Genomic DNA, 56,993 nt, shown 5'->3' with positions numbered 1-56,993 from the left:
TCGAGGGTGACGACATCGGGATTGAGCGCCTTGATGGCGGCGCGTGCTTCAAGGGCATCGCCAGCCTGGCCGACGACATTGACGTCGGGATCGGCACGCAGGACGGCGGTGATCAGGCCGCGCATGGTCGGAGAGTCATCGACGACGAGAACACGGGCAGCGGCGTTCATGATTTCCTCCCCGAATTCTTGCCGAGATAGCGATAGGTGGTGATGCCGATATTGTCGAAGACGTGCTTCGCCTCGCCGGATACGCGTTCGGAATGACCGATATAGAGGTGGCCGCTTTCGTGCAGCTGGCCGGCGAAGCGCGTCCAGATCTTCGTCTGCGTCGGTTCGTCGAAATAGATGACGACGTTACGGCAGAAAATGACATCGAACATGCCCTTGAAGGGCCACTGCGCCAAGAGGTTCAGCTCGTTGAAGGTGATGAGCCGCTTGACACGATCATCGATCTGGAATTTGCGACGGCCCTGCACATCGACTTCCTGGAACCATTGCTTGCGCATGGCGGGCGAAATCGTTTCGAGCGCCGCTTCGTCATAGGCGCCTGCGCGGGCAAGTCCCAGGATCTTGGGGTCGATGTCCGTCGCCAGGATCTTGAAATCGAAATCAGCGGCATTCGGCATCAATGCCAGCACGGTGAGCGCTATCGAATAGGGTTCCTGGCCGTCGGAACAGGCCGCCGACCAGATGCGCACCCGACCGCCGGCCTTGGCGCGCGCCAATAGGCCCGGCAGGACCTCGTCGCGCAGGTGGTCGAAATGATGGTTTTCGCGGAAGAAGCGTGTGAAATTGGTCGTCAGATGCGACAGCATCTCGCGACGCTCAGCACTTCCCGCCGGGGAAGAAACCAATGCGCAGTAGTCGCGGAAGCCGGAAAGCCCCAGCGCGCGAATATGCTTCGACAACCTCGAATAGACGAGCGACGCCTTGCTCTCGTTCAGCGAAATGCCCGCATCCGCATAGATCATGGCGGCGATTTCCGAGAGGTCGCGCCGCGTCAGCGGATACTCGCCGCTCGCCAGCACCTCATCCGGAGACGCCCTGAAATCCATTGCTCCCATCACGCTCATGCGGCCTCGCTTTCACTTTCAGGGAACAGGGCTTCCAATTCGATCAAGCAGATCATGCGGCGATCGATCGCCACGATACCGCGGGCAAACTGCCGCTCGTGATCGGAAGAAACCTCCGGCGTCGGCTGGATGCTGTCGTCGGTGATCGTCAGGATGTCTGAAACCGCATCGACCAGGAGACCGACCACCTTGCGCCTGACCTGGGCGACGATGATCACATGCCGCGCCGTCGGTTCCGCCTGCTTCATGCCAAGCCGGGCGGAGAGGTCGACGATCGGCAGCACGGCGCCGCGCAGATTGACGACCCCGAGCATATAACCGGGCGCATGCGGCATGGCCGTTGCCTGCGTCCAGCCGCGAATTTCGCGGACCGACATGATATCGACGCAAAATTCCTGATCGCCGATGCGAAAGGCGATCAGCTCGCGAGTGCCCTGTGTCAGGCTCTTGACGGCGTAGGACATCAACTCACCCCACCGCCGCGTAAGACATTTCAGGCTTCAGCGACTGGCCGCGCGAAGCGCCGACCACCGCATCGACATCGAGGATCAGCGCAACACGGCCATCGCCGAGGATGGTCGCGGCCGCAATGCCCGGCACGTGCGTATAATTGGCTTCGAGGCTCTTGATGACGACCTGACGCTGGCCCTGGATGGCATCGACCATCAGCGCACGCTGACCGCCGCCTTCCGATTCCACCAGCAGCGCGACGCCTTCGACCGGATCGGCCTGCGTGGCGCGGAAGTTCAGGATGCGGCCGACATCGACCAGGGGGCAGAAGCTGTTACGGATCGAAATGAGCCGATGATTTGCGCCGAAGGAGTGGATGGCGGAGGCTTCGGGCTGCAGCGTCTCGACGATCGCGGTCAACGGCACGACCAGGGTCTGGCCTGCAACCGTGACCACCATACCGTCGAGGACTGCCAGCGTCAGCGGCAGGCTCATGGTGAAGACGGAGCCCTGCCCCGGCCTGGAGCTGATGTTGATGCGGCCGCCGAGGGCCTGGATCGAGCGCTTGACCACGTCCATGCCGACGCCGCGGCCGGAAATGTCCGAGATCTTGTCGGCGGTCGAGAAGCCGGGCAGGAAGATCAGATTGTCGACCTCCTCGTCCGAGAGATTGGCGTCGGCCGGGATCAGGTCGTTGTCGATGGCCTTCTGGCGCACCTTTTCGCGGTTGATGCCGGCGCCGTCGTCCGCAAGCTCGATCAGGATGCGGCCGGAGCGGTGCTTTGCCGTCAGGCGAACGGTGCCTTCCGGGTTCTTGCCGAGCGTCGCGCGCTTTTCCGGCGTTTCGATGCCGTGGTCGACGGCATTGCGGATCATGTGCGTAAGCGGTTCGGCAAGCTTGTCGATGACCGTCTTGTCGACTTCGGTGTTCTCACCTTCGGTGATCAGGCGGATCGATTTGCCGGTCATGTCGGCGATTTCGCGGACGATGCGCGACATGCGCTGGAAGACCGGCTTCACCGGCTGGGCGCGGATCGCCATGACGCTGTCCTGGATCTCGCGGGTGAGCTGCTGCAGCTCTTCGAGACCCATGTTGATCGAGGATGTGCCGTTATTGTCGTTCTCGATGACGCTCTGGGAGAGCATCGCCTGGTTGATGACGAGCTCGCCCACGAGATTGATCAGCCGGTCGACGCGGTCGAGATCGACACGAATGGTTTGGCCGGCGGCTCCGCTGTTCTGGGCGGCAGCCGCATTGGCGGCGGCGGCAGCGGCAAGGGCGGCCTCCTTCTTTTCGACGCGCGCGGCAGCGGAGGCGAGCTGCGTGACGTTGCTGGCGGTTTCCGCCGCGGCGACGGCGGCGGCGGCATCATTCTTCAGCGCAGGAGCTTCCTTAACGATTTTGGTAGCCGGTGCGGCGCCGTCATCGTCGAGGATGGAGAGATCGAAGGGCACAGGCACCATCGGAAGTTCTTCGCTTGCCGACACAACGTCGCTTTCAACCTGCCTGACATCGAGATCGCAATCCCATTCGGCAAATTCGAAGACGGTGCGAATTGCGTCCTCGCCCTTGTCCGTCTTGATCGAGATCGCCCATTTGAAATATGCGTTTTCGGGATCGAGGTCCGGAAGAGCCGGCAACGCGTCCGTATCGCAGAAGATATTCATCTCGCCTAGCCGCGCGAGGTCGCGCAGAAGCAGCGTCGCGTCGTTGCCCTTCGCGTAGAGATCGGCGCGCGGCTTGAAGTTGACTTCATATTCGGGCACGCCGGCGCCGGCCGGCTCGTCGCCGCCGAAATCGTCGTCGAAGCTGAAGGGAATCGGCTGGAAACCGCTATCATCAGTCGGAGCCGGCACCGCGGGCTGGGGAGCTGTCTCGACGACCGCCGCTGCCGCCGACGGCGCGGGAAGATCGCCATTTGCCAGCGCTTCCAGTTCCTTGACGAGGCCGCGGCTGCGAGCCTGATCGACGCTGCCGCCGTCGCGGGCGGCATTGGTGAGATCCGCCAGAACGTCGGCAGCCTTGAGCATGACCTTCAGGACATCCTGGGTCGGCTCCAGCTTGTTGGATCGAACGCAATCAAGCGTGGTCTCGAAGACGTGGGCGAATGCGACCAGGTCGTCCAGACCGAAGGCACCTGCCCCACCCTTGATGGAATGAACGGCACGGAACACGGCGTTGACGGTTTCCGGATCGCGGTCGCCATCGTTCATTTTCAGGAGACCGGATTCCAGTTCGGCGAGCTGCTCTTCGCACTCCTGGAAGAAAATCTCTTTGATTTCGTTCATATCCATGAGGGGTGGATCCTGTTTAGGCGGTTACGCGCTCGATGGCATCGATCAGCTTGGCGGGATCGAACGGCTTGACGATCCAGCCGGTCGCACCGGCCTGCCGGGCACGGTTCTTCTTTTCCGCATCGCTTTCGGTCGTCAGCACGAGGATCGGAACGGCGCGATATCGGTCGTTGCGGCGCACGCCCTCGATGAAGCCGAAACCGTCGAGGCGCGGCATGTTGATATCCGTAACGATGACGTCCGGATTGGCTTCTTCCAGAATTTCCAGGCCCTCGACGCCGTCTTCAGCCTGAATGGTCTCGAAACCCGCATTATTGAGGGTCACGAGAAGCATGTTTCGAATGGTCCGTGAATCATCCACGGTCAGTACTTTTTTCTTCATTTCCGGATCTCCTTGGCAAGCAGATGGGAGATATCCACCCCGATCACCTGCATCGTTTTTTGAAACGCATCCGACACCTTGGAGAAGGTGAAGGAGAGCTTGTCCTCATCCCAGGTCTTGGCGGCAGCCATGATGACCTGCACGCATAAGGTCCCGATCCTTTCGACGCCCGACGCATCGATCGCGACATTGCTGCCGCGCAACCGCATCAGTGTGCCGCGAAGGGCAGAGGCCTCGTTGAGGTCCAGCACCGCGGCCAGACTGATTGTCTTTTCGCCTTTCCTGCTCGGCATCGCGTCATTCCTCGTTGTCTGAAATCAGGCCTGTCGGCCCGCATGTGCATGAAACTGAAAGATCAATAGGCATTGCGCTCGCCTCCCGTTGCGATCCTGCGGAGCGGGAAACCGAAATCAGCCATCTCTTCTTCGTCGTGCGCGCCGGCGAACGCATCGCGGGTGGGCAGCTGTCGTTGCTGGCCGGCTTTGACGGGCGCGGGAGACGCCGCATGGCGCCGCTCGCGCTCGATGCGGAACTCGCGAATGGTCCGGCCAAGCTCGACGACGACGGTATGTAGATGATCGGCGCCTTCCTCGGAACGGTTCGCCTCGTTTTCTCCGGCCGCCGCACGCTCGCTATAGCCGCCGATGTCCGATGTCAGCGTCTTGAGGCCGGCGAGCTGTTCATCGCTCGCCGCCGCAATTCCGGAGATGGCTTCGTTGATATCGGTCACCTGGCGGACGATGCTGCCGATCGCATCCTGGGTGCGGCCGACCATCTGGACGCCGGCATCCACCTGCGCCTTGGTACCCGTCACCAGAACCTTGATCTCGCGCGCGGCGTCGGCGGAACGCTGCGCGAGCGCACGGACTTCCTGCGCAACGACGGCAAAGCCGCGGCCGCTGTCGCCGGCGCGAGCGGCCTCGATACCGGCATTCAGCGCGAGAAGATTGGTCTGGAACGCGATCTCGTCGATGACGCCGATGATTTGGCCGATCTTTTCGGCCGAGGTCTCGATATCGGCCATGGCCGATATCGCCTGGCCGACGATCCTGCCGCTGTCTTCAGCCGCAGCGCGGGTCGAGGCCGTCACGCGCTCGGCCGATCGCGTATCGGCCGCATTGCCGCGCACCTGCTCGGCAAGCTCAGCAAGCTGCCGCGCAGACGCCGCAAGTCCTTGCGACTGCTCGGCCGATTTTTCCGCCAGGGATTTCGAGGCGCGGGAAATAGCATCACTCGTCGCCTCGGCCGCCTGTACACCGCCGGACAGCGCCGAAAACTGCTGCTGGATATCCGCCAGCGCAGCATTCAAGGCTTCCGCGACTTCGGTGTAAGCTTCGGGACAATCCATCGGCATACGGATCGTCAGATCGCGGTCAGCAAGGCCGTTGGCAAGTTCGGCAAGGAGGGATGCCGCTTCGGCGCGATCGGCGGTCCGCTGCTCGGCCAGCGCACGCTGATGGCCGATCCGCAATTCGTTGAAACGCAGCGATACGGCAATTTCGACATCGACCATCACGAGGCGCACGACAGATGTGACGAGTTCGCTCAGCTCGCGGGCGCGGCGTTTGGCGCCCGGAAGAATGGCGCGACCGCCCATGTCTTCGAGGAGGCCGGCAAGAAGATGCTCCAGCACGACGCCATGACCCGCGACATGCCAGCGGGGGTCGAGGCCCATCTTGCTTTCGCTGTCGGCGAGAATCTTGACGCGCTCGGCATAGAGGCTGTCGAAGCGCGCATCCGTCAGAACATCCCAATGCGAGGACTGCAGATCCTGGAGCCGCTCTATCTGACTTTCACTGGTGAAATTTCGGGAAGCGTCCGCAAATGTCTGGAAGCGGTGGAAAAGGTCGCGCAGGCCGGCCTTGAGATGGGCTTCGAGCATGGGCCTGTTGCGGCGCAAAATATCGCATTGCCCGGCGTCGAGACCAGCAAAACGCAAGCGGTCGCGAAGGCTGCCAGCCTGCGCCCTGCCTGCCTGATCTGACGGCGTATGCTGCGCCAAAGTCGTCCCCGCCGAACTGCCGCGCGCACAAGCGCGGCGAAACCGCTGATGGTCCGCGCCAAGCGCTATGAAGAGGCGAGGAAAAGCACAGACCGCCACCGATCAAGTGATCGAGGCGCTGAAGCTCGCTCGTTCATCAAAGTCTTTTGCGGACCTGTTTGATGAGATGGATACCGGATCGGACCCGGTACGACGGGGCGGCTTCATGCCTGGTGAGAACGAGTCACAATTTTCCCATTCCGACGTTCAGGTTCAATATTTATGGTTAATTCCTTGCCCGAAGGTTAATGGCATCGGGCCGGCCCCTCGTTTCGGTCACCGCTAATTTAGCGACGCTTTCCATGAGGGTTCGGCAGAAGGGGAAGCTTACGGGACACAAGTCACGAGCAAGCTTCATGTCTTACTCCAAAGGGGATAGACGGCTTCGATGCCGATAGGGGGAGAGCAATGATTGTTCTTGGTTTGACCGCCTCACTGATGGCCAGCCTGACGCTGGCGGCCTTCATGTTTCTATGCCGCATCGAAGAAGCGCGCAGCAAGGCCACTCCCCGCGTTCTCTAGAGTTTCCAGCAAAAGTGCACAGCGGTTTTCCGTCCGGAATTGCTTGAAAACGAAGAAATAGAGCGGTTCAAAGATTCCGTGAAAAACTGAGCCGCTCTAGGACCGCCGGTCCGATATTTCGGCCCTCAAAACCGGATGGATGGCACGTTTGCGGCCATACCTGCAGCTCTTCGACGGTCTTTCCGGATGGCCAAGAGCTAGCTTTGAGCTCAATAGTTCCGTATTAAGCCTCAAAACTATGCACCGAGATCCATCCGTTAATGCTCGACACGACCCATTCCCGAACAAGCCCCCAGAAACTTTCGCTGCGAGCGGCCCTTGCGATCATCTTCGGAGTAACGCTCTGGCGCGTGCTCATGTTGCTCGTCAACAGGACCGACCTTTTCGTCGACGAGGCGCAATACTGGTTCTGGGGGCAGAATCTGGATTTCGGCTATTATTCCAAGCCGCCGATGATTGCCTGGGTCATCCGCTTCTTCAATATGATTTCCGGATCGGATGCGACCTTCTGGATCCGCATATCGGCGCCGCTTTTCCATCTCGCCACCGCCTTGATGCTGATGTGCACCACGCGGCGGCTGATCGACGACGAAACCGGGCGCGAGATCGCCCCTTGGGTCGGCGTCATCTTCATCACGCTTCCGGCTGCCTCGCTATCGGCCGTTCTGGTATCGACCGATACGATCCAGATCCTGTTCGTGACGACCGCGATCTGGGCCTTTATCGGCCTGACCAAACGGTCTTCGATCCTCGAAGCCGTCATCCTGGGCGCCAGCCTCGGCATTGCATTCCTGACGAAATATTCGATACTTTTCCTCTTGCCCGGTGTCGGCATCGCCATGCTGACGATGCGTTCGGCGCGCATCGCCTGGCGGGATGTCGCGATTGCCGCCATCATCGGCGCCATCGTCGTTTCCCCCAATCTCTGGTGGAACGTCACCCATGATGCGGCGACCATAAAGCACACCGAAAGTATCGCTCAATGGAGCAAGGGGGGCGGCGGCAACGGCCTGCTGAAGCACGTGCTCAACGGGCTCAGCTTCTTCGGCGCGCAATTCGGCGTGGTGGGACCGGTCGTCTTCTATGCGCTCTTGTGGGCGACGTGGCGGCTCATCCGTGGACAGAGCGACGACCGGGAAAAGCTGCTGTTCTGGCTGTCGGTGCCCGTCGTAGCCTTGATCACCCTGCAGGCCTTGCTGGCCAAGGCCTACGCCAACTGGGCCGTTTCCGCCTATGCTGCCGGCACCATTCTTGCCGTCTGGGTGCTCTACCGCCTGACGAAGAAGGGGCTCAGCACCTCGCTGATCATCGGTGCGGTCGTCGCCTTCGCAATCCCGGTGCTAACGGTCTTCGCTCTGGATATCAAGCTGCCGAACGGCGACCTCGTCATGAAGCGCTATGTCGGCCGCAGCATCATCAGTGAAGAAATCGCCAATATCGCCACGGAGGCGAAGGTCTCGGACATCGTCTCGCAGGACCGCGATATCCTGGCTGACCTCTACTATACGCTGAGGGGCAGGCCGTTCCGCATCTATGCCCGACATTTCGGCGGCTTCCCCAAGAATTATTACGAGCAGAACTTCTCCCTGCCGGCCGACGCGACCGGCCCGGTCCTGTTCGTCGGCAGCGACACGATCGTTTGCCCCGAGGGTCAGGCCGAGCTCATCAAGAGCTGGTCGCCGCCCTATGGGGAAATGAAGGGCAAGACACTTTATGCCTATCGCGTTCCGGCATCGTGCCTGGCGGCCAAGCCTTCGGCCGCCGGAACGGAAACCACGGAAAATTAAGAAATCGAGCCGGGACTGTTGACCCGCTCGTGCAACTGCATCATGACAGGCGGTTACTAGGAAGACGCTAGGCGTCCTGTTATCATGACCGAACCGCCGGAGTTCGCTCCGGCAAAGGAATGAAGGCATTTTGGACCGTTGAGCCCGCTCGAATTCGGCGCCGCCGACAGCGAAGATAGAGACGAGAGGACGCACCGCGCCGGAGCGCGCGTGATCGCCTCGCTGTTCGTCGCGTTTTTCGCCTATGTCGGACTGGCGCTCGGCGGCGGCATCAATCTTGCCGCGCGCGCCGATGCCGAAGCGCTGTCCTCGGGCAAGGACAGTCAGCCCCTCTACCTTTCCCTGCGCGATCCGGTACGCGGCATTGTCGTTGCCGACCGACTGGTGACGCCGAAGGCCACATGGCACGACATAGGGCCTGCAACGCTTGGCTCCCTCCCCACCTTTGGATATCCGGGAACCTCCTGGCTGGTGAGCCGACCGAACGATGCCGCACGGCTCGAATCCGTGGCGTTTCGCGCCTATCTCGCTCGCGCGCCTCCAGGCACGCTCCTCTAAGCGTTTGGCGCGTACGCGCCGCATTTCCGACAAGACCGCCAGCGGCCCGGCCGCAGGCATAAGTGTATTTCCAAGGACAATACCCATGCGCACTTCACCATGGCTGGTGGCACTTTATTCGGTGATCATCGTGCTCGGCCTTCTCGTGGCCCTGCCGAACGCACTTCCGCCGTCGGCCCTCAGCAAAATCCCATCCTGGCTGCCGCATAGCCAGGTATCTCTCGGCCTCGACCTTCGCGGCGGCTCCTATCTCGTCCTCGAAGTCGACGAAAAGGATCTGACGAACGGCCGGCTGCAGTCGCTGCAGCAGGACGCACGCCGCGTGCTGCGCGACAAGAACATCCAGACACGCTCGATCGTGCGCAACGGCGATCAGATCGTCGTAACGCTCAACGACGCAACGCAGAGCGGCGATGCCGTGACGCAGCTGCGCACGCTTGCCAACACGATCACATCGGGCCTGTCCGCAGGTCAGTCCGATCTCAATATCACGCCGAATGGCGCAACCATCGCGATGTCCTTCTCGCCGGCAGGCATTTCGGCCAATGTCGATTCCGCCGTTCAGCAGAGCCTGGAAGTCATCCGCAAGCGCGTCGACCAGGTTGGCGTTGCCGAACCGACCATCCAGCGTGTCGGCCCGAACCGCGTTCTCGTGCAGCTGCCAGGCGCGCAGGATCCGTCGCATCTGCGCGAACTGCTCGGCTCGACCGCGAAGATGTCCTTCCACCTGCTTGCCGACAATGCCGACCCGAACAATCCTCCCCCCGGCGTCACCATCATGAAGGACGAGCGGGGCAACAGCTATCCGGTCCTCGACCGTATCGAGCTGTCCGGCGACCGCCTGAAGGACGCCCGCGTCAGCTTCGACCCGAACACGCATGAGCCGCTCGTCACCTTCCGCTTCGACAGCGCCGGTGCCAACCGCTTTGCCGAAATCACCCGCGAAAACGTCGGCAAGCCTTTCGCGATCGTCCTCGACAATAAGGTGCTGAGCGCCCCGAATATCCGCGAGCCGATCACCGGCGGTTCGGGCCAGATCTCCGGCAATTTCACCGCAGACAGCGCCACCACGCTTGCCGCCCTGCTGCGCGCCGGCGCGCTGCCGGCCAAGCTCACCGTCATCGAAGAGCGTACCGTCGGCGCCGACCTCGGCAGCGACGCGATCCAGAAAGGCATCTACAGCGGCCTGGTCGGCTTCGTCCTGGTTGCCGCCTTCATCTTCGTGCTCTACGGCGCCTGGGGGATTCTCGCGAATGTCGCGCTGCTCATCCATACGATCCTGACCTTCTCGGCCCTGACGCTGGTCGGCGCCACGCTGACGCTGCCCGGCATCGCCGGCGTCGTCCTCGGTATCGGTCTTGCGGTCGATGCCAACGTTCTGATCAACGAGCGCATCCGCGAAGAAACCCGCAAGGGCCGCAGCGCCTTCGCCGCTATCGATAACGGCTTCAAGAAAGCTTATTCCACGATTATCGACGGCAACATGACGGCCCTGATCGCCGCCGCCATCCTGTTCTACTTCGGCTCCGGCCCGGTTCGCGGCTTTGCCGTAACCATGGGTCTCGGCCTCATCATCTCTATGTTCACCTCCGTCGCCTTCGTGCGCGTCGTGATGATCGCCATCACCCGTCGCCGCAAGCTGAAGGTGGTCAACATCAGGCCGCTGATCCCCTTCAGCCCCTATGACAAGCACATCCAGTTCATGAAGGCCCGCTTCTTCGGCGTCACCGTCTCGGCGATCCTGTCGATCGCCTCGGTGGTCCTGTTCATCCATCCGGGCCTCAATTACGGCGTCGATTTCCGAGGCGGCATCCAGATGTCGGTCAAAACCAAGGACGCCGCCGATTTGTCGACGTTCCGCGCCGGCCTGAACACGCTCGGCCTCGGCGAAATCGCGCTGCAGTCCTTCGGCGACAACAACAGCATCCTTGTTCGTGCCCAGCGCCAGGATGGCGGCGAAGAGGCGCAGACGGCGGCCGTGACCAAGCTCAAGGCCGAAATCGTTAAGATCGACCCGAGCGCGACCATCGAAGGCATCGACGTCATCGGTCCGAAGGTCTCGGGCGAGCTTGCCTGGGCCGGTATCCTCTCGGTCGTGATCGCCAGCCTGGCGATGCTGTTCTATATCTGGTACCGTTTCGAATGGCCGTTCGCGGTCGGCGCTATCGTCACGCTGGTGCTCGACGTTACCAAGGCGATCGGCTTCTTCGCGATCACCGGCCTCGATTTCAACCTGACGGCCATCGCCGCGATCCTGACGCTCGTCGGTTATTCGGTGAACGACAAGGTCGTGGTCTATGACCGCATGCGCGAGAACATGCGGCTCTACAAGTCGATGCCGCTGCGAGATATCATCGACAAGTCGATCAACGAGACCCTGGCGCGAAGCCTCTATACCAACGCCACCGCCTTCCTGGCGCTGGTGCCGATGGCGATCTGGGGCGGAAGCGCCGTCTCCAGCTTCGCGATCCCGATGGTGTTCGGCATCCTCGTGGCTGGCGCCTCGTCGGTCTTCATCGCAGCGCCGATCCTGCTCTTCCTCGGCGACTGGCGCCGCCGCCATGCCAAGGTCATCGCCAACGATGGCAAGCCCGCGGACGGCAAGTCCGGCAAGGACAAGCAGATTCCTGCGGCGGAATAAGCTGCAGGATCTATAGAAACGGGACATGCCCGCCCGCCGGGCATGTCCATCAGCCGGACGGGAGCGTCTCGCACCAAAATGCGCGGCGGTTTTGCTGAAATCGTTCCAAGGCGCAAGGAGCTGGTCTGAAGGACGGCGAAGCGCTTCAGGAAATGGACGGCATATGCAGCGGCAGCCCTGGACGCGGTGCCGTTATCTTCTCAACGACACCCTTTTCCTGCTCGCTGACGAGCAGGTGCTTGCCATCGACGGTGAAGGCGATATTTCCCGACCGCGCTCCATTCGTGCGGATATGGCCCGCCATCCTGCCCTCCGTATCGATCAGGCAGATTTCGCCCAGACCGTACATGGCGCAGTAGAGCACGCCGCTGCGATCAAACGCCAAGCCGGACGGTCCGCGCAGCACGTTTACGGCGGGCGACGTCATCGATTGCGCAAACGTCTCATGCCGTCCGCCGACTACCTGCCGGTAGATTTTTCCAGTGAGCGTTTCGCTGTAGTAAAGCAACCCGTCAGCATCGAAAGCAATGCCGCCGGCAAGCAGCAGACCCGCGGCCAGAACACGTATGACCCGGCCTTCCGCCGGATCGATCTGATAAACACGACCGTTATAGGCCGCCTTGAAGAAGTCGGGATGAACGTGGCCACCTTCCAGAAGATCGGCGAGGCGGATGCCGGAATCGGTCATGTAAAGCAGGCCGTCAGGCCCGAAGGCAAGAGCATTCGGATGGAGAAACGGACCGTCTGCGCCGCCCTCTATCACCTGAAGGACCCGTCCCTGCGGCGAGAGCCTGAGAATGGAACTCTCCGGCCCGCCGGCCACCCAGAAGCACCCATTCCCATCGACCGCAACCCCCGCCGGAGTGCCGCCGATCCGACAAACTTCCTCAGATGCGCCGCTTGAGTCGAAAAGCTTCAGGCAGCGGCGGCTGGCATCCATTTCGACAAGCGCGAGGCGCCCGTCCGGTAAAGCCACCAGTCCGCCAGGCAGACGCAGGCCGATGGCGATCGTTTCGTTCATGTTCGGAAACCTTCACTCTACGCACTGCGAACTCAAAATACCGCGCCAAAACGATAGATAAGTACGAAGAAAGTCCTTTTCGAGCTGCATCCGGCCAAATCCGGATAAGATTCTTGCGCGAAAGGTCACATCTCCGTGCGGGTCCGATGAAACTTGACAGGCTTCGGCGATTCGGAACATCCATAGAACGCACATATTTTTCCGCACCCGCGATTCGTCGTGCACCGCCAGGAAGCCCCGTCCATCCAGGAGAATTGATGACCGCCGCCTATCTGGAAAAACTAAACCCGGAGCAGCGGCTGGCGGTGGAGCATGGCACGACGGAGGGCAACAGCCATATAGCCGGGCCGCTGCTTGTCATCGCCGGGGCCGGCTCCGGCAAGACCAACACGCTTGCCCATCGTGTCGCACATCTGATCGTCAAAGGCGCAGATCCGCGCCGCATCCTGCTGATGACTTTCTCGCGCCGCGCCGCCGCCGAAATGGGCCGCCGCGTCGAGCGCATCTGCCGCGAGGTACTGGGAGCGAATGCCGGCATCACCCCCGACGCGCTTGCCTGGACGGGTACGTTCCACGGCATCGGTGCTCGCCTGCTGCGGGATTATGCAGAACAGATCGGCATCGACCCGGCCTTCACGATTCACGACCGCGAAGACAGTGCCGACCTGATGAACCTTGCGCGTCATGACCTCGGTTTTTCCAAGACCGAAAACCGCTTCCCGACCAAGGCGACCTGCCTTGCCATCTATTCGCGCTCCGTCAATGCCGAAGCGCCGCTCGACGGTGTGCTGCGCGACTTCTTTCCCTGGTGCGCCATGTGGGAGCAGCAGCTGCGCGATCTCTTCGCCTGTTATGTCGAGGCGAAGCAGGCGCAGAACGTGCTCGATTACGACGATCTGCTGCTCTATTGGGCGCATATGCTGCAGGAGCCGCTGATCGCCGGGGATATCGGCAGCCGGTTCGACCATGTGCTCGTCGACGAATATCAGGACACCAACCGGCTGCAGTCTTCCATACTGCTTGCTTTGAAGCCGGATGGCCGGGGATTGACCGTCGTCGGCGACGACGCGCAGTCGATCTATTCCTTCCGCGCCGCGACCGTACGCAACATTCTCGATTTCCCCAAGGCTTTCACGCCATCGGCCGATATCGTCACGCTCGATCGCAATTACCGCTCGACGCAGCCGATCCTGGCTGCCGCCAACGCCGTGATCGATCTTGCCTCCGAGCGCTTCACCAAGAACCTGCGCACCGAGCGGCGAAGCCCAGAGCGGCCGCGGCTGGTGACAGTGCGCGACGAGGCCGACCAGGCGCGCTACATCGCCGACCAGGTGCTGGAAAATCGCGAGGGCGGCGCGAGGCTCAAGCAGCAAGCGGTGCTCTTCCGCACCTCAAGCCATAGCGGCCCGCTGGAAGTGGAACTCACGCGCCGCAACATTCCTTTCGTCAAGTTCGGCGGGCTGAAATTCCTCGACAGCGCCCATGTCAAGGACATGCTGGCGGCGCTGCGCTTCGCCCAGAATCCGCGCGACCGTGTGGCGGGGTTCCGCCTGATGCAGCTCCTGCCCGGCGTCGGCCCTTCCACCGCGCAGCGCGTGCTCGACCAGATCGGCGAAGAGGCGAGCCCGATCACGGCCCTTGCCGAGCTTCCGCCGCCGCCGCGCACGGGAGACGACTGGGCCGCCTTTGTCGAGACGATGCGGGAGGTCAAAAGCGGCAAGGCCGGCTGGCCGGCTGAAATCGGCCTGGTTCGGCAATGGTACGAGCCGTATCTGGAGCGCGCGCATGAGGATGCCGCGACCCGCCAGGCAGATCTCGTCCAGCTCGAACAGATCGCCGCGGGCTACGGTTCGCGCGAGCGTTTCCTTACCGAACTGACGCTCGATCCGCCCGATGCGACCAGCGATCAGGCCGGCGTGCCGCTGCTCGACGAGGACTATCTGATCCTTTCGACAATCCATTCCGCCAAGGGTCAGGAGTGGACGAAAGTCTTCATCCTCAACGCCGTCGACGGCTGCATACCCGCCGATCTCGCCGTCGGATCATCCGCCGAGATCGAGGAGGAGCGTCGGCTGCTCTACGTCGCCATGACGCGAGCGAAGGACAATCTCGATCTCGTCATTCCGCAGCGCTTCTTCGTGCATGGCCAGCATGCGCAGGGCGACAAACATGTCTTCGCCTCGCGCACCCGCTTCATCCCGGCGACGTTGCTGCAGTTCTTCGAGGTTTGCGGCTGGCCGCAAGCGCGGGCCGAAAGCGCAGCCGCCATTCGGGCGCGAGAGGTGCGCGTCGATATGGGTGCGCGCATGCGGGGCATGTGGCGGTGAGTTGCAGCAATCGAGGTCGGCAGGTCAGGCATGCTCTTTGATGCCTCAGCTTCGCGCCTAGCCCTCACCCTAACCCTCTCCCCGCAAGCGGGGCGAGGGGGACGACCCCACAAAGCAGTAGGCCTTCCTTCTCTCAACCGGGAGCCGCTCGTGGCACAACTCCCCCCTCTCCCCGCGAGCGGAAGAGGGCCGGGTTGAGGGGCAAACCCACACCCGTCCAACTATCCAGCCACCCTCACTTCGCCTCGCGAAACATCTCGATGATTGCCGAAAAATCGCGGTCGCCGTTGCCGAGCTTTTCGAAGAGCGCATAGAGCTGCGCCGCTTCCGCGCCCAGAGGTGTCGATGCGCCGCTGGAGAGTGCCGCTTCCTGAGATAGCCGCAGATCCTTGAGCATCAGCGCCGCCGCAAAGCCGGGCTTGTAGTCATTATTGGCAGGCGAGGTCGGAACCGGGCCGGGCACGGGGCAATAGGTATTGATCGACCAGCACTGGCCGGAAGAGGTCGAGGCGACATCGAAGAGGGCCTGGTGAGAGAGGCCAAGCTTTTCGCCAAGCACGAAGGCTTCGCAGACGCCGATCATGGAGATGCCGAGGACCATGTTGTTGCAGATCTTCGCCGCCTGGCCGGCGCCGGCATCGCCGCAATGGACGATCTTCTTCCCCATGACCTCAAGCAGCGGCTTCGCGGCCGCGAAGCTCTCGGTCGAGCCGCCGGCCATGAAAGTCAGAGTACCGGCGGCGGCACCGCCCGTGCCGCCGGACACCGGCGCATCGAGCGAGAGGCAGCCGGCATCGCCTGCCATGGCATGCGCCTTGCGGGCACTGTCGACATCGATGGTGGAGCTGTCGATCACCAGGGTTCCCTTGGGTACCGAGCGCAGAACGTCGGTCCATACGGTCAGGACGTGCTGGCCCTTCGGCAGCATTGTCACGACCACTTCCGCATCGGCCAAAGCCTCGGTCAGCACATTGGCCGCCCTCACGCCCGATGCTTCGGCAGCCTTCAGCACATCATGCGAGAGATCGAAACCGGTAACGGCATGGCCCGCCTTGACGAGATTGGCGGCCATCGGGCCGCCCATGTTGCCAAGGCCGATGAATGCAATCCGTGTCATGATGTTTTCCTCCCATGATCGGTTGAAGCAACTCCGGGAAAGTGCAGATCGGCTTCCCGTTCCGAAATCGCTCAAAGTAGTGAGATAAACCGATTCAGAATCCCGTGACGCTCTGAACCGGTCTAGCTCGCGAAAAGCGGCGGCTGCGCCGGCACGAAGAAGCGGTCGAGATCGGCAACGGTCACTTCGGCAAGACTCGCCGGAGACCATTTCGGATTGCGGTCCTTGTCGATAACAGCGGCGCGCACGCCCTCGTAGAAATCGTGATTATACAATATGCCCCTGCAGGCGCCGAGTTCACGATTGAGGCATTCGGCAAGATTGGCGCTCGTACGCCCTGCCCTCAGCAGCCGCAAGGTCAGCTTCAGGCTGGTCGGCGAACGGCTGGCGATCACGCCAGCGGCTTCTTCGGCAAATTCTCCGGGCTCATCGGCCAATGCCGCCAGTATCCCTTCCACCGTGTCTGCTGAAAACGCCCGATCGATCATATCGCGGTTTGCCGCAAGCCGGCTTTCGCCAGCATCGGCTGCCATCGTCCTGATGAGAGCATGCACGTCTGCGGCGGAAGCAACGGTGGGCAGCGCTGCTACCGCATCCATGAGAGCCGGCAGCGCGGAGGACATCACATAGTGATCGGCGAAGCCTGCATGGATAACGTCGGCCGCCTCGACGGTCAGGCCGGTCAGCCCCATCCAGGTGCCGGCTTCGCCCGGTGCGCGCGGCAGCAGCCAGGTGGCGCCAACATCCGGGAAATAGCCGATGCCGGTTTCGGGCATGGCAAGACGCGTGCGCTCGGTGACGACGCGATGGCTGCCATGCGCCGAAAGACCGACGCCGCCGCCCATGGTGATGCCGTCCATCAGCACGACATAAGGCTTGGAGTAGCGCGAAATGGCATGATTGAGCCGGAATTCCTCGCGCCAGAAGGTTTCCGCTTCATCGCTGCCTTCCTTGCCGCTCCGGTGCAGCAGGCGGATATCGCCGCCGGCGCTGAACCCGCGCTCTCCCTCGCCCGTGACGATGACGCTCGCAACCGCGGGATCGACGGCGAAGTCCTTCAATGCAGAAGCAATGATGCGCACCATCGGCAATGTCAGGCTGTTCAGCGCCTTCGGACGGTTGAGCCTGACGATGCCGGCCGATCCGCGCCGCTCGATGATGACTTCGTCCGTGCTGTTCATGCAAATCTCCTGTCCTTGCAGCTATCAATCCTCAGAGATTCATCTGTTATCGGCAAGGATCATTTCAGCGGCCTTTTCGGCGATCATGATGGTTGGCGAATTGGTATTGCCCGATGTGATCGACGGCATGACGGAAGCGTCGGCGATGCGCAGCCCTGCGAGCGCCCGCAGCCGCAGCCGGGGATCGACGACGCTTTGCGCGTCGCCGCCCATGCGGCATGTGCCGACCGGATGGAAGATGGTCGTGCCGATATCGCCGGCGGCATGGTCCAGATCGGCATCCGTCTCGTAGGCCGGCCCCGGCTTGAACTCCTCCGGCCGGAACCGGGCGAAAGACGGCTGCGCCACGATCCGCCGCGTCAGGCGAATGGAGCGCACGGCGATCTCCCGGTCGCGAGCTGCGGAAAGATAGTTGGGGCTGATGGCCGGCTGCATGGCGAAATCGGGGCTGCGCACATGCACCGAGCCGCGGCTCTCAGGGCGGAGATTACAGACGCTGGCGGTGATCGCCGGAAAGGGATGAACGGGATCGCCGAACTTATCGAGCGAGACCGGCTGCACATGATACTGCAAATCCGGCGTTTCCTTGTCCGGACCGGAGCGGGTGAAGATGCCGAGCTGGCTCGGCGCCATCGCCATCGGCCCTGAGCGGCGAACCAGATATTCGAGGCCGATCGCCGCCTTGCCGATGAGGCTCGTCGCCTTCTCGTTCAATGTGGGAACGCCCGTCACCTTGTAGGCAAGGCGAAGCTGCAGGTGATCCTGCAGGTTTTCGCCGACGGACCTCACCTCTCGCACGACCTCGATGCCGGCCTTGCTGAGCACATCGCCCTGGCCGATGCCCGACAGTTCGAGAATATGCGGGGAGCCGATGGAACCGGCCGACAGAATGGTTTCTTTGTTTGCACGGGCGCGCTTCGCCACGCCGTTATGCTGGAATTCGACGCCTGTGACGGCATCGCCCTCGACGATCAGGCGGCGGACCTGAGCCTTGGTGTAGACGGTGAGATTGCCGCGCTTCATCGCCGGGCGCAGGAAGGCCTTCGTCGTATTCCAGCGGATGCCGGAGCGCTGGTTGACGTCGAAATAGCCTGAGCCTTCATTGTTGCCGCGATTGAAATCCGCCGTTTCGGGGATGCCGGCCTCCTTGGCCGCAGCCTGGAAGGCATCGAGCACGGCCCAGCGCACACGCGCCTTCTCGACCCGCCATTCGCTGCCAGTGCCGTGCATCTCGTCCTTGCCGCGATAGTGGTCCTCGGACTTGATGAAATAGGGCAGCACATCGTCCCAGCCCCAGCCGGCGCAGCCGAGCTGGCGCCAGAGATCGTAGTCGCGCGCCTGGCCGCGCATGTAGATCATGCCGTTGATGGAGGAGCAGCCGCCGAGCACCTTGCCGCGCGGATAGTTCAGCGAACGGCCATTCAGCCCCGCTTCCGGCGACGTGGTGAAACACCAGTCGGTGCGGGGGTTGTTGATGCAATAGAGATAGCCGACCGGGATGTGGATCCAATGGTAATTGTCATTGCCGCCGGCTTCCAGCAGCAGAACCCTGTTGTTGCGGTCGGCCGAAAGCCGGTTGGCGAGCACACATCCGGCGCTCCCGGCCCCGATGATAATGTAGTCGAAGCGATCCATTGGCATGCCCCCTCGCCCTAACCCTCTCCCCGGGGGGAGAGGGGACCATTTCGGCATTTGCCGCGGCTACTAGTCCGCCGATTTTCTGGAGCAACACCCCCTCTCCCCTCGGAGAAAGGGCTGGGATGAGGGGGTGTATAGCAAAAAAGCATAGGCTTGATCTTTACCGCCGATATTCGAAACCCAGTTTCCGTCCCAGCCGCGAGGCATAGAATTCGCCGACGATGCCGCGGCGGAAAAGCAGGACGCAAACCATGAAGACGATACCGGTGATGATGGTGACCGGGAATTCCGAAGTTGCGAGATAATTCTCCAGCGTCGCGACCAATCCCGCTCCGAAAATCGGACCGATCAGCGTGCCGATGCCACCGAGGAGCGTCATGAGGATGACCTCGCCGGACATCTGCCAGGCGACGTCGGTGAGCGTCGCAAACTGAAAGACCAGCGCCTTGACAGCGCCGGCAAGCCCCGCAAGCGCCGCCGACATGACGAAGGCGCCGAGCTTGTAATGCGCCACGGAATAGCCGAGCGAGATCGCCCGCTGCTCGTTCTCCCGGATCGATTTCAGGATCATGCCGAAAGGAGAATTGATGAAGCGCCAGGTGATCAGCACGCCGATCAGAAACACGGCGAGAACGAAGTAATACATGTTGAAGGAGTTATTGAGATCGAGAACTCCGAGAAGATAGCCGCGCGGCACCGATTGGATGCCGTCTTCCCCCTGGGTGAACTTCGCCTGCAGGCAGAAGAAATAGAACATGTAGGAGAGCGCCAGCGTGATCATGGCGAAATAGATGCCCTGCCGGCGGATGGCGACGAAACCCATGACCAGGCCGAGCAGCGAAGCACCGGCAACGCCGATCAGGATGCCGAGTTCGGGTGGAACACCCCATTCCTTCACCGTATAGGCCGTGAAATAGGCCGCACCGCCGAAGAAGGTGGCGTGACCGAAGGAGAGCAGACCGGCATAGCCGAGCAGCAGATTGAAGGCGCAGGCGAAAAGCGCGAAGCAGAGCACCTTCATGACGAAGATCGGGTAGATGAAGAACGGCGCCCATATCAGCCCGACGAGGCCAAGGATCAGCAACAGCTTCTGGATCGAGAGGGTCGGCTGTGTTTGCGGTTTCGATGTGATCAATCCAGCCATGTCACGCATCCCGACCGAAGAGGCCTGCCGGCCTTATTAGCAGCACGATCGCCATGATGACGAAGATGACGATGTTGGAGGCTTCCGGATAGAAGACCTTGGTCAGGCCTTCGGCAATCCCGAGCATATAGCCAGTGACGATCGCCCCCATGATCGAGCCCATGCCGCCGACGACGACAACGGCGAAGACAATGATGATCATGTTCGATCCCATCAGCGGCGAAACCTGATAGATCGGTGCGGCCAGCACGCCGGCAAAGGCGGCAAGCGCCACGCCGAAGCCATAGGTGAGCGTCAGAAGCACCGGCACGTTGACGCCGAACACCTGCACAAGTGTGGAATTCTCGGTCGCGGCGCGCAGATAGGCGCCGAGCTTGGTCTTCTCGATCAGCAGCCAGGTGCCGATGCAGACGATCAGCGAGGCGATGACCACCCAGCCGCGATAGACGGGCAGGAACATGAACCCGATATTTTTCGCGCCCGCCAACTCCGTCGGAACGGCATAGGGCTGGCCGGAAGATCCATAAAGATAGCGGAAGGCTCCCTCGATCGTCAGGGCCATGCCGAAGGTGAAGAGCAATCCATAAAGCGGATCGATCTTGTAGAGCTGGCGCAGGCAGAGCCGTTCGACCAGTGCCCCGAACAGGCCGACGATCAGCGGCGCCAGAAGGAGGGCCGGCCAATAGCCGATGCCGGCATAGGCCAGCAGCAGATAGGCGGTGAAGGCGCCGAGCATATAAAGCGCGCCATGGGCGAAATTGATCACCCGCAGCATGCCGAAGATGATCGCCAAACCGAGACTTAGCAACGCATAGAAGGAGCCGTTGATGAGCCCGATCAGCAATTGACCGAGAAGCGCCTGGGCGGGGATGCCGAATATCATCGTCATGGTTCAGACCCCCAGAACCTTGTGGAGCATATCCATGCGCTCTGTGAGTTCGCCGACCGGGAATTCCGAAACCATCTGGCCGTGATCCATCACATAGAAACGATCGGCGATGCGGCTGGCAAAACGGAAATTCTGCTCGACGAGCAGGATGGTCATACCGCGACCCTTCAGCTTCTGCAGGACTTCGCCGATGCGCTGGACGATGACGGGGGCCAGACCCTCGGTAGGCTCGTCGAGCAGCATCATGCGAACGCCAGTGCGCAGGATACGGGCCATGGCAAGCATCTGCTGCTCACCGCCAGAAAGCCTGGTGCCGACGCTGTTGCGCCGCTCATGCAGATTGGGAAAGAGCTCGAAGATCTCGTCGAGCGTCATGCCGCCCGATGCCACGACCGGCGGCAGCATCAGATTCTCATAGACGCTGAGCGTGGAGAAGATGCCGCGCTCCTCCGGCACGAAACCGATGCCCTGATGCGCCGTCTTGTGCAGCGGCACCTGCATCATGTCCTTGCCGGCGAAAGCGATCCTGCCTTTGCGGGCGCGGACGATGCCGACAATGGTGCGCAGCGTCGTCGTCTTGCCAACGCCGTTGCGGCCAAGGATCGTGACGGTTTCGCCTTCGCCCACGCGCATATCGACGCCATGCAGGATGTGGCTTTCGCCATACCAGGCATTGAGGCCCTGAACGTCCAGAAGCGGCGCCATGGTCAAACCTCCTCCGTGCCCATATAGGCTTCGCGGACACGCGGGTCGCGGCCGACCGTCGCATAATCGCCCTGAGCAAGGATCTCGCCGCGCTGCAGAACCGTGACATGATGGCAGATATCGGCAACGACCGAGAGATTGTGCTCCACCATGAGCACGGCCCTATCGCGCGCGACATCGCGGATGATGCCGGAGACGGTGTTCACATCCTCCAGCCCCATGCCGGCCATCGGCTCGTCGAGCAGCAGCACCTTCGGATCGAGCGCGAGCGTCGTTGCGATCTCCAGCACGCGCTTGCGGCCATAGGAAAGATCGGCGGCGATGGCATCCCGCTCCTTCGAAAGGCCGACAGAGGCGATGAGCTGTTCGGCGCGGGCGTTGAGACCGTCGAGAGCAGACAGCGGCCGCCAGAACTGGTGGGCGAGATTGTTTGGCCGCTGCAGAGCGACGCGGACATTGTCCAGCACCGTCAGATGCGGAAAGACGGCCGAAATCTGGAAGGAACGCACGAGGCCCATGCGCGCGACCTTGTCCGGCCTGGTCCTCGTGATATCGGTGCCGAGCAGCGTGATCGTGCCATGCGTCGGCTGCAGGAACTTGGTGAGCAGGTTGAACACCGTGGTCTTGCCGGCACCGTTCGGGCCGATCAGCGCGTGGACGCGGGCATAATGCACGTCGAGATCGACATTCTTGACGGCGGTGAATCCGCCGAAATCGCGACGCAGTCCCCGGGCGGACAAGACCACCCGGGGCTCTTCGTGCAGATGTGTCGCTGACATCGCCATGGGCCGGTCCGAGCCCTATTGCTTGACGAGATCGCAGCCGCTCTTGGCTGGGTCGATATAGGCTTCCTTGCCCGGGATCGTCGCCAGCACGTTGAAGTAATCCCACGGCTCCTTGCTCTCTTCTGGCTTCTTGACCTGAAGCAGATACATGTCGTGGATCATGCGGCCGTTTGCACCGACCGTGCCGCCGCGACCGAAGAAGTCATCGACCGGCATTTCATGCAGTTCTTTGGCGACGGCCTCGGTATCGTCCGTACCCGCCTTCTGCACCGCCTTCAGATATTGCATGACAGCGGAATAGGTGCCGGCATGGACCATGTTCGGCATCTTGCCGGTACGGGCAAAGAAGCGCTTGCCGAATTCACGGCTCTTGTCGTCGAGGTTCCAGTAGTAGCCTTCCGTCAGCGTCAGGCCTTGCGCCGCCTTCAACCCGAGGCCATGAACTTCGGCGAGCGTGAAGAGCAATGCCGCCAGATGCTGGCCGCCCTGGGTGATGCCGAATTCCGACGCCTGCTTGATAGCGTTTGATGTGTCGAGGCCGGCATTGGCAAGGCCGATGACCTTGGCGCCAGACGACTGCGCCTGCAGCAGGAAGGACGAGAAATCATTCGTCGACAGCGGATGGCGGACGGAGCCTAGGATCTTGCCGCCGCTGGCCTTGACGAAATCGCTGGTCTGCTGCTCGAGCGAATAGCCGAAAGCATAGTCCGCGGTCAGGAAGAACCAGGTATCGCCGCCCTGCTTGACGAGCGCGCCGCCGGTGCCGACGGCGAGGGCATGCGTGTCATAGGCCCAATGGAAGCCGTAGGGCGAACATTGCTTACCGGTGAGATCGGTCGTGGCGGCGCCGGTGACGATGTCGATCTTCTTCTTCTCCTTGGCAACAGCCTGCACGGCGAGCGCAACCGACGAGGTCGTCAGCTCCATGATGGCATCGACCTTGTCCTGGTCATACCACTGGCGGGCGATGTTCGAGGCGATATCAGGCTTGTTCTGGTGATCTGCATCGATGATCTCGATCGGCACGCCGAGAACCTTGCCACCGAAATCTTCGGCGGCCATTTTGGCGGCCTCGACCGACGACTTGCCGCCGAAGTCGGCATACACGCCGGACTGGTCGTTAAGGATGCCGATCTTTACGAAACCATTGGCCGCGCCGGCGGCGAAAGCCGCTGTGCTCGTTGCAAGCAGCAATGCAAGGGATGCAATGAGACTCTTTCGCATATCCTCTCCTCCCAGAGATTTGGCAAAAACGAATCTGTTCAAAATTGGCCAGCCGCTTTCCTCGAAACGACTTTTTCCGATCGGCAGGATCACGGAATTCGCGCGTTGACGCAAGTCGAGATTGTAACTAATTCCAAACAGTGTCTGTTCATTTTTGAACAGAGGAGAGAGGAATGAAGCGCACGCCGCATTTTACGTGGGATGATCTGCAGTTTTTCCTCGCCGTCGCGCGAACCGGACAGCTTTCGACCGCGGCGCGGCAATTGCGCACGAGCCACGCCACGGTCTCGCGCCGCATCGACCGGCTGGAGTTTTCCTTGAAGGTCAAGCTCTTCGAGCGCAATCCGCGCGGTTACATGCTGACCAGCATGGGCCAGCGTTTCGTCGATACGGCCGAGCACATGGAGCAGGAAACGGAACGTCTTCGCGCCGATCTTACGGCCGGATCGGCGGCACAACGGGGTGTTGTGCGCATCAGCGCGCCGGAGGGCTTTTCAAACTTCTTCTTCACCGGCGTCCTGCCGGAATTCGCCGCCAGACATCCGAATATTTCCCTGGAGCTGATCACCATCCAGCAGATCATGTCGCTCTCGCGCAAGGAAGCCGATATCGTCGTGGTGCTCGACCCACCGAAGGCCGGCCCCTACTTCACCGAGAAGCTCACCGACTATCATCTGCAGGTCTACGGATCGCGTGACTATCTCGCCCGCCATCCGCCGATCGAAAGCCGCGACCACCTGCCGGATTTTGCCTTCATCGGCTATATCGAGGACATGATCTTCGCGCCAGGCCTGGACTATCTCGACGACGTCCATCCGCGCATCAGACCGCAATTCCAGAGTTCCAGCATCTTTGCACAGCTGACAGCGACGAAGAACGGTCAGGGTCTTTGCGTGCTGCCGTTTTTCATCGCCGGCAAGCATTCGGATCTGCAGGTCGTTCTACCGCAAGAGGTGGATCTCAGGCGCCACTACTGGATCACCTGCCACCGCGACCTGCGCCAGTCGCCGCGCGTGCGCACCGTTATCGACTTCTTGGCAGAGGCCGTGCGCAAGAATGCGCCGGCCTTTCTGGGGCCATGGAGACGCCCGGAAAGCTGAGATTGCCGATCCCGTTACAGCATGCTTGGAGCAGCGTAGACCCGGTTAACGCCGGCAGCATCGAAGCCCGCACGTTCGGCAAGGCGAAGCTCCCAATCCAGCGCGGAGCGCACGATCATTTCCAGATCATTGTATTTCGGCGTCCATCCCAGTTCGCGACGGGCAAGCGTCGCATCGGCGACGATACTGGCCATATCGCCGGCGCGCCGCGGAGCAATGTGGATGCGGAAGGCACGACCATGGACGCGCATGACCATGTTGAGCACATCAAGCACGGAATAGCCCTGGCCATAGCCGCAATTGGCAACCAGTGAGCGGCCGCCATCGCGCAGATGCCGCAAGGCCGCAAGATGCGCGTCCACGAGATCGCTGACATGGATGTAGTCGCGAACGCCCGTGCCGTCATGCGTCGCGTAATCCGTGCCGTAAATGGTTACTTGGGGGCGGCGGCCAAGGGCCGCCTCGCAGGCGACCTTGATGAGATGAGTGGCGCCATCGGTCGACTGACCGGCCCGCCCCTTGGGATCGGCTCCGGCGACGTTGAAATAGCGCAGCGCGACATAGTGGAAATGATAGGCGGAGGCAGCATCGCGCAGCATCAGCTCAGACATCAGCTTGGACTGGCCGTAGGGCGATTCCGGCCGCAACGGCGCGTCTTCGCCGACCGGCCGGTCCGCAGGCTGCTGACCGTAGACGGCGGCTGTGGAGGAAAAGACGAAATGGCGGATGCCGGCCCTGACCGCGGCGCTCATTAAAATATGGGTCTTGCCGGTATTGTTCTCGTAGTAGGAAAGAGGATCCTCAATCGACACCGGGACGACGGCCGAGCCGGCGAAGTGGATGATGGCCTCTATGTCGTTTTCAGCGAAAATCGTCCGCAACAGCGCTTCATCGGCGATATCGCCGAGATAGAAGCGAGCCGCCGGTGGAACCGCCCAGCGAAATCCGGTCGACAGGCGATCGAGGACCACCACGTCCTCGCCCGAATCCAGCAACCTCCAGACCATGTGACTGCCGATATAACCGGCTCCGCCCGTCACCAACACCGTCATTCTTCGCGTCCCCGCCAAGTCTTATCGAGACCATATGAGGCCGCTTCTCCTGCGAAACTGATTAAAAGCGGACGGGTACGCGGGAAAGATTGCGGGGATGGTTAGGCTGGGCTTTCGCGGATCGATTGCATTTTATAGATCGATGGTATTGCGTAATACGGAGAGTGTGCCCCCTCTGTCACTTCGTGACATCTCCCCCACAAGGGGGGAGATTGGTAACCCGCAGCACCGACCCACCTCAAACCAATATCGTAGTTGCAGAGACTGAAGTGCATCGCATTGCCGCGAGCAGCTGCGAACTCCTAACGATCTCCCCCCTTGTGCGGGAGATGTCCCAAAAGGTACAGAGGGGGGTGACGAAGATGCGGCAACCGAAAAGATGCCTTTTGAGCGAGGCTCCATTCGGCCATGCATAGGAGGAAGACTACAACCCCAGAATATACCGGCTCAACCGCTCCGCAGCATCCGCAACCTGCACCGGATCGCGCAGGAAGCAAGCGCGCATGAACAGCTCTCCGCCCAGACCGAACGCCGTTCCGGGCGCCAGGCCGACACCGGTCTTGTCGACGATGTCGATGGCAGCCTTGCGGCTGTCGGTCACACCGTCGATCCTGAGGAACGAATAAAGCGCGCCATCCGGCTTCAGCGTCTGCACGCGATTGGTGGCGATCAGCGCATCGCAGAGAATGTCGCGCGAGCGTGTCGCCTTGGCGATGTTGGCGCGAACGAAGTCATCGCCTTCGTTCAGGGCGGCGACCGCACCGCGCTGCATGAATTGCGCGACGCCCGATGTCGAATATTGCACGAGGTTTTCGATTACCTGCCCGAGCTCTGCGGGGGCGACGATCCAGCCGACGCGCCAGCCGGTCATCGACCAGTTCTTCGAGAAGGAATTGACGAAGATGATCTTGTCGTCGGCTTCCTTCACATCCAGGAAGCTCGGCGCGCGGCCGCCGGCATAATAGTAGAGCGCATAGATTTCGTCGGCCATGATCCAGAGATCATGCTTGCGCGCCAGAGCCAGAATGTCCCGGAGATCCTGATGGGTTGCCGTCCAGCCTGTCGGGTTGGAGGGGGTATTGATGAAGAGACCCTTGGTCTTCGGCGTGATCGCCGCCTCCAGGCGCTCGAGATCGAGCGACCATTTGCCGTGTTCGAACTGCAGCGGCACGGGCACGGAGCGGGCACCTGCAATCTCCAGCGCGGCGGCGATATTTGGCCAGGCAGGCGACAGATAGACCATTTCGTCGCCGGGAGAGGTGATTGCCTGCACGGAGAGCTGGATCGCCTGCATGCCGGAGCCGACGACGTAGAAATTCTCCATCGGCAGCGACGTACCGAAGTGCCTGCCGTAGTAATCGGCCAGCGCCTGGCGCAGTTCCGGAATGCCGCGCTGCCAGGTATAAAATGTCTCGCCGGCATTGAGCGAGGCCATGGCGGCGCGATTGATGAAATCCGGCGTCGGCAGATCGCCCTCGCCGACCCAGAGCGGCAGCAGGCCTTCACGGCCGCGGGCATAATTGACCACTTCGACGATCCCGCTTTCGGGTGCTGCGAGCGCGCGCGGGCTGAGGCTATCCAGTATCGACATGCAAAGTCTCCAGTTTCCGCCTTCATAAAGCAGAGCGGCGAACAAATCCCATGACTTTGCCTTAGCGACTGATCGATTTTGGTGATGAATAAAGCCCCACTTACGGAACGGGGCTTTAAAAGAAATTGAAGAAGACGCGTCAGCGTTTGGCGAGAAGATCGCGGATTTCCGTCAGGAGCTGAACGTCAGCCGGCGGCGGTGCTGCCTCGGCAACCTTTTCTTCCTTGCGCTCGACCTGGGCGCGCAGCGCATTCACGCCCTTGACCATGAGAAAGATGATCCAGGCGAGGATGAGGAAATTGATGAGGACGGTGATGAAGTTGCCGTAGGCGAAAACCGCGCCCTGGGCGCGGGCGGCGGCGAGCGTCGGCGCATTGACCGCCGAGGAAAGACCGATGAAGTAGTTCGAGAAATCGAAGCCGCCGAAAATCGCACCGACGACCGGCATGATGATATCGTCAACCAATGATTTCACGATGCCGCCGAAAGCACCGCCGATGATCACGCCGACCGCAAGATCCATGACATTGCCACGGGCGATAAACGCCTTGAATTCATTAAGCATTGAGCAGTCCCCTTCGCGTTGCCGTTGAATTCATCCATGCTGATTAGCACCATCTTTTTCCTTATTTTTCAATAGGAAATCGACGGCGACCCTCGACCGAGCACGCATATCCCACGGCAATTTTGCAGTCACGACAATCTGAACATGCACATACTCGACCACTTGTTCGTCAGTTGCGAGCAACGAAGCCAAAACCCCAGAACTGCCCCGGAGACCCAAGTGAGTCGCCCAGCATTGCCGCCGGCGTGTCAGGTCTTGACTACGCTCTCCGGCATCACTTTCGCGATCAGCTTGCGGACATGGTCCGGGCCGGGCGCCCGGTCGAAGAGGATGCGGTAAATGATCGGCGAGATGACATGATCCATCAGCTCCTCTTCGGTCGGAAAGGGCTCGCCGCGTTTCTCCGCCCGCGCGATGAGGACGGCAAGCTGAGTGCGCGTGTAGGTGCAGCATTTTTCCGCATTCGTGCAGTCAGCCGCCGAGAGAACATCACGCAATAGCTGCCGGCCGACCCCGGAGGCCATTTCGTCGGCATATTGCTCGGCCCAGGCCTCCAGATCCTCGCGCGCGCTGCCGATCCTGGCGGGCTCGCCCTCCGGCTGCAGACGCGACGCCGCCACGTCGGCCAGAAGCTCCTGAAGGCCACCCCAGCGGCGGTAGATCGTCGATGGCGTCACTTTGGCGCGCTGCGCGATCAAGGGGATGGTGATGTCGGCGCGATCCATCGCGGCAAGCATGTCGCGGACGGATTGATGCACGGCCACCTGCACTCTGGCGCTGCGCCCGCCGGGACGAGGATTTTCTCTGTAGCCCATAAACCTTTGCCAATCTTTCCCTTTTGCTGATCGCGAACGACCACAGGTCGATTCACTAACGCAAATTATTTGCTTTTGTGCATCGGGCATCCTATATGCGCCTAACGCAATCTTTTAGCTTTAGGTAGGATATAGTCGATGGCTCCGCTCGATTCCACCGCCAGCACAGCAATTTCACCGGCCAGACGCCTGGCGCCGTTCTATTATGCTGCGACCAGCGCCCTATTCCTGGCCGCCTCCTCCGCACCCACGCCTCTCTACCGCCTTTACCAGCAAGCCTTCGCCTTCTCGCCGGTGCTGCTCACGGTGATCTTCGCCGTCTATGCCTTTTCCCTTCTCGCCGCGCTGCTCATCGTCGGCTCGATTTCCGACCATCTCGGCCGTCGCCCGGTGATCTTCGCTTCGATCCTCCTCAACATGGTGGCGATAGCGCTATTTTTGATGGCCAAGGGTCCGGATTGGCTGATTGCCGCCCGCATCGTGCAGGGTTTTGCAACGGGCACTGCGGTCAGTTCCACCGGGGCTGCGCTGGTCGATCTCGATCCGATCAGGGGATCGATCACCAACAGCCTTGCACCGCTGGCCGGTATGGCGGCCGGCGCGCTCGGCACGAGCCTGCTGATCCAATTCGCGCCGGCTCCAACCGTGCTCGTCTATGTCGTGACACTCGCCCTGCTGATGCTGCAAGCCGCGCTGCTCTGGCTGGTGCCGGAAACAACGCGCCGGCGGGCCGGCCTACTCGCGTCGCTGAAGCCGGAAGTCGCCGTTCCCCAGCAGGCACGCCGGACGCTGCTGGCGCTGACGCCGATCAATATCGCTGTCTGGGCGCTCGCCGGCTTCTATTTATCGCTGGTGCCTTCGCTGGTCAGCGCGACGACCGGCAGCACGGCGCCGCTGGTCGGCGGCTCCGTGGTCGCAGCCTTGACGATCAGCGGCGCAGCAGCGGTGTTCCTACTGCGCAAGAGATCGGCGGTCACGATCATGGGGTTCGGCATACCGACCATGACGCTCGGCATATTGACCGTCATCGCCGGTATGCATGCGGCTGAGGTGCCGATCCTTGCCGCGGGAACGCTGATTGCCGGCGCGGGCTTCGGAGCTGCCTTCCTCGGCACGGTTCGAAGCATCATGCCGCTGGCAAAGCCCGACGAACGCGCCGGGCTGCTCTCCGCCTTCTACATCCAGAGCTATCTCGCCTTCAGCGTGCCCGCCATACTGGCCGGCTTCCTGTCGAAGGCGCTCGGCTTTGCTGAGGCCGCCGACATCTACGCGGCGGCGATCCTTCTGCTCGTCGGCTGGGGCGTCGTTGCCTTGCGATCCAGTCGGGAAAAGCCCCTGAGCATTGCGTAAGTAAAATCTTACGGTTTGAGCCTAAGCTCGGCAAAACCACTACCGTCCATGGCAAACGGCACCGACGTATGTTGGTGGACGATTTTCCAGATGCCGGCCTCTTTTCTGAGGCCGAGCGTCTGGCGAAACCAGAGATCGACTTCGATGCCGTCAGTCTTCCTGCCGGTCATATGCACAAGCCCGGTCCAAAAGGCGACATCGCCTCCGACGGTGAGCCTGACATCGACGGCATCGCCCCCGATCGGCCCCTCCCAGGTCGAAAACCAGCTCTCCAAACCTTTCTCGCCCTTACCCTTGTGCATCAATGGTGCAGCCAGGGTGAAGCTGATGATATCGTCGCTCAGGTGCCTGACGGCGCCCGCCGCATCCTTGTTGCCAAGAGCGGAAGCCCAGCTTGCGATCACTGAGTTGATGGCCGCTGCCTCGTCACGATTGCCGATGATCTCGATCATGTCACTTTCCTCGGTTTGATGAACTCAAGCAGAGGACGAATGAAATGGGCCGCTCCCGACAGGAGCGGCCCATTATTTGTCGTCAGCAACGATTTGTTGGCTCACGCCGCCTTCGCGACCCGGTAGGGATCGAAGCGCCCATAGAAGGTTTCGTCCTTTGCGGCCATGTCCTTCAACAGCGCCGTCGGCTGGAAATGCGAGCCATAGGCGGCGGCCAGCTTTTCGCAGAGTTCCACAAAAGCCTTCACGCCCATGCCGTCGATATAGGACAGCGCGCCACCGGTATAGGGGGCAAAGCCGAAGCCGAGGATGGAGCCGACATCGGCCTCACGCGGATCGGTGACGATGCCTTCTTCGATGGTGCGGGCAGCTTCCAGCGCGATGGTGACGAGGAAGCGCTGCTTCAGCACGTTGACATCGACATCATCGGCCTTCTTCTGCGGATAGAGATCCTTGAGGCCTGGCCAGAGCGATTTCTTCGCCGGTTTCGGCGGATAATCGTAAAAGCCCTCCGAGTTCTTCCGGCCCAGGCGCCCCTCGCTTTCGACGAGACCGCTGATCAGCTGCATGTGACGCGGATCGACAGCCCTCTCGCCAAGATCGGCAACCGTCGCCTTCAGGATCTTGTAGGAGAGGTCGATGGCGACTTCGTCGTTCAGCGCCAGCGGTCCGACCGGCATGCCGGCCATCTTGGCGGCATTCTCGATCATCGCAGCAGGCACGCCTTCGATCAGCATGTCATAGGCTTCGTGGATGTAGCGGAAGACGCAGCGATTGACGAAGAAACCGCGCGTGTCGTTGACGACGATCGGCGTCTTCTTGATCGCCGCGACATAGTCGAGCGCAACGGCCAGCGCATGATCGCCAGTTTCCTTGCCGAGAATGACTTCGGTCAGCATCATCTTCTCCACAGGCGAGAAGAAGTGCACACCGATGAAATCGGCCGGGCGCTTGGAGTTTTTCGCAAGGCCCGTGATCGGCAGCGTCGAGGTGTTGGAGGCGAAGACCGCGCCGGCGGGCAGCACCGCTTCGACGGCCCCGATGACGGCCTTCTTGACCTCGCGATCCTCGAACACAGCCTCGATGACGAGATCGGCATCCTTCAGGTCGGCGTAATCGGCCGAGGGCGTAATGCGGGACAGAAGGGCCGCGCCCTCGTCCTGCGTCAGCCTTCCCTTACCGATCGAATCCTTGACCAGCCCTTCGCCGACGCCCTTGCCCTTGATCGCGGCTTCGATGTCGCGGTCGATGAGCGTGACCGGGATACCGGCGGCCGCGGTGACGTAGGCGATGGAGGCGCCCATGAAGCCGGCGCCGACGACGCCGACTTTCTTCAGCTCCGTCTTCGGCTGCCCGGCCGGACGGCGCGCGCCCTTGCCGAGTTCCTGCATGGAGATGAACAGCGAGCGGATCATCGAATAGGCTTCGGTGGTCTGCAGCACATGGGTGAAATAACGCTGCTCGATCTTCAGACCGGTATCGAAGGGAACCTGCAGGCCTTCATAGACGCATTTGAGAATGGCGAGTGCCGCCGGATAATTGCCCGCCGTCTCGCGGCGCAGGATGGCGGGTGCCGCCGGCCAGAGCTGGGCGGAAGCCGGCGTCCAGATGCCGCCGCCCGGTGCCTTGAAGCCCTTCTCGTCCCAGGGGGCAACCGGCTTCAGGCCATCCTTGATCATCTGCTTGGCGGCGGGGATCAGCTGATCCGGCTCGACCACCTGATGCACGAGATTCATCGCCTTGGCACGCGCCGCCGTCAGCGACTGGCCGGTCGTCATCATCTGCAGGGCGGATTGCGCATCCGCCAGACGCGAGACGCGCTGCGTGCCGCCGGCCCCGGGGAAGATGCCGACCTTGACCTCGGGCAGCGCGATCTTGACGCTCTTGGCGCTCGATGCGACGCGGCCATGGCAGGCGAGCGACAGCTCGAAAGCGCCGCCCATGCAGGTGCCGTTGATCGCCGACACCCACGGCTTGCCGCAGGTTTCGAGCTTGCGGAACAGGCCGGTCATGCGGCCGACAAGATCGAAGAGCTTCTTCGCGGCCGCAGCCGGGTCCTTCGCCTTCTCCTCCTGATAGAAGGAGAACATCGACTTGATCATCGACAGATCGGCGCCGCCGGAGAAGGAGGATTTGCCCGAGGTGAAGACGACACCCTTGACGCTCGCATCGGCGACGGTGGCGTCGACGATGGCGTTCAGCTCTTCCAGGATCTCGGCGGTGAAAACGTTCATGGACTTGCCGGGCATGTCCCAGGTGACGAGCGCAATGCCGTCTGCGTCGGTTTCGACGGTGAAATTCGTATAAGCCATTGGTTTCCTCCCCCTCAGACGCGTTCGACGATCGTGGCGGTGCCCATGCCGGCTCCGATGCAGAGCGTGACCAGTGCAGTGTTGAGATCGCGGCGTTCCAGCTCGTCCAGCACGGTGCCGAGGATCATCGCGCCGGTTGCGCCGAGCGGATGGCCCATGGCAATCGCGCCGCCATTGACGTTGATCTTGTCATGCGGAATCTCGAAAGCCTGCATGTAGCGCAGCACGACGGCGGCGAAAGCTTCGTTCAGCTCGAAGAGATCGATATCGGCGAGCGTCATGCCGGTGCGCTTCAGGAGCTTTTCGGTAACATCGACCGGGCCGGTCAGCATCAGTGCCGGGTCGGAGCCGATATTGGCGAAAGCCTTGATGCGGCCGCGCGGCTTCAAGCCCATGCTCTCACCGCCCGCCTTGGAGCCGAGCAGCACGGCGGCGGCGCCATCGACGATGCCGGAGGAGTTACCGGCATGATGGACGTAGTTGATGCGCTCGACTTCCGGATGCGCCTGAATACCGACGGCCTCGAAGCCGCCCATCTCGCCCGGCAGCTGGAACGAAGGATTGAGCGAGGCGAGCGCCTGCATGTCCGTGCCGGGACGCATATGCTCATCACGGTCGAGAATGGTCAGGCCGTTGATATCCTTCACCGGAATGACCGAATTCTTGAAATAGCCCTTCTCCCAGGCATTGGCGGCGCGCTTCTGGCTCTCGACGGCATAGGCGTCGACATCATCGCGGGAGAAGCCGTATTTGGTGGCGATGAGATCGGCCGATACGCCCTGCGGCATGAAATAGGCCGGGAAGTTGACGGAGGGGTCCATGAACCATGCACCGCCGGACATGCCAAGACCGACGCGCGACATGCTTTCGACACCGCCGGCAATGACGATATCGTCGGCGCCTTGAGCGATTTTGGCCGCACCGAAATTCACCGCATCGAGGCCGGAGGCGCAGAAACGGGAAATCTGCATGCCGGGGGCCTTGGTGGAATAGCCTGCCTCGAAGGCGGCACCTCTCGGGATGACGGCGCCGGCTTCCATGACAGGATCGACGCAGCCCATGATGATGTCGTCAACCGTTTCGGTGTCGAGGCCGTTGCGGTCGCGCAGTGCCTCCAGCGTCTTGGCAGCAAGGCGCACGGACGGCACTTCATGCAGCGACCCATCCTTCTTGCCGCGCCCGCGCGGCGTGCGCACGTGGTCGTAAATGAAAACCTCGGTCATGTCTCATCTCCCTGCAGCAGCTAACGCCGCCTTGCTCAAAAGGCTTCCGCCGCCAGTTCCATCATCGTGTCGGCGCCGGTTTCGATGCGCGCTTTGCGGAGTGCCGTTTCCGGCATGATGCGCTCCATATAGAATCGCGCCGTGACAAGCTTGTTCTTCAGATAGTCCTCGCGCGCGCTGTCGCCAGCCGCAATACCTGCCTGCGCCGCCTTGGCCATCTTCGCCCACATATAGCCCAGGACGACGAGGCCGAAGAGGTGCATGTAATCGGTCGAGCCGGCGCCGGCATTGTCGGGCTTGGCCATGGCGTTCTGCATGAACCACATGGTCGCGGCCTGCACATCGTTCAAGCCCTTCTTCAGATGCTTGGTGAAGAAGGCCATCCGCTCGTCGTTGCGGTTCTCCTCGCAGAAATCGCCGATCTCCTTGAAGAGAGCCATGACGGCGCGGCCGCCGTTCTGCGCCAGCTTGCGGCCGACAAGATCGAGCGCCTGGATACCGTTGGCGCCCTCGTAGATCATGGCGATGCGGGCATCGCGGACATACTGGCTCATGCCGTGTTCCTCGATATAGCCGTGGCCGCCGAAGATCTGCTGCGCCATGACGGCGTGTTCGAAGCCCTTGTCGGACATGACGCCCTTGAGGATCGGCGTCACAAGACCCAGGATATCGTCGGCCGCCTGCCGGTCATTCTCGTCCGGAGAGCGATGGGCGATATCGGATTTCAGCGCTGTCCAGAGCAGAAAGGCGCGGCCGGCCTCGTTGAAGGCGCGGATGGTCATCAACGCGCGGCGGATATCGGGATGGACGATGATCGGGTCCGCCTTTTTGTCCGGTACCTTCGGGCCGGTGAGCGAACGGCCCTGAATGCGCTCGCGAGCATAGTTGGCGGCATTCTGATAGGCGATCTCGGCAATCGACACGCCCTGCAGGCCGACGGCGAGGCGGGCCTCGTTCATCATGACGAACATGGCGTTGAGGCCCTTGTTCTCGGCGCCGATCAGGAAGCCCGTGGCCTCATCATAGTTCATGACGCAGGTGGCATTGCCATGGATGCCCATCTTCTGCTCAATCGCGCCGCAGGAGACCGGATTGCGATCACCAAGCGAACCATCCTCCTTGACGAGGAACTTCGGCACAATGAACAGCGAAATGCCCTTGGTGCCTTCGGGCGCACCTTCGATGCGGGCGAGGACGAGATGGACGATATTGTCCGTCATGTCATGCTCGCCGGCGGAGATGAAGATCTTCTGGCCCGATATTTTGTAGCTGCCGTCCGCTTGCGGGACCGCCTTGGTGCGCAGCAGGCCGAGATCGGTGCCGCAGTGCGGTTCGGTAAGGTTCATGGTGCCAGACCAGGTACCCTCGACCATGTTAGGCAGATAGGTCTTTTTCTGCGCGTCGGAGCCGTGCACGAGGATGGCGGCGATCGCGCCCTGCGTCAGGCCTGGATACATCATCAGCGACATGTTGGCGGCGGAGGTATATTCGCCGACGGCGCAGTGCAGCACGTAAGGAAGTCCCTGCCCGCCGAATTCCTCCGGCACGGCGAGACCCAGCCAGCCACCTTCGCGATAGGCGCGATAAGCTTCCTTGAAGCCCTTCGGCGTCGAGACCGTGCCGTCGTCATGGCGTACGCAACCTTCCTGATCGCCGGAATAATTGAGCGGGAAGAGCACTTCCTCCGCCAACTTGGCGGCCTCGCCGACGATCGCCTCGATCATGTCGGGGGTGGCATCGGCATAACCCGGAAGATTGTTGTAGCGCTCCAGCCCGAGCACATCGTTCAGGACGAAGAGCGTATCGTTCACCGGGGCCTTGTAGACTGGCATTTCTCGAATCCCTCCAATTCGCCGCCGGACCTTGAGATTCCGGCCGCTGGCTTAGTCTTACAAAAAATTGACGTTTGCGTAAACGTCAAATTCGCGCCGCAGGCTGAAATTTTGGTGAGGCGACCGGGGCTCCAGGTACGCAGGCGATGTAAACCTCTCACCGGCATCTTCCCGGCGGGGCCTGCTCGCAAGAATATCGAGGCTTCGGACAGCAGAACCGAAATAAAAGGTTAAGACTTCCGTCAAACTTAACGAGTTGTTTACCACGTTTCGTAAATTGTACGAGTTGAGCAGCAGTGCTTCGCGCTTCTTCAATTTATCCTTTGATGGCGCGCTGTCTTTGCAGCTCGGTTTGAGGAAAGCCAATACATTTATCCCTTTCCGAACGGCGGAATGCGGACAGCGCAGTGATGCGGCAATGTCCTTCTTTCGTCAGCATAACGGCCCGGGGCGGTCGATAGTTCGAGGCGAGCAAAAGATATGAGCGGATCGCGATCAAATCCTGCAGGCACGGGCGACTGGACATCGCTGGATGCCTTGAGCCGCACGATCGAGGGGCTGGAGGCGCGCATAGAGGGGCTGATGGGCACTGCCGCTTCGCGCGACACGCGCCAGCGCGTCGCCGTCGGCCATGCGCCCGAGCGAGCCGCTGCGCCGGAGCGGATGCCGCCTCGCCCGGAACGGGAGCCATATGCCAGCCGCCCCTACGAACGTCCCCTGCGCGGCGAGCGCCAGGACATCGATCCCCGTCCCGATCCGCTCGCCGAGATCCGTCAGCGCCAGCGCGCGCTTGAAGCAAACCGCGAGCGTCTGCAGGCGCGCCGCGAGGAAATCGTGCATGCCGAGCCGCAGCCGGCACGACGCCCGATCGACAGCTATTCCCAGCGCCAGCCGGTGCGGGCCGCCGCCGAAGCGCCGGTCGACATCGCCCAGGCGCTCGTGAACCTTCGTCAGGATCTCAAGCGCGACATCGCCGAGAGTGTGACCCGCGAAGTCAACGCCTTGCGCGCCGAAATCCGCGATATCCGCGAGAACACTCAGGACAAGCATTTCGTCGCCGATGTGCGCGAGGACATGGCGCGGCTTGCCGACAGCATCAACCAGCTCGCCGGCCAGCCGGAGACCGCCGGCCTGAAAGCCGAGTTCGACGAGCTGCGCTCGCTGATGGACGGCCTCGCCCGCGAAGAATCCCTGCATCATGTGGGGCGCCAGGTTAAAGCGATCGATACGGCGGGCCTGCAGGACGAGCTCGTCTCCCTCGCCTATCGTCTCGATGACATCAAGCAGCATCTCGGCGGCATGAACGACAGTCCGGCCGTGCATGCGCTGGAAAACAAGCTGCTGACGATCGCGACCGCGATGGAGAGCCTCGGCTCCATGATGCAGCCGCAGGATCAGGCGATGCAGCGGCTGGAAGGTCGCTTGAGCGGCCTTGCCGACCAGATCGATCTGATGCACCGCGACTCAGCGCGCCGTCTGCCGGCCGACGATCTTTCCGGCCGTCTCGAGGCGCTCGCCATGCGCATCGATGAGCTGGGCAGCGCCAAGGCCGTCGCCCGACTGGAAGAACGCCTGGACCAGCTTTCGCACCTGATGGAACGCTCGCAGAAGGCTGCGCCGCAGCCCGAGCTCGTTACCTATCTCGCCGACATCTCCCACAAGATCGATGCGCTCGAACACGGGTCTGTCGGCAATGTGCTGGCGGACCGTCTGGATTATCTCGCCCGCCGCATCGACGAGATGGATTTCCACCCGCCGGTCCCGGCCGCCAGCATTGACGACGGCATGGTGCGGCGCCTGGAAGGACGCCTCTCCGACATTGCCGCACGGCTTGAAGCCAGCACGGCCGCACCGCCCACGGATACGCAGGCACTGCGCAATCTCGAAGAGCAGATCGCCCATCTCTCGACATTGCTGACGCACGAACCACGGGCTGCCGCCGATCACTTGCCGGCCGATTTCGACCGCCGGATGAGCGCGATCGAAGACTACATGGCAACCAACGACGAATATATCATCGAGGCGGCACGCCATGCGGCGGAAACCGTCGTCGAGGCTTATTCGCGCGAAGGCGCGATGGGCAATGGCGTACAGGCGGCCGACATGTCCGCACTGACGGCGCTTGCCGAAGACCTTCGCCACCTGGAGGATATCAGCCGCGCCAGCGACGAACGCACACACCGCACCTTCGAGGCCCTGCACGATACGCTGCTGCAGATCGCCGACCGGCTCGACCACATGGAGCATCGCAAGCCCGCGCCGGCCATGCCCGTCGCGAGCTTCGAAAGCGACGTCTTCGCCGAAGAGGATATGCCGGCCATAAAACCGCCGATGGCTGTGCAGCAGCAGAAGGCTGGCCCGATCATCCGCACGGTTGCACCCGCCGAATCCACGGTCGCCTCCGAAGTCGCGGTCGCACAGGCGATCGACGCCAACACGAAGGCTGAAATCAAGGCTGCAGCCAAGAAGAGCGGCAAGACCAGCCTGTTCGTGAGCATCGGCAAACGTTTCTTCACCCCGGAAAAAGCAGAGCCGATCTTTCTGCCGGACCGCCCCGTGATCGAGCAGGCGCCGTCGATCGATCCAGCTGACGTACTGCCCGGCGAAGAGGCCAACGAGCTGCTGGAGCCAGGCTCCGGCGCACCCGACATCAAGAAGATCCTGGAGCGCGTGCGTGCGAGCCAGAATGCCTCCCGCAACGGAAATGCCCGCCAGCCGACCGAAAACGAACGGGCCGACTATATCGCCGCGGCCCGGCGCGCCGCCCAGGCGGCAGCTATGGAAGTCGACCTGACGCAGCGCTCGGCGCCGGCCTCCAGGAAGGACGCGAAACAAGGTGGCGTGTTCTCACGCTTCCGCCGGCCGATCCTGCTTGCGATAGGCGCCGTCGTGCTCGCCATCATGGCCTATCCGCTGGCGAACGCGCTGACGCGCGGCCAGAAGGCACCGGTCCCCGCAGCCATCTCGGCGACGGCGCCGGCTTCTGGCGGTGCCGCAACCACCAGTGCCGCCGGCAACACGGCCTCATCCGACAGCAATCAGCAGCCTGCTGCGAGCCAAACCGCAACACCAGCGGTTTCCCCAACGGGCGCAGCAGAAGCCGGGCATGCAACGGCGCCGGCCAGCCCCGCCACCGCACCGGCAGGCGATCACCTGACGACGGCGGCTCCGCTCGGCGGAGACCAGGCGGCAGGCGAGACCTTGATTCCTGCCGGCAGCGCCGCACCTGCACAGCAGACAGAAGCCTTTGTCCAGACCAACCCGGCGGCCGCGACCGCACCCGCCGCCACCCCGGCAGCGCCAGACATCACTGTGCCCGATGGCATCCAGCCGCCGTCGCTCGTCTCTGCAGCCAAGTCGGCCGACCCGGTTGCGCTCTTCGAGATCGGCGCACGCTATACGGATGGCCGCGGCGTTGCCGCCGACATGAAGCAGGCTGCAAGCTGGTACCAGCTCTCGGCCGACAAGGGCTATGCGCCCGCACAGTATCGCCTTGCCAGCATGTACGAGAAGGGCAATGGCGTCGATCGCGATCTCGTCAAGGCCAAGCAATATTACGAGCAGGCCGCCAATCAGGGCAACGCCAGCGCCATGCACAATCTCGCCGTCCTCTTCGCTTCGGGCGCGGCCGGACCACAGGACTACGATACGGCCGCAAACTGGTTTATCCGCGCCGCCAATCTCGGCGTTTCCGACAGCCAGTTCAACCTCGCGATCCTCTATGCGCGCGGCAACGGCGTGAAGCAGGATCTGCAGGAATCCTATAAATGGTTCGCGATCGCCGCAAAGAGCGGCGACAAGGATGCCGCCCAGAAGCGTGATGAAGTCGCCAATGCCATGAAGCCGGCCGATCTCGAAGGCGCCCGCGCCAAGGTCGACCTCTGGAAAGTACAGGCTGCCGACCCAAAGGCCAACGGCACCGACATCCCCGATGAATGGACCACCGGAAAGGGTGTGAACACGGCCTCGATTGACATGAAGAAGGCCATCCGCAACATTCAGGCCATTCTCAACAAGAATGGTTTCGATGCCGGCGCACCGGATGGAACCATGGGCGAAAAGACGGTCGCCGCTCTGAAGAGCTTCCAGAAGTCGGTGGGCCTGCCAACGGATGGACGGGTGACCGATCAAGTCGTAAAGGAACTGCTCGCCCGCAACAAGTAAACCTCAGGGTTCCCGCGGAAAGCGATCCATCGAAAATGCCGGCGCAATTGCGCCGGCATTTTGTTGAGCGGGGACTGACCGGCCCCGCCTGGTGCCGCCGTTCCTGCTTACTCCGCAAGACAACGTCACAGAAAAGCGGAAAAAAACGGGTTAGAGTATGGCTGGCCATTCCAAAACTGATGCAGGGCGGCTTTTCCTAAGGCTCTGGCAATGATTTCAGATTAGAATCCGCCGTTTAAGGGGAAAATAGGCTTCGGTCATCGTGCCGAAAGGCCTCAAACGGGAACAAGGCGTGACGATCTATCTGCCGATCGCAGAACTGTCGGTGAATATCCTCATCATTCTCGGCATGGGCACAGCCGTAGGATTTCTGTCCGGCATGTTCGGTGTCGGCGGCGGCTTCCTGATCACACCGCTTCTGATCTTCTACAATATCCCACCCGTTGTAGCAGTCGCCACCGGCGCCAATCAGGTCGTTGCCTCCTCGGTTTCCGGCGCGCTCAGCCATTTTCGCCGCGGCTCGCTCGACCTGAAACTGGGTACGATCCTCCTTGCCGGCGGTCTGGCGGGGGCAACATTCGGCCTCTGGCTGTTCGTGCTTTTGCGCAGGCTCGGCCAGATCGACCTGATCATCTCTCTGATCTACGTGGTTCTGCTCGGCACAGTGGGCAGCCTCATGCTGTGGGAGAGCATACGTGCCATGCGCCGGGCGGCGGGCAAGCTGCCGCCGGCAGCCGCCAAGCCGCGCCATCACAACTGGGTGCAGCGCCTGCCGCTGAAGCTGCGGTTCAAGAAATCCAAGCTCTATCTCAGCGCCATTCCGGTGATAGGCCTCGGCTTCTTCGTCGGCATGCTGACGCCGATGGGCATCGGCGGCGGCTTCATCCTCGTGCCTGCCATGATCTACCTGCTGCGCGTGCCCACAAACGTCGTCGTCGGCACTTCGCTGTTCCAGGTCATCTTCGTGACGGCCTTCACGACAATCGTTCAGGCAGCCACCAACTATTCCGTCGATATCATCCTGGCCTTCCTGCTGATGGTGGCCGGCGTCGTCGGTGCACAATACGGCGTTCGCGTCGGCCAGAAGCTGCGCGGCGAACAATTGCGGGCGCTCCTCGGCCTCCTCGTTCTGGCCGTCGGCCTTCGCCTCGTCATCACTCTCGTAGTCACGCCTGCGGACGTCTATTCCGTCATCATGGAAGGGGTGAGCCGATGAGAGGGTCCGGACTGCTCCTTGCTGCCACGCTTTTGTTTTTACCGCTCTCCGCACAGGCGCAGGTACTGCTCGATCAGCCGACAACCTCGACGACGGCGCGCGAGACGATGGAAATCGGCACCTCGACGAGCGAGATCGCCATCACCTCGGATTTCGCCGGCGCCGACCTTACGATTTTCGGCGCCCTTTCCAATACCGATCAACTGCTTCTGGCGATCGGCCAATACGATATCGTCGTCGTGCTGGACGGCCCGCGCGAGAATGCCACGGTTCGCAGGAAGGAGCGCGTCTTCGGCATCTGGGTCAACACCCGCTCGATGACGTTCGAACATGTGCCGGAAGCCTATTCGCTGTCGAGCACGCGCGCCGTCGACAACATCACCACACCGCTCGAACTCAGCGATCGCGGCATCGGCGTCGATCATATTCCCCTCACCCCGCTCGGCTTCGTCGGCAATGTCGGCGATGTGCCGGAATTCCGGCAGGCTTTCCGGCGGTTGCAGTCGGCAGGCGGCCTCTACGAAAGCGACCCGGCGGGAGTGCGCTTCGTCAGCTCCTCGCTTTTCAAGGCGACCCTCAGGATTCCCGCCAACGTGCCGAACGGTGTACACACCGTCCGCGCCTACCTCTTCAAGAGCGGCAAGTTCCTGAGCGAGAAATCCCTGCCGCTGCGCGTCATCAAGACAGGCATAGAGCAAATGATCACGGATGCGGCGCATCAGCAGCCGATCAGCTATGGCGTGTTTTCCGTATTGCTGGCTCTCGTTACCGGATGGGGTGCAAGCTTCATGTTCCGGAAGAGCTGATCAGCCGCCTTCCCGGCGATTGACGACCTCGAGATAGGCCTCGGTCAACCGGCCAAGCACCGAAGGTGTGTCGGGCGGAAGCGCCTTGCCGAGATGCTTGGCGCGCAGCTCCTCCATGAAATCCTCCCAGAGCTTTTGGCCGCCGTCTTCCAGAAGCTCGGCGCGGATCGACAGCTTCTCCGATACCGGAAGATGCTTGCGGCCCCAGGCGCCCATATGGGCAAACAGCGGCACAAGATCGATCGCCATTTCCGTTAGGCTGTAGACGGCCTTCTGCTTGTGGGTCGGATCATCGTTCCGGGTCAGGAGGCCCCGTTCGACCAGCCGCTTCAGACGGTCCGCGAGGATGTTGGAAGCAATGCCCTCCTCGGAATTCTGCAGCAGTTCACGAAAATGCCGGCGATTGCCGAACATGATGTCCCTGATGACGATCAGGCTCCAGCGGTCGCCGAGAATTTCCAGCGTCAGATTGATCGGGCAGCCGGAACGATGCAGTGCGTCCATGATGATCTCCAAAAACCACTTGCATTTTGCCATCAGTGCAGCTAGCTTGCAACCGATTGCTTTTAGCAACCAGTTTTGATTACGACATGGTTATCACAATGGAGGAAGTGATGAGGAAGCTCGTTGTCTGGAATCTCATGACGCTCGACGGCTATTTCGAGGGAACCAAGCCCTGGGACCTCGATTTTCACATGCTCGCCTGGGGTGATGAGCTGGAACACTACGCGACCGAGCTCGGCAAGGAAGGCGATCTGCTGATCTTCGGCCGCAAGACCTATGAGGGCATGGCCGCCTATTGGCCGACCGCAACGGAAGCGCCCGAGATTGCCGCCTATATGAACGGCATCGCCAAGATCGCCGCCTCGCGGACGCTTGATAAGGCGGAGTGGAACAATACCCGCGTCGTCAGCGACGTTGTTGCCGAAGTGAAAAAGCTGAAGCAGGAACCCGGCAAGACCATGTTCGTCTTCGGCAGCGCCGAGGTGACGGACGTGCTGCTCAAGGCGGGGCTTGTGGATGAACTCAGGATCTGCCTCGTTCCGGTCGTGCTCGGCGCCGGCAATCCGCACTTCAAGCGGACAACCGAACAGCGACCGATGAAGCTCATCGATTCACGCCCGTTGAAGACCGGCGCGGTGATCCTGCGCTATGAGCCAGCGAAGGCAGCCTAGGCCGAAAGATTGCCAAACCGGACGGAGTAGATGCGATCGCGGCCAAGCAGATGCGCAATCAGGCTTTCCCGCGCGAAGAGGCCAGCCATGGCCTTGTGGCGCAGATCGAGACCACCGGTCATCACACCGAAGGCCGGCATCAGCAGGCGAGCGCCATCCGTCGCGAAGCACGGGCGGCGCACCGATTTCTCCCGGCGCCGAACCGTGGCCGAGGGGTGCAGGTGGCCGGCGATTTCGCCTGTCTGTAGGCCTGCTTTCGGTTCGTGGCGGAAGGTGAGTCCGCCATAATGCATCTCGTCGACCGAATGGCCGGGCAGGTCGACCGTGCCGTCGGGATCGTGGTTGCCGTTGATCCAGATCCATTCGCGGCCGCGGGCCATATTGACGATAAGGCTGCGAAATTCTTCCGGCAGATGTTGCGAACCGACGCGATCATGAAAATTGTCGCCGAGCGAAACGACGAGTTTCGGATCGTATCGGGAGATGACGGCGGAAAGGACAGTGAGCGTCGCCAGCGTATCATAGGGCGGCAGCAGCATGCCGCGACGGGCGAAGGCGGCTCCCTTTTCCAGATGCAGATCGGAGACGACGAGAATGCCGGCATCCGGCAGATAGAGCGCACCGAGCGGATCGCAGACGGCAGCAATGCCCTCTACGACGGTCTCGACGCCGGACGCGCTGGCTGCGCCGCTGCCTTGAGCATTTATATCTCGCACTAGCGCCATGCGGTTCATCACTTTAACAATCTACCTTCGTCGTCTGCTTTGCGGCACCCCTATTCCATCGCCTCGCGGATCAGATCGTCGGCCGCTTCCGCAAGCAGGGAATCATGAGCTTCGCCAGGCACCGGCACCTTGCCGATTTCCAGCATCACCGGCACGGCGAGCGGGGAAATATGGTCGAGCGCCCGATGGGTGATATGGCCCTTGATTCGCCTCAGCATATCCGCAAGACGGCCAATATCCAAAAGCCCGGTCGCGGCATCCTGCCTCGTCGCCTGCAGCAGGATATGATCGGGCTCGTGGCTGCGCAGCACGTCGTAGATCAGATCGGCCGAGACGGTCACCTGGCGGCCGGTCTTTTCCTTGCCGGGATGCCGGCGCTCGATCAAGCCGGCAATCACGGCGCAATTGCGGAAGGTACGCTTCAGCAGGAAGGATTCGTCAAGCCACGCTTCGAGATCGTCGCCGAGCATATCCTCGTCGAAGAGATCGGAGAGGCTGAGACGGCCGTTGGCGATCATCAGCCCCATATCCTCCAGACCCCAGATGCCGAGGGAATAATCGGTCGCGACGAAGCCCATGGGCTTGGCGCCGACGCGCTCGAGCCTTCGGGTCAGGAGCATGCCGAGCGTCTGGTGCGCCAGCCTGCCCTCGAAAGGATAGGCGACCAGATAGGCGCGGCTGCCGCGTGGAAAGGTCTCGATCAGAAACTCGTCTCGCTTCGGCAGCAGCGACTTCTCTTTTTGAATTTCCAGCCAATCCCGCACCTGATCCGGCAGGCGCCGCCGCCGGTCGGGATCGGCAATCATCGTCCGCACCTGATCGGCAAGGTAGGTCGAGAGCGGAAACTTGCCGCCGGCATAGGAGGGAATTTTCGGGTCCAGCGAGAAGGCCTGCGAGGCCAGGCATTCGCTTTCGCGGATACCCTCGAAACGCAGCACCTTGCCGGAAAAGAGGAAAGTATCGCCAGGAGCCAATTGCTCGACGAAATATTCCTCGACCTTGCCGAGCGGCGCGCCGCCTCTTCCGAGCGAACCCAGCGCATTGCGTTTCACCATGCGGATATTCAGCATCGCCTCTTCGACGATGGTGCCGAGATTCAGCCGGTATTGCTGGGCGACCTGCGGATTGGAGACGCGCCAGCGGCCATCCGCCATCTTGCGGATGCGGGCATAGCGCTCGTAGGTTCTGAGCGCATAGCCGCCGGTCGCGACGAAATCGACGATGCGCTCGAAGGTCTCCCAGGAAAGCTCGGCATAGGGAGCGGCGCTCTGAACCTCGTCATAAAGCTCCAGCATGTCGAAGGGTTCGGCGCAGGCCATGCCGAGCACATGCTGGGCGAGAACGTCGAGCGCTCCTGCGCCGATGGGTGGCGTATCCTGCGCGCCGGTATAATTGGCATCCAGCGCTCCCTGGCATTCCATGACTTCGAAGCGGTTGGCCGGCACCAGGATCGCCTTCGACGGCTCGTCCATGCGGTGGTTGGCGCGGCCGATGCGCTGGGCAAGGCGGCTTGCACCTTTCGGCGCACCGACATGGATGACAAGATCGACGTCGCCCCAGTCTATGCCGAGATCGAGCGTCGATGTGGCGACGACAGCGCGCAGCCGGTTTTCCGCCATGGCCGCCTCCACCTTGCGGCGCTGACCGACATCGAGCGAGCCGTGATGCAGGGCGATTGGCAGGTTGTCGTCATTGGCCGACCACAGCTCTTGGAACAGCATTTCGGCCTGCGACCGAGTGTTGACGAAAAGCAGCGTCGTGCGATGCGCCTTCAGCTCGCGATAGATATCGGGGATGGCATATTTGGCGGAGTGGCCGGACCAGGGGATGCGCTCTTCCGTCGCAAGGATCGAGATATCGGGCTTGGCGCCGCCCTCGACAATGACGAGGCCGGAATGGCACTCTTCCCCCGGCCGCTGCGCCACCAGCCATTTCTGCAGGTCCATGGGATCGGCGACCGTCGCTGACAGACCGATGGTCTGCACGCGGGGCGCCAGCTTGCGGATGCGGGCAAGGCCGAGCGACAGCATATGGCCGCGCTTGGAGGTGACGAGCGAATGCAGCTCGTCGAAGACGATGTATTTCAGATCCTTGAAGAAACGCTCGGCCTCGCGATTGGCGAGCAAGAGCGCCACCTGCTCCGGCGTCGTCAGCAGAATATCGGGCGGATTGAGCTTCTGCCGCTGGCGCTTGCCGCTTGGCGTATCGCCGGTACGGTTCTCGACTGTGACAGGCAGGCCCATTTCCGACACGGGCTTCATCAGGTTGCGCTCGATATCGACCGCCAGCGCCTTCAGCGGCGAAATATAGAGTGTGTGGATGCCGGTGAAGGCCGAGCCTGGCGGGATCTTGCCGCGCCGGGTGAGATCGGTGAGCGACGGCAGGAAACCGGCAAGCGTCTTGCCAGCACCAGTGGGCGCAATCAGCAGCGTGCTTTCGCCGGCTTCGGCGCGCGCCAGCAGCTCCAGCTGATGGGCACGCGGCTGCCAGCCCTTTTCCGCAAACCAGCGGGTGAAGGGGGCAGGTAAAGTAAGGGGATGCTGCGCGTCGATCTGGTCCACGGGGTTCAATGTAATGGATATGCGGCGGATGAGAAGCGGGGGCGTATCGTTGACTTTGGTGTTCTTCGAGAGTGTGCACCCCTCTCTGTCCCTTCGTGACATCTCCCCCACAAGAGGGGAGATCGGTAATTTGTGGCGCCTGCCTGCCTTAAATAATCTTTGCGTCTGCGGAAACAGAAGCCCGATGCTGGCCGAGGTGCAGCGGCATACTCCAAACGATCTCCCCTCTTGTGGGGGAGATGTCACGACAGCGACAGAGGGGGGTATCGAACGCACGGCATATTCCGACCTCACCTTACCACAGCCCAACTTAAAGGGTCTTGACTCTCATCATAATCGCGGATAAAAAATATCCATGATTAGGAAGGCACGAAGATGAAGCTCGGAGACGGCGTCGAACAATCCATCCATTGCGTTGGCATGCTGGCTGGCCTTTCGGATGGCGGCGTGCTTTCGGCGGCGGCGCTCGCCGAGTTTCACGGTGTCTCTGTCAGCTATCTTCTGAAGCATCTGCAGGCGCTTTCGGGCGCCGGCATTCTCGATACCGTGCCGGGGCCGAAGGGCGGCTACCGGCTGGCGCGCAAGCCGGAGGAGATCACCCTTCTCGATATCGTGCTGGCGGCTGAAGGCCCCGCGCCCGCTTTCCGCTGCGCGGAAATCCGCCAGCGCGGTCCGAACCCGCTCGAGGGGCGCTACTTCGCCAAGCCCTGCGGCATCAATGCCGCCATGCTGGCCGCAGAGCGCGTCTATCGGGCCGAATTGGCAAAGACAACTATCGCCGACGTGCTGACAGATCTTCAGCAGACGGACACGGACGGTGGCATAGCCGCGAGAGGCTGCGCCTTTCTGGCACTTCATGAACGCAAGACTAGAAACTGAACCTCAAGCTTTAAACCCAAGGAGAAGACCCATGCATCCGCGTTTCAACTTCGCCAAAGCCTCCCCCGACTCCTACAAGGCCGTATCCGCGCTGGAGAACTTCGTTCAGAGCAGCGGCCTCGAACGCCGTTTCATTCACCTGATCAAGCTTCGCGCCTCGCAGATCAATGGCTGCGCCTACTGCGTCGACATGCATTCAAAGGAAGCCCGCCACGATGGGCTCAGTGAACAGTGGATCAACCTGATGTGCGTCTGGTGGGAATCGCCTGTCTACGACGACCGCGAACGCGCCCTGCTCCGCTGGGTCGACTCGGTGACCAAGATTGCCCAGACCGGCATTCCGGATGCCGATTTCGAGCCGCTGAAGCAGCATTTCAGCGAAGAAGAGATCGTCAAGATCACCGTTGCGATCGGCACGATCAACATTTGGAACCGCCTCGCCGTCGGCTTCCGTTCGCAGCACCCGGTGGATGCGGCAAGCAAGGCTGCTTGACGAGATAGATGCGATTGCCGGAGAGTCCCCCTCTGTCACTTCGTGACATCTCCCCCACAAGGGGGGAGATCGTTGGGGCGCATCGTTGGTTCCGCAAAGTAAGGCACGATCGTTCAAGAGATACGATGCCTGTTATTTTACGATGACAATACTGCGGGTGACCAATCTCCCCCCTTGTGGGGGAGATGTCACGACAGTGACAGAGGGGGGTGCCGCACAGGCAACGAGATCAAAAGCTGCGGTCAATCCTCAAATCATATCCCCAGATACAATTATGGCGTCGATCCAGAAGACCGACGCCATACTCAATACTTAGGCAGCAACCGAGCCGAAACCAGCCGTCGGAACTTCTGAGATGGTCTTCAGTACCTGCGAAGCGATCTGGTAGGGGTCGCCTTGCGAGTTCGGGCGACGATCTTCGAGGTAGCCCTTATAGTCGTTCTTGATGAACGAGTGCGGAACGCGGATCGAAGCGCCGCGGTCGGCAACGCCGTAGCTGAACTTGTTCCACGGAGCCGTTTCATGCTTGCCGGTCAGGCGCATGTGGTTGTCCGGGCCGTAGACGGCGATATGGGCTTCGAGGTTCTTGTCGAACTGAGCCATCAGCGCTTCGAAATAGGCCTTGCCGCCGACTTCGCGCATGAACTTTGTCGAGAAGTTGCAGTGCATGCCCGAGCCGTTCCAGTCGGTATCGCCGAGCGGCTTGCAATGGAACTCGATGTCGATGCCGTACTTTTCGCAAAGGCGCAGCAGCAGGTAGCGTGCCATCCAGATCTGGTCGGCAGCCTTCTTGGAGCCCTTGCCGAAAATCTGGAATTCCCATTGACCCTTCGCCACTTCGGCGTTGATGCCTTCGTGGTTGATGCCTGCTTCGAGGCAAAGGTCGAGGTGCTCTTCAACGATCTCACGGGCGACGTCGCCGACGTTCTTGTAGCCGACGCCGGTGTAATACGGGCCTTGCGGAGCCGGATAGCCGGATTCCGGGAAGCCGAGCGGACGGCCGTCCTTGTAGAAGAAGTATTCCTGCTCGAAGCCGAACCATGCGTCTTCATCGTCGAGGATGGTCGCGCGGCTGTTGGATTCGTGCGGGGTGACACCATCCGGCATCATGACTTCGCACATGACGAGAGCGCCGTTGGTACGGGCCGGGTCCGGATAGATCGCGACCGGCTTCAGCACGCAATCGGAGCTGCGGCCTTCGGCCTGCATCGTCGACGAACCGTCGAAGCCCCAAAGCGGAAGCTGCTCGAGCGTCGGAAATGCGTCGAATTCCTTGATCTGCGTTTTACCGCGCAGGTTCGGTACCGGGGTGTACCCGTCGAGCCAGATGTACTCGAGCTTATATTTCGTCATTACGCACCTCATAACAGTTAATCAGGCGAAGTAGGAAAAACTTGGCCGGCGCGCCCGCCGGAAAATCCCTCACTACGAACGGCTGCCAAGAGAGATGCATGTGCCGTGCCAGATCGCATCGATATCGCGTCCACCGAACGAGATTTTTACGATTCAGGCATATTCGGACGAGAATTCGGGCGTCAACTATCGGATTCTTTTTCAAATCGCGGCCCACGGCTCCAATCGAATTGCCAAGATGTCGCAGGCGCGCGGGCTTAAAAATGGATCGGAAAATCAGCAGATCAAAGAAACGGCATTAGCCGCACCATCTTCTAATTGCCTACAATTTCATCATTTAGCATTTTTTTTAAGCGAAATGGTGATATTCGCCTTCGGCCCTGCTATATATGAGTTGTCTCTTGAAGCGCATCCGCTTGAACACCAAAAAGGGAGAGACACGAATGGCAATTGGTACTCGGCACGAAACCGCAAAGATCTATCAGTTTTCCGTTACGGCCCGCTCCACGGCGGTGAGCCAGCGCCCGAAGGTGAACCTTACCCCGGATATCGGCCCGACTATCGCGACGGCCGCCTTCGACAGCTGGTATCACGAAGCTGCGATCGTCGAATCCGACGAGACGCGCAAACAATAGGCTTCAGCCTCACAGCGCTATATAGCGATCCGAGCGATGATTGATCGCCACGAAGAGATTGAGCGCGATCGCGCCGATCACCGAGCAGATGACTACCGGAGGCGTGGTCACCGCAAAAGCGACTGCGAGCACGCATAGGTCGATTGCCAGCTGCACCAGCCCTGCTCTGATGCCAAAACGCTCCTGCAGATAGATCCCCAGAATACCGACGCCGCCGAGGCTGGCGCGATGGCGATAGAGCGCGAGCAGGCCGAAGCCGAGAAGAATGCCGCCGAGGACCGCCGACCATAGCGCATTGATATGCGCGACATCGAAGAGCAGCGGCTGCAGGTTGGTGAGCAGCGAGGTCAGCGTGATGGCGATGAAGGTCTTGACGGTGAAGACCGGGCCGAGCTGCTTCAGCGACAGATAGAAGAACGGCAGATTGACCACGAAGAAGGCCAGGCCGAAGTTCACACCGATCGCGTAATGCAAGAGAAAGGCGATGCCGGCGGTGCTGCCCGTAAGAAGACCGGCGCTTGAAAGACAGAACAGCCCGAGCGACGAAATCAGGCTCCCGGTCAGGATGCCTTGAACGTCCTCGACCCATGAATGCCGGGTCGCGGATGTATTCCAGACGCCAAATGCGCTCTTCGCGTTCGCCATGTGCTTTCCCCTGTGTTTCAAGGCTTTTTGCTGAAAGCTCCGACAACAATCAAGCGAAAATACGTAAGCAATACTGACCTATTTGAAATTCGCAAGATTCGAAATCGTCAGGCCGATTTCCGCGTAATGAACAGAATGCCGTGGACCGGTTTTCCGCCATCCATGCGAATGACGCTGCGCGCGAGATCCAGCACGATGAAACCGTGATCGGCCAAAGCTTCCCTGACATAGGCTTCCGAATGGGCAAAGCGCAGCGAATCGCGCAGTATGTAGCCATCCGCCTGCCCGGCATCCTCAACGGAAAAGGCAAAGACTGCGCCCTCGGCCGCAAGCTTCGCCACGATCGCCATCACGCCTTGAAGGTTGCCGAGATACATCAGCACGTCGGCGGCGGTGACCAGATCCGCCCGGCCGGCGGCAAGTCCTGCCTCAAACACACCTGATAGATCCGGCTCCAGCGACAGGTCGGCCTGGCCGAGATGATCGTAGACATGCTTCTCCGCCGCCTTGGCGAGCATACCTTTCGACAGATCGTAACCTTCCAGCCGATCGACCGTTGCGCGGATTTCGGGTCCGAGCAGGCCCGTGCCGCAGCCGAGATCGATGGCGATACGGAAATGTTTCGGGATATCGGCCGTTTTTGCAATCAGCGCCGCAAGCTTGCCGGGCACAATATAGCCGAGCTTTTCGAGAAGCGAGGTTTCGAAGCGATCGGCATAATCGTCGAACAATCGCTCGACATAGAGGCTGGGCGGCCGGTCCGGCACGTCGGCACCGCCGAGCACCGCAAGCTTCAGGCGGGCGCCGAAGACATCGCCCTCGTCAAGCGCCAGCACCTCGTTCAGCGCGGCGATCGCGCCCGGCTGATCGCCGGCCTTTTCGCGATAGGTCGCGAGCGTGAACCAGCCTGCCGCCCAGCGCGGCGCCAGCTCCAGCGCCTGCTCCATCAGCTCGGCGGCGCTCGCAGGCTCTCCGCTTTCGGCAAGCATCTTCGCATAATCGGCACGGCGGTCGGCGATGACATCGCCGGAGGAAAGCTGGCTTGGCAGCATGGGTTTTTTCCTGTTTGACGCTCGCCTTTGAACGCGGCCATAAAAAAACTCAAGTCCTATTTCAGGCAGACGCTAGTTTGAGATGCGTGCCGGCCAAAAGTGCTTGCGAGTCGCAGGTGCCGGCCCTATCTCAACACCGACCGACTGCCATCATGGAGACGTCAGCATGTCCGATCAGGTGAACAGATTCCTCGGCGACTCGCCGGGCCGAACGCTGGTGAAGCTCGTCATCGTGTCGCTCGTCGTCGGCTTCGTGATGAAGTTCTTCGGCTGGCGGCCGCTCGATTTCCTCAATGGCGTCCGCCGCTTCCTGCTCGATCTCTGGCACACCGGCTTCGCAGCTCTCGGCGAGTTCGGCGACTACGTGCTGCTCGGCGCCTCCATCGTCATTCCGATCTTCATCATACTTCGTTTGTTCAACTACCGCAGCTGACATGACCTCCCAGACACTGACCTTGACGCGCCGCGATACGCTGCGCCTCGCCGCTCTTGCGCTCACGGCATCCGTCGCAAGCTGCGCCACACCGCCGACCCATGTTTCCAACACGCCGGCCAGCGATCAGACCGCCTCCGCCCTGCCGCTCGTCAATGCGCTGCGCGCCAGGAACGGCCTGCCGCCCTTGAAGATCGACGGGGCCGCCAGTGCCGCCGCCATCTACCAGGCGCGGCGCATGGCGGATGCCCGCAAGATGGAGCATCTGATCGGCATCGGCGACGATTTCGGCAAGCGCGTCAAGGCAAGCGGCGTCAAGCTGCCGGCCGCCGAGAACATTGCCGAGGGTCAGAGCGACGTGAATGCCGCGGTGACGGCCTGGATCAATTCGCCGAAGCATTTGCACAACATGCTCGGCAAATATGACGGGCTTGGCGTCGCCCTCGCCTATGATCCCTCTTCCGGTGGCAGGCCCTATTGGTCCATGGTGCTTTCCTCGGATTGAGGAGGCGCAAGGTAATATGGATGTCCGGCAGGAGAGCGGAAAGGTTCGGCCCTTCGACGTGACGCATCGGCTGGTGCTGTCGATCGCGCTTCCGATGACGCTCGGCTTCATGACGACGCCGCTGCTCGGCCTCGTCGATACCGCAGTCGTCGGCCATCTCGGCCAGCCGGATGCGCTGGCGGGGCTCGCAATCGGCGCGGTGCTGTTCGACCTTCTCTTTGCGAGCTTCAACTTCCTGCGCGCTTCGACGACGGGACTGACCGCCCAGGCCTATGGCCGCCACGATAGGCACGAGCAACAGGCCGTCTTCTGGCGCGCCATGATCTCGGCGCTCGGCTGCGGCATCGTGATCGTCCTCATGTCGCCACTTCTGCTCTGGCTTGGCATCGAGCTGATGGGACCGCAAGGCGGCATTGCCGATGCGACGCGCACCTATTTCTCCATCCGCATGCTGTCGGGACCGGCGGCGCTTGCCAATTACGCGCTGCTCGGCTTCGTGCTCGGCCGCGGTCAGGGCCGCATCGGGCTCCTGCTGCAGACCGTCATCAACGGCGTCAATATCGTGCTCGCCATCCTGCTCGGTCTCTGGCTCGGCTGGGGTGTGGCCGGCGTCGCCTGGGGCACGCTGATCGGCGAAGCGAGCGGCATGCTGCTGGGGCTTGCTATCGTGCTGCGCAGCTTTGCCGGCGAAGAAAGGCCGGCGCGCGCAGAATTGTTCTCGCGCACCAAGCTCACGCAGCTCTTCGCGCTCAACCGCGATATCCTCATCCGCACCTTCGTGCTCATCGGCGCCTTCACGCTGATGACGCGCATCGGCAACAGCTTCGGCGCCGTCATGCTGGCCGCCAATGCCGTGCTGATGAACTTCTTTTTGTTATCTGGCTATTATCTCGACGGGCTGGCAAACGCGGCCGAACAGATCACCGGCCGCTCGATCGGCGCCAATTACCGGCCAGCCTTCGAGCGCGGGTTGAAGCTGACTGCGCTCTGGTCCTTCGGGCTGGCGCTTGCCGCCGCGATCTTCTTCTTCACCGCCGGGCCGGCCTTGATCCGCCTGCTGACCACGTCGGAAGAGGTCCGAGTGACAGCCGGAACCTATCTGCCATGGGCAGCCATTACCGGGCTGACCGGCGCGCTCGCCTTCCTGATGGACGGGGTCTTCATCGGCGCCACTTGGTCGCGCGAGATGCGCAACAAGATGCTGCTGTCTTTCGGCGGATACGTCATGGCGCTTGCCGTTTTCGTGCCGACACTCGGCAATCATGGCCTGTGGATGGCCATGAACGCCTTCCTGCTGTTTCGCGGCATCTTCCTGGCCATGGGCCTGAAGAAGCGGGCGGATCAGACGTTCCGGTTCGCCCAGTAATCCAGCTTGGCATCGCGCAGGTCTCGGATCGATCCGGCACGCTCGCGGTCGAGCAGCTTCGACAGGCCGGAAACGATCTGTGCCGGCAAACCCGGCCCTTCATAGACCATGCAGGAATAAAGCTGGACGAGATCGGCACCGGCCTTGATCTTCTCAAGCGCCGTTTCCGCGGACGACACGCCGCCAACGCCGATGATCGGCAGCGCTGAACCAACGCGGCGACGCATCTTGGCGAGCACCGTGGTCGATTTTTCAAAGACAGGCTTGCCGGAAAGGCCGCCCGCTTCCTTGGCCTGCCGCTGATCCTTCAGCCCATCACGCGACAGCGTGGTGTTGGAGACGATCAGGCCATCCAGGCCATGCGACAGCGCTTCCGCGGCGATATCGTCCATGCCTTCCTCCGTCAGATCCGGTGCGATCTTGAGAAAGACGGGAATGCGCTTGCCGGCCTTCGCCGCCTCTTCCTCGCGAGCGGCGAGCACAGCCGACAGCAGAGCGGACAGGCTTTCGCGCCCTTGCAGATCGCGCAGGCCCGGCGTATTGGGCGAGGAGATGTTGGCGGTGAAATAACGCGCAACCGAATAGAAACGGCGGATGCCGGCGACGTAATCGGCGATGCGGTCGGCGCTGTCCTTGTTGGCGCCAATGTTGACGCCGATGATGCCGTTGCCGCGGATTGCTTTCAGCCGCTGGAATGCAGCCTCGTGGCCCTCGTTGTTGAAGCCGAGGCGGTTGATGACGCCTTCGTCCTCGACCAAGCGGAAGATGCGCGGGCGCGGGTTGCCGGGCTGCGCCTTCGGTGTGACCGTACCGATCTCGGTAAAGCCGAAACCGAGCTTCAGCAGCGCCTCCGGCACTTCGGCATTCTTGTCATAGCCGGCAGCCATGCCGATCGGATTGGCAAGATCGAGGCCGGCCACGGTCTGGCGCAGACGCGGATCGGCGCTTACGCGGCAGGCTGGTATGAGGCCGGATTTCAATACCGCTATCGACATGCCATGGGCAGTTTCCGGATCGAACAGGAACAGGCCGCGCCGGCCGAGATCGCGAAAGGCGCCGATCATTCCGGCATCTCCGGAAAGATATGAGCGCCATCGTCGCCGATCGGCAGCGGCTTCTCCCAGAGCACGGCCGAAAGCGGCAACGGCGCATAGAGATGCGGGAAGAGATCGCCGCCGCGTGAGGGTTCGAAGAGCAACTTGTCTCCAAGGGCATCGCCGTCGACCGCCACCAGCAGCAGGCCGGTTTGCCCCGCGAAATAGAGTTCGGCGGTTTTTTTTGCCTGTTTCGCGGTGGAGAGATGAATATAGCCGTCGGTCAGATCGATCGCCGCGCCATGAAAAACGCCGGTTTGTCTGGCTTGCTGCCAGAGCGCGTCCGGCACGATCTTGTAAACCACTGGCATGGCGGTCATCATCCCTCTGTAAAGCTGTCCTGATAGGGCTTTGCACGAAAACATCGGCCGATGTCCACGCTTTCCGTGATGGATTTGGGATTTAACGCAGAAAATCCGGAGGATGACATGACGAAGGAACTGAAATTCGGCCTTGCAGCCATGCTTGTGCCCGCTGCTTTTCTTCTCTCCATACCGGCGCTTGCGGCAGAGCCGGATACCACGCGCTTTCAGCTGGAGCGCAGCGGCGATCATTTCATCCGCTTGGACAAGCAGACCGGCGCCATGTCCATCTGCCAGGACCAGAGCGGCAATCTTGTCTGCCGCATGGCCGCCGACGAGCGCAGCGCCTATGACGACGAGCTGGATCGCCTGTCCGACCGCGTGACGAAACTGGAAAAGACAGTCGCCGCAAACAAGGGCTCCAGCCTGCCTAGCGATGCCGATGTCGACCGCACGCTCGGCATCATGCAGAAATTCATGCGCGGCTTCATGGGCATGGCGAAGGAATTCCAGAACGAGCAGCCGGACGTCAAGCCGCAGCCGCAAAAGACCTGAGGCCGGCAAAAGGCCGCACGATGAAAGCACGGGGATAAAGGACCGTATTCCTATGCCGGTCTTTACTCGCCAAAATGCCTCGGTTAACCTTTTCTAAAGAGCAGAGTGCCGGGCGAGCCGGCGCGGATACCGAGCGGCGATGCTGTCACACGAGCAGATATGGGGTGCGATCGACCGGCTTGCCGAGCGGCATGCCTTGACCGCTTCCGGCCTCGCCCGCCGCGCCGGTCTCGACGCCACCTCTTTCAACAAATCCAAGCGGTTGGGCCAGGATGGACGCCTGCGCTGGCCATCAACGGAATCGATCGCCAAGATTCTGGATGCGACCGGCGCAAGTCTCGAGCAGTTCCTCAGTTTCATCCGCCCGGCCGAACCGCCAGGCGCGGCACTCGTGAAAGGAATCCTGCCGCCCGGGAACTCCATCCCGCTGATCGGCTTCGCCCAGGCGGGCGCCGGCGGTTTCTTCGATGACGGCGGCTTCCCCGCCGGCCAGGGCTGGGACATGGTAGAATTTCCCGTTGCCGCCGGGCAAAGGGCGGGCGCCTATGCGCTCGAGGTGCAGGGCGAAAGCATGTTGCCGCTCTATCGCGACGGCGATATTCTGATCGTCGAGCCAGGCGCTCAGATCAGAAAAAACGACCGTGTCGTTGTGAAGACCCGAGAGGGCGAAGTCATGGCGAAGGTCCTGCTGCGGCAGAGCGCGAAGTCGATAGAGCTCCTGTCGCTCAACCCGGAACACCCCAACCGCAGCTTCGACCTTGCGGATGTGGAATGGATTGCCCGGATCATATGGGCCAGCCAATAGGAAAGTTTTCTCGTTATGCGTCGTGATATTTGGCTTGCAGGTGTGGCAGGCGCGATCGTCGGTTCTTGGTTGACCCTCGTCGCTATACAGCTCGGTGAGCATGGCTTCAGCCTGCCCCGCCGGGACCATAACGCCACCACGGCCGAGGCCGATCC

Annotated in this window: 49 protein-coding genes and 1 pseudogene (1 of these 50 running past the window's edge); 18 read left to right on the top strand and 32 right to left on the bottom strand. The window is 61.6% G+C overall.

The features are described 5' to 3' along the window. The 7 genes and pseudogenes from cheB to Q4Q11_RS10445 form a co-directional block, all read right to left on the bottom strand. Positions 1–170 (bottom strand): annotated as a pseudogene (cheB, locus tag Q4Q11_RS10475) (protein-glutamate O-methylesterase CheB); its annotated part reaches 119 nt to the left of the window's first position; the annotation flags it as partial. Then, positions 167–1,075: a protein-glutamate O-methyltransferase CheR gene (gene cheR / locus Q4Q11_RS10470; RefSeq protein WP_113213895.1), complete on the bottom strand. Its 909-nt coding sequence runs from the start codon at positions 1,073–1,075 to the stop codon at positions 167–169. The gene cheR and the pseudogene cheB, both read right to left, overlap by 4 nt. Further along, on the bottom strand, positions 1,072–1,539 hold the full coding sequence (locus Q4Q11_RS10465; RefSeq protein ID WP_112506619.1) for a chemotaxis protein CheW: 468 nt from the start codon (positions 1,537–1,539) through the stop codon (positions 1,072–1,074). The genes cheR and Q4Q11_RS10465 overlap by 4 nt, the downstream gene beginning before the upstream one ends. Before the next feature lie 4 nt (positions 1,540–1,543). Then, complete coding sequence (locus Q4Q11_RS10460; RefSeq protein ID WP_498569441.1) at positions 1,544–3,820, bottom strand: chemotaxis protein CheA; 2,277 nt, start codon at positions 3,818–3,820, stop codon at positions 1,544–1,546. Positions 3,821–3,836: 16 nt separating this feature from the next. Continuing rightward, the gene (gene cheY1 / locus Q4Q11_RS10455) at positions 3,837–4,202 is read right to left on the bottom strand and encodes a chemotaxis response regulator CheY1 (protein ID WP_004128526.1); all 366 of its coding nucleotides are present in this window, start codon (positions 4,200–4,202) and stop codon (positions 3,837–3,839) included. Continuing rightward, positions 4,199–4,495: an STAS domain-containing protein gene (locus tag Q4Q11_RS10450; RefSeq protein WP_112506614.1), complete on the bottom strand. Its 297-nt coding sequence runs from the start codon at positions 4,493–4,495 to the stop codon at positions 4,199–4,201. Before Q4Q11_RS10450 ends, cheY1 begins: the two co-directional genes overlap by 4 nt. Positions 4,496–4,557: 62 nt before the next feature. Continuing rightward, a complete protein-coding gene (locus Q4Q11_RS10445; protein WP_498569440.1) occupies positions 4,558–6,204 on the bottom strand; it encodes a globin-coupled sensor protein in 1,647 nt (548 codons plus the stop codon). 821 nt (positions 6,205–7,025) lie between these two features. Here Q4Q11_RS10445 and Q4Q11_RS10440 point away from each other — a divergent pair. The 3 genes from Q4Q11_RS10440 to secD all read left to right on the top strand — a co-directional run bounded on the left by Q4Q11_RS10440 (position 7,026) and on the right by secD (position 11,751). Next, positions 7,026–8,552: a glycosyltransferase family 39 protein gene (locus Q4Q11_RS10440; protein WP_113213898.1), complete on the top strand. Its 1,527-nt coding sequence runs from the start codon at positions 7,026–7,028 to the stop codon at positions 8,550–8,552. A gap of 138 nt (positions 8,553–8,690) precedes the next feature. Then, positions 8,691–9,110 carry a hypothetical protein gene (locus tag Q4Q11_RS10435; protein WP_113213899.1) on the top strand — a complete coding sequence of 140 codons (420 nt, stop codon included), beginning with the start codon at positions 8,691–8,693 and terminating at the stop codon, positions 9,108–9,110. Positions 9,111–9,195: 85 nt separating this feature from the next. Continuing rightward, positions 9,196–11,751 carry a protein translocase subunit SecD gene (secD, locus tag Q4Q11_RS10430; RefSeq protein ID WP_498569439.1) on the top strand — a complete coding sequence of 852 codons (2,556 nt, stop codon included), beginning with the start codon at positions 9,196–9,198 and terminating at the stop codon, positions 11,749–11,751. A gap of 145 nt (positions 11,752–11,896) precedes the next feature. Here secD and Q4Q11_RS10425 read toward each other — a convergent pair whose 3' ends face one another. Further along, positions 11,897–12,772: an SMP-30/gluconolactonase/LRE family protein gene (locus tag Q4Q11_RS10425; RefSeq protein ID WP_112506600.1), complete on the bottom strand. Its 876-nt coding sequence runs from the start codon at positions 12,770–12,772 to the stop codon at positions 11,897–11,899. A gap of 257 nt (positions 12,773–13,029) precedes the next feature. On the opposite strand from Q4Q11_RS10425, the gene Q4Q11_RS10420 reads away from it, so the two are divergent. Further along, positions 13,030–15,099 (top strand): ATP-dependent helicase, encoded by a 2,070-nt coding sequence (locus Q4Q11_RS10420; protein ID WP_113213901.1) that lies wholly within the window; start codon positions 13,030–13,032, stop codon positions 15,097–15,099. A gap of 235 nt (positions 15,100–15,334) precedes the next feature. Here the strand turns inward: Q4Q11_RS10420 and mmsB are convergent, their stop codons facing one another. From mmsB to Q4Q11_RS10380, 8 genes are all read right to left on the bottom strand, one after another. After that, positions 15,335–16,216, bottom strand: coding sequence for a 3-hydroxyisobutyrate dehydrogenase (mmsB, locus tag Q4Q11_RS10415; RefSeq protein WP_113222978.1), 882 nt, complete (start codon positions 16,214–16,216; stop codon positions 15,335–15,337). A 122-nt stretch (positions 16,217–16,338) separates the two neighbouring features. Further along, complete coding sequence (locus tag Q4Q11_RS10410; protein ID WP_112506591.1) at positions 16,339–17,397, bottom strand: enoyl-CoA hydratase/isomerase family protein; 1,059 nt, start codon at positions 17,395–17,397, stop codon at positions 16,339–16,341. 39 nt (positions 17,398–17,436) lie between these two features. Further along, the gene (locus tag Q4Q11_RS10405) at positions 17,437–19,032 is read right to left on the bottom strand and encodes a GMC family oxidoreductase (protein WP_498569438.1); all 1,596 of its coding nucleotides are present in this window, start codon (positions 19,030–19,032) and stop codon (positions 17,437–17,439) included. A 163-nt stretch (positions 19,033–19,195) separates the two neighbouring features. Then, positions 19,196–20,179 (bottom strand): branched-chain amino acid ABC transporter permease, encoded by a 984-nt coding sequence (locus Q4Q11_RS10400; RefSeq protein WP_498569437.1) that lies wholly within the window; start codon positions 20,177–20,179, stop codon positions 19,196–19,198. A 1-nt stretch (position 20,180) separates the two neighbouring features. After that, positions 20,181–21,068: a branched-chain amino acid ABC transporter permease gene (locus tag Q4Q11_RS10395; RefSeq protein WP_498569436.1), complete on the bottom strand. Its 888-nt coding sequence runs from the start codon at positions 21,066–21,068 to the stop codon at positions 20,181–20,183. Between the two features lie 3 nt (positions 21,069–21,071). Then, on the bottom strand, positions 21,072–21,773 hold the full coding sequence (locus Q4Q11_RS10390) for an ABC transporter ATP-binding protein (RefSeq protein ID WP_112506580.1): 702 nt from the start codon (positions 21,771–21,773) through the stop codon (positions 21,072–21,074). A 2-nt stretch (positions 21,774–21,775) separates the two neighbouring features. Continuing rightward, positions 21,776–22,558: an ABC transporter ATP-binding protein gene (locus Q4Q11_RS10385; protein WP_498569435.1), complete on the bottom strand. Its 783-nt coding sequence runs from the start codon at positions 22,556–22,558 to the stop codon at positions 21,776–21,778. A 15-nt stretch (positions 22,559–22,573) separates the two neighbouring features. Continuing rightward, the gene (locus Q4Q11_RS10380) at positions 22,574–23,782 is read right to left on the bottom strand and encodes an ABC transporter substrate-binding protein (RefSeq protein ID WP_112506575.1); all 1,209 of its coding nucleotides are present in this window, start codon (positions 23,780–23,782) and stop codon (positions 22,574–22,576) included. Positions 23,783–23,955: 173 nt separating this feature from the next. Here Q4Q11_RS10380 and Q4Q11_RS10375 point away from each other — a divergent pair, with 173 nt between their 5' ends. After that, complete coding sequence (locus Q4Q11_RS10375; protein WP_498569434.1) at positions 23,956–24,882, top strand: LysR family transcriptional regulator; 927 nt, start codon at positions 23,956–23,958, stop codon at positions 24,880–24,882. Positions 24,883–24,896: 14 nt separating this feature from the next. On the opposite strand, the gene galE is transcribed toward Q4Q11_RS10375, so the two are convergent. The 4 genes from galE to Q4Q11_RS10355 all read right to left on the bottom strand — a co-directional run bounded on the left by galE (position 24,897) and on the right by Q4Q11_RS10355 (position 28,905). Beyond that, positions 24,897–25,934 carry a UDP-glucose 4-epimerase GalE gene (galE, locus tag Q4Q11_RS10370; protein WP_498569433.1) on the bottom strand — a complete coding sequence of 346 codons (1,038 nt, stop codon included), beginning with the start codon at positions 25,932–25,934 and terminating at the stop codon, positions 24,897–24,899. Positions 25,935–26,358: 424 nt separating this feature from the next. Beyond that, positions 26,359–27,525 (bottom strand): pyridoxal phosphate-dependent aminotransferase, encoded by a 1,167-nt coding sequence (locus tag Q4Q11_RS10365; protein WP_113337030.1) that lies wholly within the window; start codon positions 27,523–27,525, stop codon positions 26,359–26,361. A 139-nt stretch (positions 27,526–27,664) separates the two neighbouring features. Beyond that, complete coding sequence (mscL, locus tag Q4Q11_RS10360) at positions 27,665–28,090, bottom strand: large conductance mechanosensitive channel protein MscL (RefSeq protein ID WP_112506565.1); 426 nt, start codon at positions 28,088–28,090, stop codon at positions 27,665–27,667. 248 nt (positions 28,091–28,338) lie between these two features. Next, positions 28,339–28,905, bottom strand: coding sequence for a TetR/AcrR family transcriptional regulator (locus Q4Q11_RS10355; protein ID WP_112506562.1), 567 nt, complete (start codon positions 28,903–28,905; stop codon positions 28,339–28,341). 138 nt (positions 28,906–29,043) lie between these two features. Between Q4Q11_RS10355 and Q4Q11_RS10350 the strand changes: the two genes are divergently transcribed. Beyond that, positions 29,044–30,255 (top strand): MFS transporter, encoded by a 1,212-nt coding sequence (locus tag Q4Q11_RS10350; RefSeq protein WP_498569432.1) that lies wholly within the window; start codon positions 29,044–29,046, stop codon positions 30,253–30,255. Positions 30,256–30,263: 8 nt separating this feature from the next. On the opposite strand, the gene Q4Q11_RS10345 is transcribed toward Q4Q11_RS10350, so the two are convergent. The 4 genes from Q4Q11_RS10345 to Q4Q11_RS10330 all read right to left on the bottom strand — a co-directional run bounded on the left by Q4Q11_RS10345 (position 30,264) and on the right by Q4Q11_RS10330 (position 36,074). Next, positions 30,264–30,707: a YybH family protein gene (locus Q4Q11_RS10345; protein ID WP_498569431.1), complete on the bottom strand. Its 444-nt coding sequence runs from the start codon at positions 30,705–30,707 to the stop codon at positions 30,264–30,266. Positions 30,708–30,808: 101 nt separating this feature from the next. Further along, on the bottom strand, positions 30,809–33,019 hold the full coding sequence (locus Q4Q11_RS10340) for a 3-hydroxyacyl-CoA dehydrogenase NAD-binding domain-containing protein (RefSeq protein WP_498569430.1): 2,211 nt from the start codon (positions 33,017–33,019) through the stop codon (positions 30,809–30,811). Between the two features lie 14 nt (positions 33,020–33,033). Further along, complete coding sequence (locus Q4Q11_RS10335) at positions 33,034–34,242, bottom strand: acetyl-CoA C-acetyltransferase (protein WP_498569429.1); 1,209 nt, start codon at positions 34,240–34,242, stop codon at positions 33,034–33,036. 35 nt (positions 34,243–34,277) lie between these two features. Next, positions 34,278–36,074, bottom strand: a complete 1,797-nt coding sequence (locus Q4Q11_RS10330) for an acyl-CoA dehydrogenase C-terminal domain-containing protein (protein WP_498569428.1) — start codon at positions 36,072–36,074, stop codon at positions 34,278–34,280. 480 nt (positions 36,075–36,554) lie between these two features. Here Q4Q11_RS10330 and Q4Q11_RS10325 point away from each other — a divergent pair, with 480 nt between their 5' ends. The 3 genes from Q4Q11_RS10325 (at position 36,555) to Q4Q11_RS10315 (ending at position 42,260) form a co-directional block, all read left to right on the top strand. Then, positions 36,555–40,238, top strand: a complete 3,684-nt coding sequence (locus tag Q4Q11_RS10325) for a peptidoglycan-binding protein (protein WP_498569427.1) — start codon at positions 36,555–36,557, stop codon at positions 40,236–40,238. Positions 40,239–40,530: 292 nt separating this feature from the next. Then, complete coding sequence (locus Q4Q11_RS10320; RefSeq protein ID WP_112506786.1) at positions 40,531–41,454, top strand: sulfite exporter TauE/SafE family protein; 924 nt, start codon at positions 40,531–40,533, stop codon at positions 41,452–41,454. Continuing rightward, positions 41,451–42,260 (top strand): TIGR02186 family protein, encoded by an 810-nt coding sequence (locus Q4Q11_RS10315; protein WP_113213914.1) that lies wholly within the window; start codon positions 41,451–41,453, stop codon positions 42,258–42,260. Before Q4Q11_RS10320 ends, Q4Q11_RS10315 begins: the two co-directional genes overlap by 4 nt. Here the strand turns inward: Q4Q11_RS10315 and Q4Q11_RS10310 are convergent, their stop codons facing one another. After that, positions 42,261–42,764, bottom strand: a complete 504-nt coding sequence (locus tag Q4Q11_RS10310) for a winged helix-turn-helix transcriptional regulator (RefSeq protein ID WP_498569426.1) — start codon at positions 42,762–42,764, stop codon at positions 42,261–42,263. A gap of 110 nt (positions 42,765–42,874) precedes the next feature. Between Q4Q11_RS10310 and Q4Q11_RS10305 the strand changes: the two genes are divergently transcribed. Then, positions 42,875–43,435 (top strand): dihydrofolate reductase family protein, encoded by a 561-nt coding sequence (locus Q4Q11_RS10305; protein WP_113213916.1) that lies wholly within the window; start codon positions 42,875–42,877, stop codon positions 43,433–43,435. Here the strand turns inward: Q4Q11_RS10305 and pdeM are convergent. Together pdeM and Q4Q11_RS10295 are read right to left on the bottom strand one after the other, a co-directional pair. Continuing rightward, positions 43,432–44,169, bottom strand: coding sequence for a ligase-associated DNA damage response endonuclease PdeM (gene pdeM / locus Q4Q11_RS10300; RefSeq protein ID WP_498569425.1), 738 nt, complete (start codon positions 44,167–44,169; stop codon positions 43,432–43,434). The genes Q4Q11_RS10305 and pdeM overlap by 4 nt on opposite strands. Positions 44,170–44,210: 41 nt before the next feature. Beyond that, positions 44,211–46,721: a ligase-associated DNA damage response DEXH box helicase gene (locus tag Q4Q11_RS10295; RefSeq protein WP_498569442.1), complete on the bottom strand. Its 2,511-nt coding sequence runs from the start codon at positions 46,719–46,721 to the stop codon at positions 44,211–44,213. A gap of 375 nt (positions 46,722–47,096) precedes the next feature. Here Q4Q11_RS10295 and Q4Q11_RS10290 point away from each other — a divergent pair, with 375 nt between their 5' ends. Together Q4Q11_RS10290 and Q4Q11_RS10285 are read left to right on the top strand one after the other, a co-directional pair. Next, positions 47,097–47,600 (top strand): RrF2 family transcriptional regulator, encoded by a 504-nt coding sequence (locus tag Q4Q11_RS10290; RefSeq protein ID WP_498569424.1) that lies wholly within the window; start codon positions 47,097–47,099, stop codon positions 47,598–47,600. A 31-nt stretch (positions 47,601–47,631) separates the two neighbouring features. Further along, entirely contained in the window at positions 47,632–48,093 is a 462-nt protein-coding gene (locus Q4Q11_RS10285; protein WP_112506528.1) for a carboxymuconolactone decarboxylase family protein, read from the top strand. A 312-nt stretch (positions 48,094–48,405) separates the two neighbouring features. Here Q4Q11_RS10285 and Q4Q11_RS10280 read toward each other — a convergent pair whose 3' ends face one another. Then, complete coding sequence (locus Q4Q11_RS10280) at positions 48,406–49,446, bottom strand: glutamine synthetase beta-grasp domain-containing protein (protein WP_095433900.1); 1,041 nt, start codon at positions 49,444–49,446, stop codon at positions 48,406–48,408. Between the two features lie 443 nt (positions 49,447–49,889). Between Q4Q11_RS10280 and Q4Q11_RS10275 the strand changes: the two genes are divergently transcribed. Further along, positions 49,890–50,081 (top strand): DUF2735 domain-containing protein, encoded by a 192-nt coding sequence (locus tag Q4Q11_RS10275; protein ID WP_498569423.1) that lies wholly within the window; start codon positions 49,890–49,892, stop codon positions 50,079–50,081. 9 nt (positions 50,082–50,090) lie between these two features. On the opposite strand, the gene Q4Q11_RS10270 is transcribed toward Q4Q11_RS10275, so the two are convergent. Both Q4Q11_RS10270 and Q4Q11_RS10265 read right to left on the bottom strand, forming a co-directional pair. After that, the gene (locus tag Q4Q11_RS10270; RefSeq protein WP_498569422.1) at positions 50,091–50,726 is read right to left on the bottom strand and encodes a YitT family protein; all 636 of its coding nucleotides are present in this window, start codon (positions 50,724–50,726) and stop codon (positions 50,091–50,093) included. 107 nt (positions 50,727–50,833) lie between these two features. Then, complete coding sequence (locus Q4Q11_RS10265) at positions 50,834–51,778, bottom strand: class I SAM-dependent methyltransferase (RefSeq protein WP_498569421.1); 945 nt, start codon at positions 51,776–51,778, stop codon at positions 50,834–50,836. A 166-nt stretch (positions 51,779–51,944) separates the two neighbouring features. Between Q4Q11_RS10265 and Q4Q11_RS10260 the strand changes: the two genes are divergently transcribed. The 3 genes from Q4Q11_RS10260 to Q4Q11_RS10250 are packed head-to-tail and all read left to right on the top strand — an operon-like array spanning position 51,945 to position 54,082. Then, the gene (locus Q4Q11_RS10260; RefSeq protein WP_112506514.1) at positions 51,945–52,211 is read left to right on the top strand and encodes a DUF6460 domain-containing protein; all 267 of its coding nucleotides are present in this window, start codon (positions 51,945–51,947) and stop codon (positions 52,209–52,211) included. A gap of 1 nt (position 52,212) precedes the next feature. Next, positions 52,213–52,716, top strand: coding sequence for a CAP domain-containing protein (locus Q4Q11_RS10255; protein ID WP_112506511.1), 504 nt, complete (start codon positions 52,213–52,215; stop codon positions 52,714–52,716). 16 nt (positions 52,717–52,732) lie between these two features. Then, a complete protein-coding gene (locus Q4Q11_RS10250; protein WP_498569420.1) occupies positions 52,733–54,082 on the top strand; it encodes an MATE family efflux transporter in 1,350 nt (449 codons plus the stop codon). Here the strand turns inward: Q4Q11_RS10250 and Q4Q11_RS10245 are convergent. Both Q4Q11_RS10245 and Q4Q11_RS10240 read right to left on the bottom strand, forming a co-directional pair. Continuing rightward, positions 54,058–55,146 (bottom strand): quinone-dependent dihydroorotate dehydrogenase, encoded by a 1,089-nt coding sequence (locus Q4Q11_RS10245; RefSeq protein WP_498569419.1) that lies wholly within the window; start codon positions 55,144–55,146, stop codon positions 54,058–54,060. The two genes, Q4Q11_RS10250 and Q4Q11_RS10245, sit on opposite strands and share 25 nt — an antisense overlap. Then, entirely contained in the window at positions 55,143–55,499 is a 357-nt protein-coding gene (locus Q4Q11_RS10240) for a DUF952 domain-containing protein (protein ID WP_112506502.1), read from the bottom strand. Before Q4Q11_RS10240 ends, Q4Q11_RS10245 begins: the two co-directional genes overlap by 4 nt. Positions 55,500–55,604: 105 nt before the next feature. On the opposite strand from Q4Q11_RS10240, the gene Q4Q11_RS10235 reads away from it, so the two are divergent. Both Q4Q11_RS10235 and Q4Q11_RS10230 read left to right on the top strand, forming a co-directional pair. Continuing rightward, positions 55,605–56,033 (top strand): hypothetical protein, encoded by a 429-nt coding sequence (locus tag Q4Q11_RS10235; RefSeq protein ID WP_112506782.1) that lies wholly within the window; start codon positions 55,605–55,607, stop codon positions 56,031–56,033. A gap of 139 nt (positions 56,034–56,172) precedes the next feature. Further along, entirely contained in the window at positions 56,173–56,838 is a 666-nt protein-coding gene (locus Q4Q11_RS10230) for a S24 family peptidase (protein WP_112506499.1), read from the top strand. Positions 56,839–56,993: the final 155 nt, after the last annotated feature.

It is taken from the genome of Rhizobium sp. UFLA01-1127 (assembly GCF_059803845.1).
This window is presented reverse-complemented; position numbering and strand designations above follow the sequence as displayed.

Coding starts and splice junctions, on each gene's coding strand:
- cheR (WP_113213895.1), bottom strand. CDS start 1,075: ATGAGCGTGATGGGAGCAATGGATTTCAGGGCGTCTCCGGATGAGGTG.
- Q4Q11_RS10465 (WP_112506619.1), bottom strand. CDS start 1,539: ATGTCCTACGCCGTCAAGAGCCTGACACAGGGCACTCGCGAGCTGATC.
- Q4Q11_RS10460 (WP_498569441.1), bottom strand. CDS start 3,820: ATGGATATGAACGAAATCAAAGAGATTTTCTTCCAGGAGTGCGAAGAG.
- cheY1 (WP_004128526.1), bottom strand. CDS start 4,202: ATGAAGAAAAAAGTACTGACCGTGGATGATTCACGGACCATTCGAAAC.
- Q4Q11_RS10450 (WP_112506614.1), bottom strand. CDS start 4,495: ATGCCGAGCAGGAAAGGCGAAAAGACAATCAGTCTGGCCGCGGTGCTG.
- Q4Q11_RS10440 (WP_113213898.1), top strand. CDS start 7,026: ATGCTCGACACGACCCATTCCCGAACAAGCCCCCAGAAACTTTCGCTG.
- secD (WP_498569439.1), top strand. CDS start 9,196: ATGCGCACTTCACCATGGCTGGTGGCACTTTATTCGGTGATCATCGTG.
- Q4Q11_RS10425 (WP_112506600.1), bottom strand. CDS start 12,772: ATGAACGAAACGATCGCCATCGGCCTGCGTCTGCCTGGCGGACTGGTG.
- Q4Q11_RS10420 (WP_113213901.1), top strand. CDS start 13,030: ATGACCGCCGCCTATCTGGAAAAACTAAACCCGGAGCAGCGGCTGGCG.
- mmsB (WP_113222978.1), bottom strand. CDS start 16,216: ATGACACGGATTGCATTCATCGGCCTTGGCAACATGGGCGGCCCGATG.
- Q4Q11_RS10410 (WP_112506591.1), bottom strand. CDS start 17,397: ATGAACAGCACGGACGAAGTCATCATCGAGCGGCGCGGATCGGCCGGC.
- Q4Q11_RS10405 (WP_498569438.1), bottom strand. CDS start 19,032: ATGGATCGCTTCGACTACATTATCATCGGGGCCGGGAGCGCCGGATGT.
- Q4Q11_RS10400 (WP_498569437.1), bottom strand. CDS start 20,179: ATGGCTGGATTGATCACATCGAAACCGCAAACACAGCCGACCCTCTCG.
- Q4Q11_RS10395 (WP_498569436.1), bottom strand. CDS start 21,068: ATGACGATGATATTCGGCATCCCCGCCCAGGCGCTTCTCGGTCAATTG.
- Q4Q11_RS10390 (WP_112506580.1), bottom strand. CDS start 21,773: ATGGCGCCGCTTCTGGACGTTCAGGGCCTCAATGCCTGGTATGGCGAA.
- Q4Q11_RS10385 (WP_498569435.1), bottom strand. CDS start 22,558: ATGGCGATGTCAGCGACACATCTGCACGAAGAGCCCCGGGTGGTCTTG.
- Q4Q11_RS10380 (WP_112506575.1), bottom strand. CDS start 23,782: ATGCGAAAGAGTCTCATTGCATCCCTTGCATTGCTGCTTGCAACGAGC.
- Q4Q11_RS10375 (WP_498569434.1), top strand. CDS start 23,956: ATGAAGCGCACGCCGCATTTTACGTGGGATGATCTGCAGTTTTTCCTC.
- galE (WP_498569433.1), bottom strand. CDS start 25,934: ATGACGGTGTTGGTGACGGGCGGAGCCGGTTATATCGGCAGTCACATG.
- Q4Q11_RS10365 (WP_113337030.1), bottom strand. CDS start 27,525: ATGTCGATACTGGATAGCCTCAGCCCGCGCGCGCTCGCAGCACCCGAA.
- mscL (WP_112506565.1), bottom strand. CDS start 28,090: ATGCTTAATGAATTCAAGGCGTTTATCGCCCGTGGCAATGTCATGGAT.
- Q4Q11_RS10355 (WP_112506562.1), bottom strand. CDS start 28,905: ATGGGCTACAGAGAAAATCCTCGTCCCGGCGGGCGCAGCGCCAGAGTG.
- Q4Q11_RS10350 (WP_498569432.1), top strand. CDS start 29,044: ATGGCTCCGCTCGATTCCACCGCCAGCACAGCAATTTCACCGGCCAGA.
- Q4Q11_RS10345 (WP_498569431.1), bottom strand. CDS start 30,707: ATGATCGAGATCATCGGCAATCGTGACGAGGCAGCGGCCATCAACTCA.
- Q4Q11_RS10340 (WP_498569430.1), bottom strand. CDS start 33,019: ATGGCTTATACGAATTTCACCGTCGAAACCGACGCAGACGGCATTGCG.
- Q4Q11_RS10335 (WP_498569429.1), bottom strand. CDS start 34,242: ATGACCGAGGTTTTCATTTACGACCACGTGCGCACGCCGCGCGGGCGC.
- Q4Q11_RS10330 (WP_498569428.1), bottom strand. CDS start 36,074: ATGCCAGTCTACAAGGCCCCGGTGAACGATACGCTCTTCGTCCTGAAC.
- Q4Q11_RS10325 (WP_498569427.1), top strand. CDS start 36,555: ATGAGCGGATCGCGATCAAATCCTGCAGGCACGGGCGACTGGACATCG.
- Q4Q11_RS10315 (WP_113213914.1), top strand. CDS start 41,451: ATGAGAGGGTCCGGACTGCTCCTTGCTGCCACGCTTTTGTTTTTACCG.
- Q4Q11_RS10310 (WP_498569426.1), bottom strand. CDS start 42,764: ATGGACGCACTGCATCGTTCCGGCTGCCCGATCAATCTGACGCTGGAA.
- Q4Q11_RS10305 (WP_113213916.1), top strand. CDS start 42,875: ATGAGGAAGCTCGTTGTCTGGAATCTCATGACGCTCGACGGCTATTTC.
- pdeM (WP_498569425.1), bottom strand. CDS start 44,169: ATGAACCGCATGGCGCTAGTGCGAGATATAAATGCTCAAGGCAGCGGC.
- Q4Q11_RS10290 (WP_498569424.1), top strand. CDS start 47,097: ATGAAGCTCGGAGACGGCGTCGAACAATCCATCCATTGCGTTGGCATG.
- Q4Q11_RS10285 (WP_112506528.1), top strand. CDS start 47,632: ATGCATCCGCGTTTCAACTTCGCCAAAGCCTCCCCCGACTCCTACAAG.
- Q4Q11_RS10280 (WP_095433900.1), bottom strand. CDS start 49,446: ATGACGAAATATAAGCTCGAGTACATCTGGCTCGACGGGTACACCCCG.
- Q4Q11_RS10275 (WP_498569423.1), top strand. CDS start 49,890: ATGGCAATTGGTACTCGGCACGAAACCGCAAAGATCTATCAGTTTTCC.
- Q4Q11_RS10270 (WP_498569422.1), bottom strand. CDS start 50,726: ATGGCGAACGCGAAGAGCGCATTTGGCGTCTGGAATACATCCGCGACC.
- Q4Q11_RS10265 (WP_498569421.1), bottom strand. CDS start 51,778: ATGCTGCCAAGCCAGCTTTCCTCCGGCGATGTCATCGCCGACCGCCGT.
- Q4Q11_RS10260 (WP_112506514.1), top strand. CDS start 51,945: ATGTCCGATCAGGTGAACAGATTCCTCGGCGACTCGCCGGGCCGAACG.
- Q4Q11_RS10255 (WP_112506511.1), top strand. CDS start 52,213: ATGACCTCCCAGACACTGACCTTGACGCGCCGCGATACGCTGCGCCTC.
- Q4Q11_RS10250 (WP_498569420.1), top strand. CDS start 52,733: ATGGATGTCCGGCAGGAGAGCGGAAAGGTTCGGCCCTTCGACGTGACG.
- Q4Q11_RS10245 (WP_498569419.1), bottom strand. CDS start 55,146: ATGATCGGCGCCTTTCGCGATCTCGGCCGGCGCGGCCTGTTCCTGTTC.
- Q4Q11_RS10240 (WP_112506502.1), bottom strand. CDS start 55,499: ATGATGACCGCCATGCCAGTGGTTTACAAGATCGTGCCGGACGCGCTC.
- Q4Q11_RS10235 (WP_112506782.1), top strand. CDS start 55,605: ATGACGAAGGAACTGAAATTCGGCCTTGCAGCCATGCTTGTGCCCGCT.
- Q4Q11_RS10230 (WP_112506499.1), top strand. CDS start 56,173: ATGCTGTCACACGAGCAGATATGGGGTGCGATCGACCGGCTTGCCGAG.